At 42.3% G+C, this 57671-nt stretch carries 48 protein-coding genes and 5 pseudogenes (2 of these 53 only partly in view); 41 read left to right on the forward strand and 12 right to left on the reverse strand.

What is annotated here, in order from left to right:
• The 3 genes and pseudogenes from fakB to JCM16418_RS05460 form a co-directional block, all read left to right on the forward strand.
• A protein-coding gene (fakB, locus tag JCM16418_RS05450) for a DegV family protein (RefSeq protein ID WP_036646846.1) crosses the window boundary here: on the forward strand, positions 1 to 594 show its 3' portion. The gene continues 264 nt to the left of window position 1, outside the view; 594 of the gene's 858 nt are visible here — the last part of the coding sequence; its start codon lies beyond the left edge, outside the window; it ends in the stop codon at positions 592 to 594.
• A 14-nt stretch (positions 595 to 608) separates the two neighbouring features.
• Positions 609 to 2659, forward strand: a pseudogene (gene recG, locus JCM16418_RS05455) (ATP-dependent DNA helicase RecG).
• A gap of 69 nt (positions 2660 to 2728) precedes the next feature.
• Positions 2729 to 3017 (forward strand): annotated as a pseudogene (locus JCM16418_RS05460) (stage VI sporulation protein F).
• 91 nt (positions 3018 to 3108) lie between these two features.
• Here the strand turns inward: JCM16418_RS05460 and JCM16418_RS05465 are convergent.
• The gene (locus tag JCM16418_RS05465) at positions 3109 to 3459 is read right to left on the reverse strand and encodes a YolD-like family protein (RefSeq protein ID WP_036646847.1); all 351 of its coding nucleotides are present in this window, start codon (positions 3457 to 3459) and stop codon (positions 3109 to 3111) included.
• Positions 3456 to 4699, reverse strand: a pseudogene (locus tag JCM16418_RS05470) (DNA polymerase IV). Before JCM16418_RS05470 ends, JCM16418_RS05465 begins: the two are co-directional and overlap by 4 nt.
• Positions 4700 to 5550: 851 nt before the next feature.
• Between JCM16418_RS05470 and JCM16418_RS05475 the strand changes: the two are divergent.
• The 6 genes from JCM16418_RS05475 to JCM16418_RS05500 all read left to right on the forward strand — a co-directional run bounded on the left by JCM16418_RS05475 (position 5551) and on the right by JCM16418_RS05500 (position 13638).
• Positions 5551 to 7782 carry a hypothetical protein gene (locus JCM16418_RS05475; RefSeq protein ID WP_036646848.1) on the forward strand — a complete coding sequence of 744 codons (2232 nt, stop codon included), beginning with the start codon at positions 5551 to 5553 and terminating at the stop codon, positions 7780 to 7782.
• A 38-nt stretch (positions 7783 to 7820) separates the two neighbouring features.
• Positions 7821 to 9014 (forward strand): HEAT repeat domain-containing protein, encoded by a 1194-nt coding sequence (locus JCM16418_RS05480; protein WP_036646849.1) that lies wholly within the window; start codon positions 7821 to 7823, stop codon positions 9012 to 9014.
• 22 nt (positions 9015 to 9036) lie between these two features.
• Positions 9037 to 10425: a glycosyltransferase family 2 protein gene (locus JCM16418_RS05485; RefSeq protein WP_242403722.1), complete on the forward strand. Its 1389-nt coding sequence runs from the start codon at positions 9037 to 9039 to the stop codon at positions 10423 to 10425.
• Between the two features lie 61 nt (positions 10426 to 10486).
• Positions 10487 to 11293: a response regulator gene (locus JCM16418_RS05490; protein ID WP_036646850.1), complete on the forward strand. Its 807-nt coding sequence runs from the start codon at positions 10487 to 10489 to the stop codon at positions 11291 to 11293.
• Between the two features lie 22 nt (positions 11294 to 11315).
• Entirely contained in the window at positions 11316 to 12677 is a 1362-nt protein-coding gene (locus JCM16418_RS05495) for a nucleotide sugar dehydrogenase (protein ID WP_036646851.1), read from the forward strand.
• Complete coding sequence (locus JCM16418_RS05500) at positions 12670 to 13638, forward strand: hypothetical protein (protein WP_242403716.1); 969 nt, start codon at positions 12670 to 12672, stop codon at positions 13636 to 13638. The genes JCM16418_RS05495 and JCM16418_RS05500 overlap by 8 nt, the downstream gene beginning before the upstream one ends.
• A 73-nt stretch (positions 13639 to 13711) precedes the next feature.
• On the opposite strand, the gene JCM16418_RS05505 is transcribed toward JCM16418_RS05500, so the two are convergent.
• Positions 13712 to 14089, reverse strand: a complete 378-nt coding sequence (locus tag JCM16418_RS05505) for a YhjD family protein (RefSeq protein WP_036646852.1) — start codon at positions 14087 to 14089, stop codon at positions 13712 to 13714.
• A 194-nt stretch (positions 14090 to 14283) separates the two neighbouring features.
• Between JCM16418_RS05505 and JCM16418_RS05510 the strand changes: the two genes are divergently transcribed.
• Together JCM16418_RS05510 and JCM16418_RS27010 are read left to right on the forward strand one after the other, a co-directional pair.
• Positions 14284 to 14781: a Crp/Fnr family transcriptional regulator gene (locus JCM16418_RS05510; protein ID WP_036646853.1), complete on the forward strand. Its 498-nt coding sequence runs from the start codon at positions 14284 to 14286 to the stop codon at positions 14779 to 14781.
• Between the two features lie 42 nt (positions 14782 to 14823).
• Positions 14824 to 14982, forward strand: a pseudogene (locus JCM16418_RS27010) (VOC family protein); the annotation flags it as partial.
• Here the strand turns inward: JCM16418_RS27010 and hmpA are convergent.
• Entirely contained in the window at positions 14943 to 16148 is a 1206-nt protein-coding gene (gene hmpA / locus JCM16418_RS05515) for an NO-inducible flavohemoprotein (RefSeq protein ID WP_036646854.1), read from the reverse strand. The pseudogene JCM16418_RS27010 and the gene hmpA overlap by 40 nt on opposite strands.
• A gap of 560 nt (positions 16149 to 16708) precedes the next feature.
• Here hmpA and JCM16418_RS05520 point away from each other — a divergent pair.
• A complete protein-coding gene (locus tag JCM16418_RS05520; protein ID WP_036646855.1) occupies positions 16709 to 17401 on the forward strand; it encodes a YitT family protein in 693 nt (230 codons plus the stop codon).
• Positions 17402 to 17496: 95 nt separating this feature from the next.
• Here JCM16418_RS05520 and JCM16418_RS05525 read toward each other — a convergent pair whose 3' ends face one another.
• A complete protein-coding gene (locus JCM16418_RS05525; RefSeq protein ID WP_036646856.1) occupies positions 17497 to 17679 on the reverse strand; it encodes a DUF2188 domain-containing protein in 183 nt (60 codons plus the stop codon).
• A 156-nt stretch (positions 17680 to 17835) separates the two neighbouring features.
• Here JCM16418_RS05525 and JCM16418_RS05530 point away from each other — a divergent pair, with 156 nt between their 5' ends.
• The gene (locus JCM16418_RS05530; RefSeq protein WP_052020061.1) at positions 17836 to 18627 is read left to right on the forward strand and encodes a lipid II flippase Amj family protein; all 792 of its coding nucleotides are present in this window, start codon (positions 17836 to 17838) and stop codon (positions 18625 to 18627) included.
• Between the two features lie 100 nt (positions 18628 to 18727).
• Here JCM16418_RS05530 and msrB read toward each other — a convergent pair whose 3' ends face one another.
• Both msrB and JCM16418_RS05540 read right to left on the reverse strand, forming a co-directional pair.
• Complete coding sequence (msrB, locus tag JCM16418_RS05535) at positions 18728 to 19699, reverse strand: peptide-methionine (R)-S-oxide reductase MsrB (protein ID WP_036646857.1); 972 nt, start codon at positions 19697 to 19699, stop codon at positions 18728 to 18730.
• Positions 19700 to 19801: 102 nt separating this feature from the next.
• Complete coding sequence (locus JCM16418_RS05540) at positions 19802 to 20416, reverse strand: TVP38/TMEM64 family protein (RefSeq protein ID WP_036646858.1); 615 nt, start codon at positions 20414 to 20416, stop codon at positions 19802 to 19804.
• A 348-nt stretch (positions 20417 to 20764) separates the two neighbouring features.
• Between JCM16418_RS05540 and JCM16418_RS05545 the strand changes: the two genes are divergently transcribed.
• The 3 genes from JCM16418_RS05545 (at position 20765) to yxiS (ending at position 22850) form a co-directional block, all read left to right on the forward strand.
• Positions 20765 to 21454, forward strand: coding sequence for a TerC family protein (locus JCM16418_RS05545; protein WP_036646859.1), 690 nt, complete (start codon positions 20765 to 20767; stop codon positions 21452 to 21454).
• Between the two features lie 102 nt (positions 21455 to 21556).
• Positions 21557 to 22516 (forward strand): Gfo/Idh/MocA family protein, encoded by a 960-nt coding sequence (locus tag JCM16418_RS05550; RefSeq protein ID WP_036646860.1) that lies wholly within the window; start codon positions 21557 to 21559, stop codon positions 22514 to 22516.
• A complete protein-coding gene (gene yxiS / locus JCM16418_RS05555; RefSeq protein WP_052020062.1) occupies positions 22509 to 22850 on the forward strand; it encodes a protein YxiS in 342 nt (113 codons plus the stop codon). The genes JCM16418_RS05550 and yxiS overlap by 8 nt, the downstream gene beginning before the upstream one ends.
• A gap of 91 nt (positions 22851 to 22941) precedes the next feature.
• Here yxiS and JCM16418_RS05560 read toward each other — a convergent pair whose 3' ends face one another.
• Entirely contained in the window at positions 22942 to 23760 is an 819-nt protein-coding gene (locus tag JCM16418_RS05560) for an AraC family transcriptional regulator (protein ID WP_036646861.1), read from the reverse strand.
• 147 nt (positions 23761 to 23907) lie between these two features.
• Here JCM16418_RS05560 and JCM16418_RS05565 point away from each other — a divergent pair, with 147 nt between their 5' ends.
• The 11 genes from JCM16418_RS05565 to JCM16418_RS23565 all read left to right on the forward strand — a co-directional run bounded on the left by JCM16418_RS05565 (position 23908) and on the right by JCM16418_RS23565 (position 32545).
• The gene (locus JCM16418_RS05565) at positions 23908 to 24987 is read left to right on the forward strand and encodes a Gfo/Idh/MocA family protein (protein WP_036646862.1); all 1080 of its coding nucleotides are present in this window, start codon (positions 23908 to 23910) and stop codon (positions 24985 to 24987) included.
• 36 nt (positions 24988 to 25023) lie between these two features.
• The gene (locus tag JCM16418_RS05570) at positions 25024 to 25791 is read left to right on the forward strand and encodes a sugar phosphate isomerase/epimerase family protein (protein WP_036646863.1); all 768 of its coding nucleotides are present in this window, start codon (positions 25024 to 25026) and stop codon (positions 25789 to 25791) included.
• Positions 25784 to 26875, forward strand: a complete 1092-nt coding sequence (locus tag JCM16418_RS05575; protein ID WP_036646864.1) for a Gfo/Idh/MocA family protein — start codon at positions 25784 to 25786, stop codon at positions 26873 to 26875. The genes JCM16418_RS05570 and JCM16418_RS05575 overlap by 8 nt, the downstream gene beginning before the upstream one ends.
• A 24-nt stretch (positions 26876 to 26899) precedes the next feature.
• The gene (locus JCM16418_RS05580) at positions 26900 to 27868 is read left to right on the forward strand and encodes a sugar phosphate isomerase/epimerase family protein (RefSeq protein ID WP_036646865.1); all 969 of its coding nucleotides are present in this window, start codon (positions 26900 to 26902) and stop codon (positions 27866 to 27868) included.
• A gap of 24 nt (positions 27869 to 27892) precedes the next feature.
• Positions 27893 to 28621, forward strand: a complete 729-nt coding sequence (locus JCM16418_RS05585; RefSeq protein WP_036646866.1) for a ThuA domain-containing protein — start codon at positions 27893 to 27895, stop codon at positions 28619 to 28621.
• A gap of 210 nt (positions 28622 to 28831) precedes the next feature.
• Complete coding sequence (locus tag JCM16418_RS05590) at positions 28832 to 29161, forward strand: winged helix-turn-helix transcriptional regulator (protein ID WP_052020063.1); 330 nt, start codon at positions 28832 to 28834, stop codon at positions 29159 to 29161.
• Between the two features lie 148 nt (positions 29162 to 29309).
• A complete protein-coding gene (locus JCM16418_RS05595) occupies positions 29310 to 30035 on the forward strand; it encodes a hypothetical protein (RefSeq protein ID WP_148298741.1) in 726 nt (241 codons plus the stop codon).
• A 213-nt stretch (positions 30036 to 30248) separates the two neighbouring features.
• Positions 30249 to 30914 (forward strand): hypothetical protein, encoded by a 666-nt coding sequence (locus JCM16418_RS05600; protein WP_036646868.1) that lies wholly within the window; start codon positions 30249 to 30251, stop codon positions 30912 to 30914.
• 42 nt (positions 30915 to 30956) lie between these two features.
• Positions 30957 to 31472, forward strand: coding sequence for a translation initiation factor IF-3 (gene infC / locus JCM16418_RS05605; RefSeq protein WP_172679202.1), 516 nt, complete (start codon positions 30957 to 30959; stop codon positions 31470 to 31472).
• 48 nt (positions 31473 to 31520) lie between these two features.
• Entirely contained in the window at positions 31521 to 32276 is a 756-nt protein-coding gene (locus tag JCM16418_RS05610; RefSeq protein ID WP_148298742.1) for a PDZ domain-containing protein, read from the forward strand.
• Entirely contained in the window at positions 32240 to 32545 is a 306-nt protein-coding gene (locus JCM16418_RS23565) for a S16 family serine protease (RefSeq protein ID WP_158442408.1), read from the forward strand. The genes JCM16418_RS05610 and JCM16418_RS23565 overlap by 37 nt, the downstream gene beginning before the upstream one ends.
• Positions 32546 to 32617: 72 nt before the next feature.
• Here the strand turns inward: JCM16418_RS23565 and JCM16418_RS05615 are convergent, their stop codons facing one another.
• The gene (locus tag JCM16418_RS05615) at positions 32618 to 33505 is read right to left on the reverse strand and encodes a hypothetical protein (protein ID WP_052020066.1); all 888 of its coding nucleotides are present in this window, start codon (positions 33503 to 33505) and stop codon (positions 32618 to 32620) included.
• Between the two features lie 440 nt (positions 33506 to 33945).
• The gene (locus JCM16418_RS05620) at positions 33946 to 34659 is read right to left on the reverse strand and encodes a Crp/Fnr family transcriptional regulator (protein ID WP_172679203.1); all 714 of its coding nucleotides are present in this window, start codon (positions 34657 to 34659) and stop codon (positions 33946 to 33948) included.
• Positions 34660 to 35051: 392 nt separating this feature from the next.
• Between JCM16418_RS05620 and adhE the strand changes: the two genes are divergently transcribed.
• From adhE to JCM16418_RS05670, 10 genes are all read left to right on the forward strand, one after another.
• A complete protein-coding gene (adhE, locus tag JCM16418_RS05625; RefSeq protein WP_036646870.1) occupies positions 35052 to 37664 on the forward strand; it encodes a bifunctional acetaldehyde-CoA/alcohol dehydrogenase in 2613 nt (870 codons plus the stop codon).
• A gap of 335 nt (positions 37665 to 37999) precedes the next feature.
• Positions 38000 to 40261: a formate C-acetyltransferase gene (gene pflB / locus JCM16418_RS05630; RefSeq protein ID WP_036646871.1), complete on the forward strand. Its 2262-nt coding sequence runs from the start codon at positions 38000 to 38002 to the stop codon at positions 40259 to 40261.
• A 62-nt stretch (positions 40262 to 40323) separates the two neighbouring features.
• Positions 40324 to 41061 (forward strand): pyruvate formate-lyase-activating protein, encoded by a 738-nt coding sequence (gene pflA / locus JCM16418_RS05635; protein WP_036646872.1) that lies wholly within the window; start codon positions 40324 to 40326, stop codon positions 41059 to 41061.
• 175 nt (positions 41062 to 41236) lie between these two features.
• Positions 41237 to 42619: an ABC transporter substrate-binding protein gene (locus tag JCM16418_RS05640; protein ID WP_172679208.1), complete on the forward strand. Its 1383-nt coding sequence runs from the start codon at positions 41237 to 41239 to the stop codon at positions 42617 to 42619.
• A gap of 112 nt (positions 42620 to 42731) precedes the next feature.
• Positions 42732 to 43616, forward strand: a complete 885-nt coding sequence (locus JCM16418_RS05645) for a carbohydrate ABC transporter permease (RefSeq protein ID WP_036646874.1) — start codon at positions 42732 to 42734, stop codon at positions 43614 to 43616.
• Positions 43616 to 44446, forward strand: a complete 831-nt coding sequence (locus tag JCM16418_RS05650) for a carbohydrate ABC transporter permease (RefSeq protein ID WP_036646875.1) — start codon at positions 43616 to 43618, stop codon at positions 44444 to 44446. Before JCM16418_RS05645 ends, JCM16418_RS05650 begins: the two co-directional genes overlap by 1 nt.
• A 26-nt stretch (positions 44447 to 44472) precedes the next feature.
• Entirely contained in the window at positions 44473 to 46293 is a 1821-nt protein-coding gene (locus JCM16418_RS05655; protein ID WP_036646876.1) for a cache domain-containing sensor histidine kinase, read from the forward strand.
• Complete coding sequence (locus JCM16418_RS05660; RefSeq protein WP_036646877.1) at positions 46293 to 47081, forward strand: response regulator transcription factor; 789 nt, start codon at positions 46293 to 46295, stop codon at positions 47079 to 47081. Before JCM16418_RS05655 ends, JCM16418_RS05660 begins: the two co-directional genes overlap by 1 nt.
• A 52-nt stretch (positions 47082 to 47133) precedes the next feature.
• Positions 47134 to 48738 (forward strand): glycoside hydrolase family 3 protein, encoded by a 1605-nt coding sequence (locus JCM16418_RS05665; protein WP_036646942.1) that lies wholly within the window; start codon positions 47134 to 47136, stop codon positions 48736 to 48738.
• Between the two features lie 227 nt (positions 48739 to 48965).
• The gene (locus JCM16418_RS05670) at positions 48966 to 51353 is read left to right on the forward strand and encodes a stalk domain-containing protein (RefSeq protein WP_036646878.1); all 2388 of its coding nucleotides are present in this window, start codon (positions 48966 to 48968) and stop codon (positions 51351 to 51353) included.
• 118 nt (positions 51354 to 51471) lie between these two features.
• Here the strand turns inward: JCM16418_RS05670 and JCM16418_RS05675 are convergent, their stop codons facing one another.
• Complete coding sequence (locus tag JCM16418_RS05675; RefSeq protein WP_036646879.1) at positions 51472 to 52524, reverse strand: FecCD family ABC transporter permease; 1053 nt, start codon at positions 52522 to 52524, stop codon at positions 51472 to 51474.
• Positions 52521 to 53533: pseudogene (locus tag JCM16418_RS05680) on the reverse strand (FecCD family ABC transporter permease). Before JCM16418_RS05680 ends, JCM16418_RS05675 begins: the two are co-directional and overlap by 4 nt.
• Positions 53534 to 53816: 283 nt before the next feature.
• Here JCM16418_RS05680 and JCM16418_RS05685 point away from each other — a divergent pair.
• The 4 genes from JCM16418_RS05685 to metG form a co-directional block, all read left to right on the forward strand.
• Entirely contained in the window at positions 53817 to 54791 is a 975-nt protein-coding gene (locus tag JCM16418_RS05685; protein WP_036646880.1) for an ABC transporter substrate-binding protein, read from the forward strand.
• Positions 54792 to 54918: 127 nt separating this feature from the next.
• Complete coding sequence (locus JCM16418_RS05690; protein ID WP_036646881.1) at positions 54919 to 55389, forward strand: Fur family transcriptional regulator; 471 nt, start codon at positions 54919 to 54921, stop codon at positions 55387 to 55389.
• Positions 55389 to 55664: a membrane protein insertion efficiency factor YidD gene (yidD, locus tag JCM16418_RS05695; RefSeq protein WP_036646882.1), complete on the forward strand. Its 276-nt coding sequence runs from the start codon at positions 55389 to 55391 to the stop codon at positions 55662 to 55664. The genes JCM16418_RS05690 and yidD overlap by 1 nt, the downstream gene beginning before the upstream one ends.
• A 370-nt stretch (positions 55665 to 56034) precedes the next feature.
• Positions 56035 to 57671, forward strand: partial view of a methionine--tRNA ligase gene (gene metG / locus JCM16418_RS05700; protein WP_036646883.1) — the 5' portion only. Its footprint extends 343 nt past the window's final position; the window shows 1637 of its 1980 coding nt (coding positions 1-1637); the start codon lies at positions 56035 to 56037; its stop codon lies beyond the right edge, outside the window.

The raw sequence follows: 57671 nt of genomic DNA on the forward strand, positions 1-57671 counted from the left end.
CTCCATATATCCTCGGGGCTAAGCGGAACCTATCAATCTGCTGTGCTAGCGACGTCGATGATGGAGAATGATGCGGATATTACGGTTATCGATTCGAAATCTGCATCCTATGGTTTTGGCTTGTTCGTAGTGCACGCGGCAAGAATGGCTATGGAAGGCAAAACGGTGGCTGAGATTGTGGCTGCTGTAGAACAGTTGCAGAAGAAACGCAAGCTTTACTTCCTAGTAGACACCCTTGAATATTTACAAAAAGGTGGACGCATAGGCAAGGCTGCCGCCATGATTGGTACGCTCTTAAATATTAAACCGATCCTCTCTATTGATGAGGAAGGAATTATTTATGCAGTGGAGAAAGTCAGAGGTCGTAAGAAGGCAACTGCTCGAATGGTTGAACGGTTCCAAGAGGATTTAGGCGGCATCACTAATATTAATGTGGCTGTGGGTCATACGGCAGACCCGGCGTCGGCTGAACCCATTCTAGAAGAACTCGCTAAGGTGTTCAAACTGGAAGAAGTGGTCTTGACGAATGTCGGACCTGTAGTGGGAAGCCATGTCGGGCCCGGAACATTAGCCGTATTTATCTGGCCTGCTTAAATGAGGGATAGATGATGAGTTTGGATTTAGGTCAAATTGCAGTGAAGCAGGTGCGCGGCGTGAGTGCCTTAAAGAAGGGGAACTTCACGCCTTTGGCATTTTTACAGTACAGGATTTATTAGAGTATTATCCGTTCCGATATGAAGATTATCGTCTGCGCTCGCTTAGCGAAGTTAAGGATGGAGATAAAATTACCATTCAGGCTAAGATTATAGGGGTGCCTGTGTTACAGCGATACGGTGGGAAATCGCGGCTCAGTTGCAAAATGATGGCGGAAGAGTGGATGTTTACGGCCACTTGGTTTAATCGTCACTTCTTGCGGGAACAGCTTACGGCAGGACGTGAAATCGTCCTCGTTGGTAAGTGGGATCAACGCCGCATGCAGCTGACGGTCTCTGAATCGGAATTCCCGGATCAGGGGGCATGGCGGAGCGGGACGCTCCAGCCGGTCTATTCCATTGGCGGTAAAGTTACACAAACGTGGATGCGTAAAACGATGACCCAGGCTCTAGAGCAGTATGGAGATATGATTCCGGAAATTATACCGCATGAGCTCATCAAGCAGTATCATTTTTTACCACGGAAACAAGCGATTGCTACAATCCATCAGCCTCAGGATACACACGAGGGCCAACTGGGCCGGGAACGTATGGTGTATGAAGAGCTATTTTTATTTCAACTGAAAATGCAGGCTTTTCGGGCGCTAAACCGCGGCCGCATGGATGGCATTGTACATACCGTTGACAATAAGACTGTGCGTGAATTTGTACATCGATTACCTTTTGAGTTAACGGATGCGCAAAAGAAGGTTGAACTTGAAATTTTACATGATATGCGTTCTCCATACTGCATGAATCGTCTGTTACAAGGTGATGTAGGATCTGGAAAAACGGTTATTGCTGCCATCGCCCTATATGCCTCGGTGCGTTCGGGATTTCAAGGTGCTCTTATGGTGCCAACAGAAATTTTAGCAGAGCAGCATATGCGTTCTCTGGAGCGGATGTTTGAACCTTTTGGCATTACCGTCGGACTGCTGACAGGTAGTGTGAATGGAAGGAAGCGCAAGGATCTGCTGGCGTCTTTACAAATGGGGATGACGGATGTTGTAGTAGGAACGCATGCCCTGATTCAGGAAGATGTCTTCTTCCGCCAGCTAGGACTCGTGGTTACAGATGAGCAGCATCGCTTTGGCGTGAATCAACGCGGTGTATTGCGGCGTAAAGGATATAATCCAGACGTGCTGACGATGACGGCAACTCCCATTCCGCGTACACTTGCGATTACAGCTTTTGGTGATATGGATGTGTCTACGTTGTCTGAACGTCCTAAAGGACGTATTCCCATTACGACATACTGGGTGAAGCATAATATGATGGACAGGGTACTAGGCTTTATTTCACGTGAAGTGGAGCAGGGTCGTCAGGCTTATCTGATCTGTCCTCTGATTGAAGAGTCTGAGAAGCTGGATGTTCAGAATGCGATAGATTTGCATATTCAGATGCAGCAGTCTTTTCCAGCTTATCGGGTAGGACTGCTGCATGGACGCATGACGCCAGCGGAGAAAGAAGAAGTGATGAGGTCTTTTTATGATAATGAGGTCCAGCTCCTTGTTTCAACGACTGTTGTTGAGGTAGGTGTTGATGTGCCGAATGCAACGCTGATGGTCATTATGGACGCGGATCGCTTCGGACTGTCACAGCTACATCAGCTGCGTGGACGTGTAGGCCGGGGCAAACATGCATCCTTCTGTGTTCTCATAGCCGATCCGAAGTCGGAAATTGGACAAGAGCGTATGAATGTCATGACAGAGACGGAGGATGGGTTTGAGGTATCACGGCGAGATCTCGATCTTCGTGGACCTGGAGACTTTTTTGGGACAAAGCAGAGTGGTTTGCCTGAATTCCGTCTAGCTGACATGGTAAGTGACTTTGCTGTCCTAGAGCAAGCCCGCGAAGACGCGGCTGAGCTTGTTAGTGAAAGCTCTTTCTGGACATCACCCGCGTATACTTTATTACGTGAATACTTGCAGAAGGAACAGATTTTTCAAGGTGATCTGGTTGATTAACTCATGGGACATTCTATCCCCGTCATATACTCTGGGTAATTGCTAAAATTGACGGGAGGTGCTAGGGACTTGGGTTATCAGCAGTATGGAATCAGTCCTCAACTGGTGGAGCGGATTAAGAAAAAATTAAAAAATCCTGCGATCAAAGAGCGCGTGAAAAAATTAAATAGAGAACGTGGATAAGCATGATCTGCAGGATAAAGCGAAGGTGCACAAACTGGTTAAGTCGTATGGATCTATTCTGAATGAAAAGCTGACAGCAACGGAGGAAGAACAAATTACTAAGTTTGTTCTTGCGCAGAAGATCGATCCCAGCAATACGTTTCATCTAATTAAACTATGGAGTATGTTCCGCTAACTGAACATGGTTTGGGGATACAGGTTGAGCTTGTCCTATCATTGACCTCTTGAGCATGTATGCTCAGGAGGTTTTTTGGTGTGTAGCTAACTTACAGTTCATCAGGTGCTTCGACGTCAATAATACGTTCAAGTTCGATCCATTCATATTTATCCGCTGAAGATGCTTCCCAGTAAATTCTTCGAAGTTGACGATCCATGCGCAAGACACGACCCGCCAAGCGAATGTCCTCAGGTTCGCTGAATAGCGTGAGGGAAATGGTAAATCCACCATGCATAGAAGAAGCCATAATTCGCTCCATCTCTTCGGCTGCCTGCGGATCAATAAGCGGAGGGGTACGGTGCTTAAGTTGCTCCTGATGTATGATATAAGCCTCGCGATGTTCGGGCAGCATCATTCTTGAAGATTCAAATATGCCGTTTCCTTGTAGTTTCTTACTCATTTGTAATGACCTCCAATTCTGAGTGAACGTTCATATGCCTGACCTGATTCCTGAAGAGAAGAGGCACGTAGGATGGCGGTTTCGCCAAACTTACGCTTAATCTCATCTGTTGCGCGTTCGAGTTCACGTTTCCGGTCACGGTCGCCAAAAAGGCTTAGTTGATAAAGCGAATCTGATGTGAGGTCGGTTAAGGAGATGCTAATTCTACGAATAGGCATGCCGTCCCAATGACGAAGAAACAGTACATGAGCGGTTTCGTACACTTCATCCGTAATATTCGTGGGATCATCCATTCTCTTCTGCCGTGAGAAACCTGTAGGATGGTCATAATCTGCTCCTTGGCAAGATACACTAACGACATTACCCATGAGCCCCTTATCCCGGCAGCGCTACCTACCTGCTCACACAGCTCAAGCATAACAACTTTAATCTCATCCCATGACGCATAATCACGGGGAAGCGTCATCTGGTGGCCTACACCTTTTTGCTGCTGATGAAAGCTTCCGGGTGTCACAGGTGAGGTATCCATACCTCGTGCAATCCGCCAGAGAACTTCGCCATTCACGCCCCAGCGTGATTTTAGCTTGTGGAGCGGAGTTTGGGCCAAATCTCCGATCGTATGGATACCCATATTGTATAGATGGCGGGACATGCGTGATCCTACCATGAACATCTCGCGTATGGGAGTGGGCCAGAGATCCCTCGCAATATTCTCAGCAGGGAGGACGTAAATGCCTTCCTTATTTTTTTTAGCAAAAATATCACAAGCCATTTTACTTACAATTTTGCAGTAGCTAATGCCTACGCGTACATAAATTCCTGTTTCAGAACGTACCTGATGTTGAATTTGACGTGCAATCTCTTCAGGACTGCCAAAGAGCGCTAGACTGCCCGTGACGTCCAAATGCTGCTCGTCGATGCTGTACGGTTCTACCAGATCTGTGAACGACTGCAAAATTTCTGTGATATGCAGTGACACACGGATATACTCCTCCATATGTGGGCGCACAACGATCAGATCGGGACATTTGTTTAGGGCTTCCCCGAGCCTTTCGGCGGTCTTAATGCCATATTGCTTCGCCAGTGGGCAGGCGGCTAGGATGATGCCCGAGCGCCGAGCGGGATCACCAGATACAACTAAAGGCTTGCCTATATACTCGGGATGAGTGGACTTCTCAACACTGGCATAGAATGATTGGCAATCCGCAAGCATAATAACACGATGATTAGCCTTAGCCATGGAACTCGCTCCTTATATTATAGGGTATCAGGAACACATGTTCTTATTTTATCAATCATAAAGCAGAAATATTCTCTTTTCAACCGGGAATTATTTGCATGAGTCCACATCAATTGTTAAGTACACTGGGAAAAAGGGGGATGAGATATTTATAATGCGGGGTTTTCCATTCGATTTCAAAATCCTACTACAGGTACTTATTGCTTCTATCGATTAAAGATGAAGATTGGAGTGTGTTGGGAAATGCCAAAGAATAAGAGTGAATATTCTATTTGTAACGAGAATTATTTGTAAAAACTGTGCGTGAATCTAAATGAAAAGAAAATACGAGCCTAATTCTTCCTAGTCATAAAGGAGCATGAAGTAGACAATACGGGAAAAGAACTATACGAATAGTCACAGGCATCCTGCTTTATCATTTAAGGTATAAACCCATCTCATGCACATAATGTCCCGAGAGGGACTCTTTCCTCATATTAAAAAATCCCTAAGAAACTAAAACGTTGATATAACGCGGTTTTCCGCTGTCGCTTTATCGGACTATAGTAGTGTTTTGTCGAATTAATGGATAAAGATGTTAAAGAATATAATATATTAGTGATTTTTTAATATGAAAGCGTTTACGACACTGCTGTTGCAGGAAATTTGGTTACAAAATTGAGATGAAATTCATAAACACGAGTTTAATTAAAATAAGGATTATACTTCCAATTATATAGGCCAACAGGTTCCAAAATTTGCATCCACCAGCCTATTTTATTAAGGGGTGCAGATGGTTAAAAATTAGAGTTGTACAGAGCGAGGCTACGCAAATATGAAAAGGAAAAACAAGAGGTGAGAACATTTAGTGTATGATCAAACGTAAATTTTTGGTTGTTGGCATTGCAGCCGCCGTTCTCATTTCTGGAGCAGTTGCGGGAGGATTTGCTGCATGGTCTTCGCCTTCGATGTCGGCTTTCGAAAATACGGAAGGAACACAATTCAAGTTCAAGACAGAAGGTGACCGGTTCCTGCAATACAATGCAGACGGAAAGTGGAGCGAAATATTTGTTAAGGGCGTTAATTTGGGTGCAACCGTACCCGGGCATTTTCCAGGTGAATTGCCAGTGACAGAAGCAGATTATCTGCGCTGGTTCAAACAAATAGATGATATGGGTGCGAATGTCATTCGTGTATACACCGTGCATCAACCAGTATTCTATTCGGCACTTGTTAAATACAACAAAAGCAAAGGAGATGACCCGCTCTATTTCATGCAGGGCATCTGGTCGCCGGAAGAACAGTTGATTGAGCAGCAGGACGCCTACTCGGGTGAAATTCAGAAACAGTTTAAAGATGAAATCCGCAAGGCGGTCGCCGCCGTATACGGAGATATAAGCGCTCCGCAGAAACAGGGAGCTTCGAGCGGAGAATACAAGACGAACGCAGGCAAATATTTAATGGCTTGGCATGTGGGAACGGAATGGGATCCCAGTATGGTCAAGAATACGAATGAGAAGCACAACGATGTACCTCGGTATGAGGGAGCCTACTTTTCGGGAACGAAGGATGCATCTGCTTTTGAGAACTGGCTTGCGGGTCTGCTCGACTATACCGCACAGCAGGAACAACAGTACGGATGGGAGCATCCCATGGCATTTACCAATTGGGTAACAACGGATGTGCTAAGCCATCCAGGCGAGCCATTATTTGAAGAAGATATGGTAAGTGTGGATGCAACAAATGTTGTACCGGGAAATTGGAAGGCGGGTTATTTCGCAGCTTATCACGTGTACCCATATTATCCTGACTTTTTCCAGACAGATGCTTCGCTTAGGACGATTAAAGATAGCAACGGGGAGTACAACACCTATAAGGCTTATCTTCGGCAGCTGAAAGCCAAATTCAAGAAAATCCCGATTATGGTCACTGAATATGGAGTTCCTTCTTCGGTAGGTGTGTCTCATTTGGGGGCAGGAGGAAGAGATCAAGGGGGTCATAATGAGGAACAGCAGGGAAATATGGATGCTTCGCTGACCCGGGACATATACGATGAAGGCTATGCCGGCGCTATTTTGTTCATGTGGCAGGATGAGTGGTTCAAGAAAACGTGGAATACAATGCCTTTTGAAATTCCAGCGGATCGGCGTGCTTATTGGATTAACGTACTCACGAATGAGAAGATGTTTGGATTACTTGCCATGAGGCCAGGTAAAGAAGAGACGATTACAATTGATGGGAAGCTAGATGATTGGGATGACATTCCGAAAGATCAGGTTATGAAGTGGCAGGGCCAAGTATCAGGGATGAAAGAGATGAAGGTAACGCATGATGAAGGTTATCTATATATTGCAATACATCTCGATAACGTTTTTGATCCAGTGAAATCTAAACTGTTTATTGGAGCAGACACCATTACCGGGGGAAATGTACCGGGGACGAAGCTTCTCCCAGGAAAACAACTTATGGGTGGAGCTCCTGAAACATTAATTGAAATAGGTAAAGACGAGGAATCACAGGTTGAACTAGCCACCGATTACGACTTTCATAAGCGTCTGTATGGACCGATGGGCTATGGTATGCTTCCACAGACTCCTCAGGAAGCAGCTCCTTTTGTACCATGGAAACTAGCTATCGGGCTGCAGATGAGTCCACCGGATACACGTTTCAGTCATCCCTTTATCGATCAGACGATTGGCAAGCTGAAGCGGGGTACAAATGACCGCGGGCAGGGAGACTTCAACTCTCTTACTGCTTGGCAGTACAGCGGTAATACGATAGAGATGCGAATACCATGGATGCTGCTTGGGTTTGCGGATCCTAGTTCGCTTCAGGTTATTGATTATAGTCCGTTAAAATCTAAACCCAAACGATCCTTTAGTACGATCAAGACCGAAGGAGTTCGCCTGATTCCATGGATTGTAGATCGGACAAGTGGTGCCGTATCTTGGCCTGGGGGCAGTCAGTCAACGTTTAATGTACAAGATATTATTCCTTACACATGGAAGCCATGGGATACAGTGCAGTACAGTGAACAGTTGAAGCAGAGCTACAACATTATGAAGAAAACTTACAGTAGCCTGTCGGCCCCTAGAGATCAGTAATATTAAGAAATTACAAGTTAAAAAGGAGGAGCTTCATCATGATAGCGCATTTAACCTTGGCATACGTGTTCATTTATATATGCCTCGGCCTCATTGGAATTGGCATCATCCTTCTGTTTCAGATGAAGCTTGCACATAATCGTGAGCTACGCAACATCGATAGATATGAGAAGAAGCATCGTGATTATTTTGTGTATATTCAGTCCCATCTCGAAGAAGATGCTGTGTTACAGCTTCCGCTAGGTAAGCTGACAAAGCTAGAAAGAAGGATGATCCAGCTTAAATATATTGAATGGATTGAGGCTTTCAAGGGAGACCATCGTCGTAAGCTGATCCAGCTATGTCATGATAGCGGCTTTGTGCAGGAGGATCTTAAATTGTTAAGACGCGCAAGCTATGGCAAACGGGTTGAGGTAGCATACCGTCTTGGCGGAATGCGTGCGGGAGAGGCCGTTCCTGAGCTGCTCCATCTGATGCAGAGAAGAAAGTATAATCCTTTAATGATTGTGATTGCTCGTGCTATTGCAAAGAGTTCACAGCAGCCCAAGGATGTGCTACATATGCTGCGCAGCCTGCTCTCTCATAACAAGCCGATTCATGCCCTGGCGGCAGATATCGTCACGGAGAGTAGTCTTGATTCTGGCATTCTGTATCCGATGCTACTGGAAGACGCTGATCCAGGTATCGTCCAAGTAGGAATGGCAGTAACGCGAGGACGGACAGTGCCTGAAGTTATGCCAGCGCTTAAACGACTTACCGGAACGAAGAAACAATCACTCCGGGAAGAGGCGGTTCAGCTCTATCTCGGTACGTATCCCGCACTACATCAGGATGCGGCGATTCGTTTGATGAAGGATAGCAGCTGGGAAGTACGGGCAGCTACTGTTCGTTCACTAGGGATGTTAGGTGTAGAGGACAGCATAGATCTGCTTACCGAAGCACTTCGTGATTCTAGTAGTAAGGTCCGTTACCTTAGTGCCGAGAGCTTGTCAGCTATTGGCGAGTCTGGATTCGAAGCACTCTGCCGAGTGGCAAGGAATGGAAAAGGGCTACAGCGCGATGCGGCTCTAGAGCGCATCGAAATCGTTCTAGCTCAAGAAACGGAACATTCGGCGCTAGAGCATATGGTAGCTTACAACAAGAAGCGGCTTCTGCATACCCGTTATTTCGGGAACAAGTCCACACAACGTATTGTAGGCAAAAAGGCATTAGGAGGAGATTACACTGCTTAGAGACATCCTACTGATGTATGGTATGGTCGCAATTTATTACGTAATGATTGTTAATATTTTATATTTTTCCATTATTGGTCTATCTTTTCGCAATATTTGGACGATCGCTCGCAGAGCGAAATATTCCAGCTATAATACGCTTGCTGGTTCCGAGCTAGTGCCCGCAGTATCTCTGCTCGTGCCTGCTTACAACGAAGAACTGACGATTATTGAGAATGTGAATTGTCTGATGACGCTGAACTATCCAACGTTTGAGGTTATTGTCATTAATGATGGTTCGAGTGATAAGACGATGGATGTACTTATTGCTGAATACGAGCTACATAAAATACCTAATCCGGACATGAGCGGGACGATTGAGACGAACACCGTCCGCGACGTATATCATAATCCCGACTATCCGCAGCTATTCCTTATTGATAAGGAGAATGGTGGTAAGGCAGATTCACTGAATGCAGGCATTAACTTATCGCATTATCCGCTAGTTTCTTCGATTGACGCAGACTCCTTACTGGAGAAAGACGCCTTGATCCGTATGGCACGAATGTATATGGAGAATCCCGAGGAAACGGTAGCTATTGGTGGGGATGTAAGAATTGCAAATGGTTGCTTGATTGAGAATGGTGCGGTTCATAATATATCGCTTCCGCGTAAAATTTGGCCGATGTTTCAGTCAATTGAATACTTAAAAGCCTTTCTTGGCGGACGAATTGGTTGGAGTCATATGAATGGGTTAGTGATAGTATCAGGTGCATTTGGATTGTTCCGTAAAGACAGCATTATTGATGTTGGCGGTTACCGCGGAGGTTATCCCGGTGAGGACATGAACATTATTATTAAGCTCCATCGTCATATGCTTAAGAACAAAATACCCTACAGAGTCGCTTTTTGCCCGGAAGCCGTGTGCTGGACACAGGCGCCAGATACTTACGGCATATTGGCCAATCAGCGTAAACGCTGGGGGCGAGGTAATATGAAGAACATGATTGAGAATCGCGGAATGCTTTTTAACCCGAGATATAAAGTAATGGGACTTATTACAATGCCGTACAATGTCCTGTTTGAAACGTTAAATCCTTATTTTAGAATAACAGGATTGCTTGCTCTAGGTGGTTATGCGCTGCTGGATATGACCCATTGGAAAATCCTACTCGTATTTTTCATGCTTAATTTCTTCAGTGGCTATCTGCTTAGTGTAGGTGCTCTTGTTCTGGAAGAGATTGCTTTTAAACGATACAAGAAGCCATCGGATTTATTTAAAATGCTACTTTACTCCGCTCTTAAGTTCGTGGGATACCATCAGCTTGGTGTACTATGGCGGGTTCAGGGACATATTCAATACTTGCAAAAAAACAATTCTTGGGGAGCGATGACCAGACAAAGCTGGAATGACGAAAGTGAAACGGCCTAATCCGGTCCTTGACTGAGAATTTGAATTCAAATATGAATTGAGCGAAAGGTGGGAATTGATAATGCCCCAATCCGTTATCGTGCAGCAGGAATATAGAACGGATGTATATCATAACTTGGCAGAACGTGTTAAAGAAGCTTCTAAGGATAGCTGTGGTGTTATGTTCCTTTATTGCAGCGATCAGCCTCCACAGATGGAGAGCCGTCTGCGGGAAATACTGCAGTATGAACCTGGATTGGAATTTGAAATTGTACCCGATAGCCAGACCGATACTCTAGCCATCATGTTACCAGGTCATACGCTGGCTGCAGCTCATTACCAAGCTCTTCTAATAAAGCATCATTTACAGGAAACGATGAATCAGGTTGATCCACGCATAACGCTTACGGTTTTCCCCGGACAAGTTGATCCGATGCCCGCTACATTGAAGCAAATGGCAGAGTCCGCTAAATTAAGTGTCTCATCTGATATTCAGATTTTTACTAAACCAGAGGCGCTTAAAGATCCCGGACGTATTCTGATCGTAGATCACGACGATACCATTCGCGAATTTCTACGGATTAGGCTCCATTTGCAAGGGTATGAGACGTTGGAAGCACTTGATGGTAAAGCAGCACTGGAACTCATTGAAAAGTGGGAGCCCGACGTGGTGCTGACGGAGTTTCATTTATACGGCATTGATGGGCTACCGTTTATCAGGCAGATTCAAAAGTTGCTGCTTGCACAGACACCGAAAATCGTTGTGCTGACAGGTCAGCGTGTAGATCAGACCATTAGTCAATGTTTCAAAAATGGAATTGAAGACTATGTTACTAAACCGTTTTCCCCAGTCGAACTAGATGCTCGAATTCGCCGTTGTTTTAACTAAAAATATATGGAGGTTGAATGTTGTGAATCAATATTACTCTCAATTACTGGAAGCTATTCAAACGAAAAAAGCAGTGCTTGGCGTGGTTGGACTAGGTTACGTGGGACTACCGCTTGCCGTAGAAATGGTTAAGCAAGGATTTACGGTTATCGGTATTGATGTGGATCCTTCAAAAATCGAGAAAATCTATCAAGGAGAATCCTATATTAACGATATTTCCTCTGAGGATTTGGCAGCCTGTGTAGCCAGCGGTCGCTTTAAACCGACGACTGACTACAGCATGATTACGGTTATTGACGCACTCAGCATCTGTGTGCCAACTCCACTTAGTGAAAATCAAGATCCAGACACTTCGTATATTAAGACCGTAGTTGACCAATTGAAACTACATATGAAGAAAGGGATTCTGATTACACTGGAAAGCACCACGTACCCAGGAACAACGGAGGAGCTAATTCAGGATGAGATCGAAGCCATTGGCTACGAGGCAGGTAAAGACTTCTTCCTGTGCTTCTCGCCAGAACGGATTGATCCTTCGAATACACGCTTTAACACATTCAATACACCTAAAGTAATTGGTGGGACAACCAAAGCTTGCCTTGAACTAGGAACAGCGCTCTATTCTAGATATGTGGAGAAAATAGTGCCTGTATCGACTACAAAAGTAGCAGAAATGTCTAAGCTTCTTGAAAATACATTCCGCAGTGTTAATATCGCCTTTATCAATGAAATGGCGATGATGTGTGACCGAATGGGCATTAATATTTGGGAAGTTATTGATGCAGCAGCAACGAAGCCTTTCGGATTTATGCCTTTCTATCCAGGACCAGGCATCGGTGGACACTGCATTCCGCTTGACCCCATGTACTTGTCGTGGAAAGCTAAGGGATTCCGATTCTATAGTAAATTTATCGAGCTTGCTCAATCTACGAATGATAACATGCCTTACTATGTGATCAATAAAACTTCAACGATTTTAAATGAATATGCGAAGTCGATTAAGAAATCATCTGTACTCCTGCTCGGTATGGCTTACAAATCAGATATTAGTGATGTCCGTGAATCCCCAGGACTTGAAGTGTATGATTTGTTTAAAGAAAATGGTGCAAATGTAGATTATTACGATCCGCACGCGGTTAGTTTCCGAGACAAGCAGGGGGAAACCGTGCATAGTATAGCTTATGATATGAAGCAGTTTAATAAATACGATTGTATTGTTCTCATTACAAATCACAGCGGTCTAGACTATGGTGAAATCGCAGCGCTCGGAGTACCGATTCTGGACACACGTAATGCATTCCGCAATTATGACCTGGCTCACATTTATAAGATCGGACATTCGGTACAGCATGTTGATGAGCCGAATATTGCACTAATTGTCTAATTCGAAGCTCAGACATGTGAAAAAAGGGAGGGAAGCTGAGAAAGTAGGTGGGATTAGGGGCAGACTTCGTATTTTGCTGTTAGCCTGTGGGCTAGTGCTCCTAATCGTACTCTTACTATTTTTGCTTCCCAAACCTTCATCCATGGAAAAGCATAAAGCTACTTGGCTATGGGATACCTCTATGATTGAGGACAATACGAACAGCATACTTTCTTTCTGCGAGGAGCAGGGGGTTGATGTCATCTTTTTGCAGGTTCAGAAAAAAGTGACTTTAGATCATTATCGTAGCTTCATTACTGCTGCTACAACGAAAGGTATTTCGGTGCATGCGCTAGATGGTACGCCGGATTGGGCCTATAAGAAGAAGCGTAGTGAAGGTAATGATTTGCTGAAATGGGTCATTGATTATAATAACGGATCTGTGGACGGTGCACGCTTTACGGGTATCCAGTTCGATGTCGAGCCATATCAACTCCAGCGCTGGAAGCGAGATCAGAATGAAGTTGTTCGTGAATGGAGCGACAACATGGATAGCTGGATAGCAGAGGGAAGTAGTCATGGCTTGTACATGAGTGCGGCAGTACCATTCTGGTTAGACGAGACTCGCGCGGCTGATGGGAGCGAAAGCTTAAGTCGCTGGATGATTCGAAAGTTCGATGCTGTAGCCGTCATGTCTTACCGCGATAGCGGGCAGGGGATGTACGATCTGGCACGTAATGAACTGAAGCAAGCAGACAAGCTTGGTAAATCGGTATGGATTGGACTAGAGCTCGCTCGTTCGAAAGAAGGAGCACATGTAAGCTTTTTTCGCAAAGATGTGCCGATAATGGAAGAGGAAATGAAGACTGCAAACAGACTTGGCGAGGAACATCCGTCATTTGCTGGGATAGCCGTTCATCATTATGAAGAATGGCAAAGTAAGGTGGCTTCAACGGAATCGCAAAAGCAGGATCGTAAGTGATCCTACAGGGTTCCGAAAAGCGTGTACATGAAAACACTCATGTACACGCTTTTTTGCTATTCATGATCTAGAATTAAGTAAGGCTTATACCCAGATAACGACTTAGCTCGGAAATCGTTTCCGCCTTGATATAAGGCCATAGCATAAAGAATCGCCGCTGGTATCCACGGCATAAATATAATGTCTGAATGCCTTGTGTCGTGCGATTTTCTTCATATATGCGAATGCCATGGACCTTCATGGCTTGCCGAATGGATGTCAGCCGAGTCATAGCTTGGTCTTGTATAATGGACAAACCACGGATGTAGAGTTCTGGCATTTTGAGGGAGAGGGTGTCCATTGTTCGCATATCCCGTTCCAGCACATCCAATAGAACGACATGAAGCACGTACTTTTTGATGAGTAGAGTATCTTCTTCAGCAGGAGCAGGGGGTAGAGATGAAGCTTTCATCTAGGAAACACTTCCTTAAGCGGAGTCCAACAAAAATAATAAACGAACGCATGTTCTATTTATATACATATTAAAGCTGAACTATTCTTGCAGGCAAGAGGTTAATATTTGGAAGTGAGGAAATTCCTTCTGTTATAATAGAAGAAACCAATGATACGGAATGGGAAGCACCTCAACATAAAGGAGAATAACCTATGATTCTGCACAAGGGAGAGACTTTATTCAGGCAAGGAGACAGTGGGGAATATTTATATCACATCAAGAGCGGATTGTTTAAAGTGACAAGACTACATGAGAATGGAAATATGGTTTTATTTAATATCTTATATGCCGGCGAGACAGTCCCGCATCATTCACTCATTACTCCAAAAGAGGCACATGGTACGGCTATTGCTTTGATGCGTAGCGAAGTAGAGAAAATACCCGCGGAGGATTGGTATCGTGAGCTTCGTGAGGATCCGAAGAAACCACTGGAAATTGCACTTCTCCTTCAGGAGAAAGTAAGGTTTATGCAGCAACGATTGGATCATCTCACAGTCGGAACACCCGCAGAACGTTTGGAGCTGCTCTCCGAATGGCTAAATGATTATTCGCATGGTGTCCAAGTTACGGATCTGCTAACACAGGAGGAAATTGGACAACTGATTGGCGTCAGGCGTGAGACCATAAATCGGCTGCTGAGGGGGCATTAATTTGTTGCATCATGTAGAGATTAATGTATCTGGTCATCCATGTTGAAGCAAAAAGGGGTATCTATCCTATATGCGGACAGATACCCCTTTGCAGGTGGACCGGATCATTATGCTGTGTTCTTTGAGGATCCGGACCGTATAAAAGTAGAAATCGTAAGTGACTATGCTTCTAAGCTATCGGCAGGACCGAAAAACTCATAGTGAATTCGTTCAGCAGGCACGCCTAGTTCCTGCAAAGCATGATTTACAGCGCGCATAAACGATACCGGACCGCAGAAATAAAAGTCAGCTTCAGGTGACACAATTTCCTGTAGCCATGCGAGATCGATATAACCTGTTTTATGACTAATGTCATTCTCGCGTGGTAGTTCATAACATAAATATGATTTCATATGTGGATGGGATGCATCCAATTGTTCGATATGCTCTTTCATCGCGTGGACTCCGCCATGAATTGCAGCATGGATGAACGTCACGTCACGATCGGGCTGTTCTTTTAGAATCGTTTCAAGCATACTTACCATCGGAGTAATACCGACACCACCACTTAGAAGAACTACAGGGATGTCTTTACTTTGGTCGAGAGTAAATGATCCAGCAGGAGCACTGACTTCAACGATGTCTCCTTCATTTAAAGAATCATGTAAATAAGTAGATACAATGCCGGCTGGTTTATCTGCTAAAGCCGCTTCCTTCTTCACGGTAATCCGATAACTCGAATCTCCGGCTGCCTTGGACAGGCTGTAATGACGAATATGTGTATACTCTTCGCCTTCAGGTTTAACACGTACAGTAATGTATTGTCCGGGAAGATAAGTTGCAATGGCTTTACCATCTTGTGGCTTCAAATAGAAGGACGTGATAACATCACTTTCCTTCACTTTTTTATCAACAACAAATTTACGGAATCCCAGCCATCCTCCTGGAATGTTTTCAACTGTCTCATACATATCTGCCTCGACACCAATAAAAGCGTCAGCGATAATGCCGTAAGCCTCAGCCCACGCATTTAGAATTTCAGGAGTAGCCGCATCACCCAATACTTGCTTCATTGCTGCGAGTAACGTTTCCCCAACAATAGGGTAATGTTCGGGCTGGATATTTAGCGCACGGTGTTTCTCGCTGATTTGCTTCACAACAGGTAATATGGCTTCTAGATTATCAATATGAACAGCAGCAGCATAAACCGTGTTTGCGAGTGCTTGAGGTTGTTTGCCTTGACGTTGATTTACATGGTTGAAAATATTTAGTAACTCTGGATGGTTGTCAAACAACATTTGATAAAAAGTAGTTGTAATGGCTTGTCCATGAACTTCTAATACGGGAACGGTAGATTTAATGATGTCTATAGTCTTAGATGTAAGCATGTCTCTTTCCCTCTTTCATATGTGTGAATTGTTAAATTCGTTCTTTCTTATTCAGTATAAGAAGAGGACGAAATTGTAATTGTGATTCTAGTCACAGGAATCATTGCGAATATGTGAACATCAGAAATAGCTGTGATTTCGTTCACATCCTAGTCAAAATGTAGATTAAGATCATCAACATTATGGAAGTGAAGGTGTATTCTGGATTAGAACAGGCATTCTTGTCTGGTGATAAACATTATTTTTTTGAATTTTAATTAGGGCTGCTGTTTAGCAGGCAAGTATGTTGTGGTATAATAAATGTAGAACTTATCTAAAAACGGAAAGGATCAGGATACCATGTGTCCCCGAAGGAACACTCCCCAAAGGACGATTTGGAAACGTTATGATCTCTCTTACACATAGCTTCCCTCGTAGAGCAACGTCGGATATTTAGGACGTAAGGCAAACTCTACGAGAGAAGGAAGCTTAAATGCGAAGGACCCAGTCCTGCAAGTGTTCGACTTCTCGTAGTTGTTTGTCTTATTTCGACAACTAACTACGATAAGAGGGAAACTTGTATGAGAAAGAAAGACCATATTTTGTCACTGTTGCCAACGACTGCTGTTATGATTTTTGGAACATTTTTACTAGCGTTTGCGTATTATCACATCAATTTTCAGAATCATTTGTCTGAGGGCGGATTTGTTGGATTATCCCTGCTTGGAAAGTATGTTCTGGGTTTAAACCCGGCGCTAACCATGCTGTTGCTTGATATCCCAGTCATCCTGATTGCTATGTTTCTGAAGGGCCGTAAATTTATTGTGAATACTTTGATTGCCACGTTGTCCTTTTCTATTTTTTACGGTTTGCTGGAACGTTATTCAGTATTGGTAATTGATCTTCATGATAATTTACTTCTTGCAGCTATTTTATCAGGTTTGGTAACGGGATTTGCCACAGGTTTGGTTCTGCGTTTTGGCGGGGCTACCGGCGGTGATGATATTCTTTCCATTCTGATCAGTAAATGTACGAGGTTAAAAGTGGGTACTGTATTTATTTTGATGGATGCAGCCGTGCTGCTGATATCTCTGTTCTATCTGCCGCTTCAAGAAACATTATTTACTATTCTAGCGGTAAGTATTGCAGGTAAAACCATCACATATACGTTAGCGTTTCGTAGTAAAAAGACTACCGAAACCGCACCACTCAAACCGGTTGATTCCAAAACCGTTACCACCACGCCGATTCATTCGGTACGGAGTGTTCACTAGTGATATACGATGTAATCGTTAAATAACCGCCAGATTCCTTCACCTATAAGGAGTCTGGCGGTTATTTTGTGCACAAATATAGTAGTAGAGCTTTGTTATTCCTTTGCTGCAGGATGATCTTCATCCCATTTCTCGGCTTGAGAAGTACCGATGGCAATGGCACGCCCTTCCTCATAGCCTTCATCTAGTAGTGCATTTGCAATCTCGATAGCTTTGTTACGAATTCTTGGCTTTAGATTCTTCATTGATACGGGATAGTCTTGTTTGTTCCATGGCATCATGTATCCCTCCAGTACATTCATTTTAGGTCTATTTATTATTACCCTGTCAGTTCCTAATCAAACGAAGCCTGCCACACCTTCTCTTGCAGTTTAGGGAGGTTGGGTTATAATGGGAAAATAATTCAAACGTTTTAGACGTAGGAGGAACAACATGTGATCCAGTTCGCTATGATTATTGCTTTTACCATGGTCATTCATACCGTAGATAGCCTGTCCTATGCGATTCGGCTTGGCGGACTAAGGTCGCGCCGGATTACACTTGCATTATCGCTAGCGGGTTTGCTCGTATTGATTTCTCGCACTTCGAATATTGCGCAAGGGCCCATGGTTGGTCATATGGTAGACGGGGCTTTGAAGACGTCCGGATTTCATTTAGAATTTAAATTACATATGATTCTTGTAGCTGCAACACTTGGAACTTTAATAGCCATGGTCCTGTTCCCAAGTATGGTACGTTTATGCTCACGGATGGTTGTTCATCTCGAAGCTGCTGGATCAATACCTAAAATGCTTAAAAATTCGGCGAATAAAAGGTTGCTGAAAAATGCACTCACGTATATAAAATGGCCCAACTTACAAATGTTTAAAACATTATTTACGGGACGTTTGCCGCGTAGGCTTATGGTGCTGAACATGGTTGTAACGGCAATCTATACGGTTGGGGTATTATCAGCACTGTATGCCGCATATCTGTGGCCTGCTGACCGATTGAGCGCATCTACTTCTTCCGGTCTAATTAACGGACTTGCAACGATTTTGCTTACACTGCTGATTGATCCACGGATTGCGCTACTCTCGGACCGCACGTTACGCGGGCAAGCTAAACTTGGACAGATGAACCAAGTATTCGGTTTGATGATGGTATCGCGTTGCATGGGTACAATGATGGCTCAGCTATTGCTGGTGCCTTGTGCTTACTGGATTGGATGGATGGTAGCAAGCTAATTGAATTCGATTTGTGAAAAGAAAAGGCTGTCCCCCTGTTCAACGATGAACAGAGGGACAGCCTTTTAATATGTTTGTGATCGGTTAATCAAAACAAATACTATCCTTTGAATAATAATAGGTACTCTCCGTAGCCTTCTTGCTCCATATCTTCCTTCGGAACAAAACGTAAAGCTGCAGAGTTGATGCAGTAGCGAAGTCCATTTTCACCAGGCCCATCATTGAAGACATGACCTAGATGAGAATCCCCTTGCTTGCTGCGAACCTCTGTGCGTACCATCATATGGCTTAAATCGGTTTTTTCCTCAACATGATAGTTGCGGATCGGCTGAGTAAAGCTAGGCCAACCACAGCCCGAGTCGAATTTATCCAATGAGCTGAATAACGGTTCACCTGAGACGATATCGACATAAATGCCTTCGCCATGATGATCCCAGAAATCATTCTGGAAAGGAGGCTCAGTACCACTATTCTGTGTCACTTGATATTGAATAGGCGTTAGGCGTTGTTTCAACTCCTCTTGATCAAGGACAGGAGACCAGTGTTTTTTCAAAAAGTCATCACGTCCGGAGCCTTTGCGGTACCGCTTATAATGTCCAGGATTCTTCTTGTGGTAATCTTGATGATATTCTTCTGCGGCATAGAACCGGCTTGCAGGCAGAATTGGAGTGGCAATCGGTTTATCGAATCGGCCACTTTCCTGAAGCTCTTGCTTGGAGGCTTCGGCTTGCACACGCTGCTCTTCCGTATGATAAAAAATTGCTGTGTGGTACGATTCACCGCGATCATGGAATTGTCCGCCATCATCGGTCGGATCAATTTGCTGCCAGAATAATTCAAGCAGCTTCGTATAGGGGAATACATTCGGGTTATACGTAATTTGCACGGCTTCAAAGTGGCCTGTTGTATCCGAGCACACTTCTTCGTATGTTGGATTCTCCGTACGTCCGCCTGTGTAGCCTGATACGATACTAATAATACCGGGCAACTCTTCAAACGGGGTTACCATGCACCAAAAGCAACCTCCCGCAAAAGTAGCCTGTTCCTGTTGAACTAATTGTTCATTGCTCATGATATCACTCCGCTCATGTATAATAGTGGATCTTAACCTTTAAATAGCTTATCTTTCTTCTTATATTATAGTCTATGTGGACACTGTAAACCAAGCGGAGGGCTATTTGGGATCTCTGCGCGTCGATTTACGGTATTGAAGTACCATAATGGCGAGGAAAAGAATATATGTGGTAATGATAATGCCAGAGAGTAGCGGGCGACGGGTAAGATTGCCACCAAGGAAGGCATACAGAAAAATGCCTGGGATTTTACCAAGTCCTGACGCAAGTGTGAATGTCCAGAACGGGACAGATGCTACGCCTGCAAATACGTTGACCGCCATTTGGGGCACAATGGGCATCAGTCGCCCAGCGGCTACGCTCGTAAATGGATGAGCTTCGATCCATGTGGTAAACGTATCTAGTGAGTTTATTTTAGATAAATAACGACGCCCTTGTTCTCTGAATACATAGCGAACCAGCGCGTAAATTACTGCGGCTGCGATCATCGTTCCTAGCCATGAGATCACGGCTGCCCAGAAGGTGCCGTAAGCAAACCCGAGTGCAGCTATAACCAGCTTGTACGGAATAATAGGGAATAGTGCAAGCAGCGCTGAAAGCATGAGCAATACACTAAAGGAATCATGCTGCTGCATGAACTCCAGAATGGGATCACGGTAAATAAAAGCTAGTAACATAATTAAAATGTATAAAAGAATGAGGAGCCACTTTTTCATGGAATATCCTTTCTGGAATGGAGTTATTTCATCATATCAAATTTGTTACAGAATAATGATAGTAATTTCCAGAATCCTCTGATATAATGAGCGTATAACGAATTGAATAGTTCCCAAAGGGGAGTAGCTTATATACAAATAAAGTCGTCATTACGGGATAACATCCCCGGCTTTATTGGCAACGATTATGTTGTTTAGCGAGACCTTTGCCTAATTACTTTTATTAGGTGAAGGTCTTTTTTGATGGAATACATTCAAAAAGCGCCATTACCTAATAACGGTAATGGCGCTTTTTTCTATGCGGAGAACTAGTCAGGGAGTTTAAACCTAGAAAGGTGGAGATGAAGAATGGAAATGTTAACAATGGCCTTTTGGGCTGCACTGCTGTCAATTGTCGTGATTGACTTGGTACTGGCTGGAGACAATGCAATTGTCATCGGGCTCGCTGCACGTAATGTAAAGAAGGAGGACCAGAAAAAGGTTATTATCTGGGGAACTGTAGGAGCCGTTGTTATTCGAGTGGTTGCTACGTTATTAGTCGTACAATTACTTATGATTCCGGGACTTCGGTTAGTCGGAGGGCTCGCACTCATCTGGATTGCGTATAAGCTACTTATTGATGAGAAGCAGCATGAAATTTCAGCGGGAAATCAGATTTGGGCAGCTATTCGCACGATTATCATTGCGGATGCGATGATGGGTCTCGACAATGTGCTCGCTGTGGCAGGCGCAGCTGAAGGAGATATGTTACTGGTCATTATAGGATTGGCTATTTCCGTACCGATTATGGTCTGGGGAAGCACGGTTATTTTGAAACTCACGGACCGTTTTCCAGTCATTATTACGCTGGGATCGGCAGTTCTGGCATGGACAGCATCTAAAATGTTGGTAGAAGAGCCAATGATTCATGAATGGCTTTCGCATCCGGCTTTGAAATACGGATTTGAGCTGCTTGTGGTTGCGGCAGTTGTGATGATAGGTCTAAGAACCAAGAAGAAGAAGGCACAAGCAGCCAAGAGTCGGGTTATCGAGGCGTAATTGTATTCATGGGACGTTTAAAGTATTTGTTGTTTAGAGGTTAAACTCGGTATAATGGGTCTTTGTAGGGATTAATCCTAGGGAATAAAGGTGGATGAGTTCATGAACGACAACATCCGTAAGCTGCGAGTTGCCATGATTGGTATGGGCGACATTGCTCGTAAAGTGTATTTACCGCTGCTGGCACAGCATAAATATGCAGAAGTGGTAGGTATCATGAGCCGCTCGCAGGCGACGGTGGACGAAGTGGTGCAAACATACCGTTTTCCACAGGGAACGACGGATTTAGAGACACTATTGTCATGGAATGTGGATGCCGTATTTGTTCATAGTCCCACCGAAACTCATTACGATACGGTTATGAAATGTTTACAGAGCGGTCTGAATGTGTACGTGGATAAACCGCTTTCTGGAAATTTGAATGAATCGAAAGAAATGGCTGCTTATGCTGCTTCTAAAGGATTACTGCTTGCGGTAGGATTCAATCGCCGCTTCGCTCCAATGTATATGCAGGCTAAGCAGTGGATGGAGGATGCTGGGGGATTTGATCAATGCTCCGCCGTTAAACATCGTACCCGTCTTCAAGCTTCAAGTAGCAATGACACGATTATGGATGATCTGATCCATGTGCTGGATTTATTGCTATGGTTATCGAGTGGAGATTATCAGTTGCTTGAACATCAATTGACGGAAAATGAGCAGGGTCAGATGCTCCACACGTCGGGGATACTAGGTTTAAGTGACAACCGGATGGGGAGCTATAGTATGATTAGACGTGCCGGTTCTGATTTGGAAAGAGTAGAGTTACATGGAAATGGACATTCAGCAGAAATTACAAACCTGGAACATGCAATATTCCATGCTAAAGGACAATCCGCTCAGACTCAAACGTTTGGTAGTTGGGACACGATTCTGAAGCGGCGCGGGTTTAGTGGGGCAGTGGATCATTTTCTGGACTGCATCGGCAGCCCACAGCAATGCTCCATTCGTGCTGATCTCGTATTGGACAGCCATATATTAGCGGACGAATTAATAAGAAGGGGAAGTGCGAACAATGGATGAAGATCATAAATCACTAGAAGATGGGATTGTTGAGAGCTACCGACAAGATGAGGATATGATGATCCTTGTATTTGCTCAGTGGTGTGTTAATCAAGGACTAGATCCAGCAGAATTGTACCGTGAGGCCTATCCTCAACAACAGAACAATGAAAGACTAGAGCGGGTACTGGAACTCACTGTCCCTATAGAAGAAGCGGGACCTATTCCTGACGAGACTGTGTTAGGTGTACTATCGATGTTTGGCAATGATGATTTGGCTTTTATCGTGTCCGATGCCATTGCACGGAGACCGAAAACGCATAATGATTATGAATTGATTAGCTATTATACCTAACTATATTGAAGAACATAAATGCACCCTCTGCCATGAGATTGGACAACCTTAGGTTGATTCTGAAAATATGGCAGAGGGTGCATTTTTATTGTTAGATCTGCTCACGGTTATCCATCCTAAATTTCCTAGGTGATGTACCATAGCGTGACCTAAATACACGGTGAAAATACGTATAGTTAGCAAAACCCGATGTTTCTGCTATCGTTTCAAGGGACATAGGGCTAAATATAATGCGTTCTTTTGCCATATCTAACCTGACATCTAACGTATACTGCATAATGCTTGTACCAAAGGTTTCCTTGAACAGATGAACAGCACGGGAAACGCTAATGCCGGCATGAGCGGCAACGTCTTCGAGTTTAAAAGATAATGAAGCGTTTTCTTCAATATAATGCTTCATTTTATATGCCATATACGTTCTAGGTGTCGTTGCCGGATGCTCATGAAGCAATCGATCGGTTTCCAGACATAATATGCGCATGTAATATTCAAGTATTTCAGGATAAGGGTTAGCTATTTTGCGCTGTTCAAGCACGATTTGCCGGAACAGCCCTAATATGGTCTCATTTAGAGGTACTTTAATTCTCGTAGGGCGGTTCAGCTTGGACCACCACTCATCAATCCACTCCCCCCCGAAGAAAATGTGATAATCACCGCTTTCCACGGAAAGTTCTCCCTGTGGGTTAATTTCTTCGTTAATCATTAATTCATAAGGTTGATCTGGTGAATAAATAAGCAGGTCACCGGGTTCGATCAGAACCATTTTATCGCCAATGCGTGCGCGGCAGCGACCATCCGTTTGTAGACGTAATAAGTAGTTTTTAACTCCGTCCATCTCGACCATATAAAAAGGTTTATTGTGAAATGAGTATCCGGCTACTAGGATGTGAACTGAATCTTGGGTGGGCATATGACGACTCCTTCTAATAAAAAAATAAATATTAACCAGATTGTTCATGTTTTAATCATATTATTCATTTTAATATAAATGAATTCAGAATAACATGGTACTAGATTGTTAAGTCCATCTTAAAACATCCTAAGGAGTGTTCACCTCGTGGAAAAGATGAAAGCCGGTATTATCGGCTGTGGTAACATTAGTGCGATCTATTTAGAAAATTTAGCTAAGAGTTCAGAGGTCGAAATCGTTGCTTGTGCCGATATAAGACTAGATAGGGCGAAAGAGCGTGCGGCAGAGTTCGGTATTGCAAGCGCATACACGCCTGAACAATTACTTGCAGATGAACAAATTGAGCTTGTTATTAATTTGACGGTACCAAGCAGCCATGCTGCTGTTGATATAGCGGCTCTTGAAGCCGGCAAACATGTATATGCTGAGAAGCCTTTAGCTACATCGCTACTGGATGCTAAACGGGTGCAGGAGCTAGCAGGCCTTAAAGAACTGCGAATAGGTAGTGCTCCAGATACCTTTCTTGGATCAGGAATTCAAACTGCCAAAGCAGCCATTGATGCTGGACTAATCGGTCAACCGATCGCGGGTACAGCTTTTATGATGGGAGAAGGACCTGAGGGTTGGCATCCCGATCCTGAGTTTTTCTACACGCCTGGTGGTGGGCCGATGCTGGATATGGGGCCATATTACTTGACAGCATTAGTGGAACTACTAGGTCCAGTACGCCGTATCAGCGCATCCACAGGAGCGCAAATGCCTTCCCGAACGATCGGAAGCGGACCGAAAAGTGGTACACAGATTCCAGTTCAGACTCCGACTCACTTGGCGGGAACGATTGATTTTGCCAAAGGTGCAATTGTAACGATGATTACTAGCTTTGATATTAAGGGTGGAGCTAATCTGCCATGGATCGAAATCTATGGAACAGCGGGTACGCTTAGCTTACCCGATCCTAATTTCTTTAATGGTGATGTTCAATTACGCCGCAGTGGTTCTGAGCAGTGGGAAGTACTGACACCCATGTTTGAATGTTCACAAAATGAACGTGGACTGGGCGTAAACGATATGGTGGAATCCATTCGGGCCCACAAACTGCACCGGGCCAATGGTCAGCTTGCTTATCATGTACTAGAAGCGATGTATGCCTTTGAAAAGTCTTCACTTGCTGGTAGCCATATTGAGCTAGAGAGCCGAGCCGATATGAATATGAGTAATGGAAAATAAATCTTAATAACCTTAACGAAATAGGAGTGATCCGTGATGTTAAAAGTAGGTTTGCAGTTGTACACAGTTCGTGAAGAGATGGAAGCAGATTTTGAAGGTACCCTGAAGAGAGTAGCTGAACTTGGTTATCAGGGAGTGGAGTTTCATACCTTCTTCGGACGCTCCAGTGAAGAGGTGCAAAAGCTACTAACCGAAAACGGTTTAGTCGCGTTAGGTACTCATATCAGCTACGATCGTATGTTAACCACATTAGATGAGGAAATTGTATATAACCGTGAAATTGGCAACAAGAATTTGATTATTCCTTATTTGGGTGAGGAACAACGGAATTGGTCCGAGGTATTTAACAATTTGAAGCAAATCGGTGCGAAATGCCGCGAGCAAGGTGCAGTATTACTCTATCATAACCATGAATTTGAACTCACAGAGTCTTATGGAGAGCACGCGGTATTTGATGCGATGTATGCAGAGGTTCCAGCAGATCAGCTTCAAGTCGAAATGGATACATGCTGGGTATACTATGGCGGATATGATCCCGTAGCCTATATAGCTAAATACGCGGGTCGTTTGCCGATCATCCATTTGAAGGATATGAAAACCTTACCAGATGGTACAGCTAAGACGGTTGAGCTTGGCAAAGGTGAAGTTAAGCTTGAAGCGATTTCGAACGCAGCAAACGAAGCTGGAGTAGAGTGGATCGTCGTGGAACAGGATTATTGCGAGAATCCACCACTTGAAAGTATCGCTACGAGTATGGAATGGATTAAAAATTATGCGAAAAACGGGGGATCTGTTCATGTCTAATTCAACTCAAACATTAAAAATTGCCATTATCGGCTGTGGAGGTATTGCTGAAGGTAAGCATATGCCTAGCCTAGCCAAACAGAAACAGGCTGAGATGGTAGCTTTCTGCGATATCATACAAGAACGTGCTGAAAAGGCAGCAGCAAAATTCGGAAATGAAGGTGCTAAAGTATATACCGATTTCCGCGAATTGTTACAAGATGAAAGCATCGATGTGGTCCATGTGTGTACTCCAAATGACTCACATTCCTTCATTACAATCGCAGCATTGGAATCTGGGAAGCATGTAATGTGTGAGAAACCTATGGCTAAAACAGCGGCAGAAGCTAAGGAAATGGTTGAAGCAGCAAAACGTACTGGTAAGAAGCTAACTATTGGATATCAGAACCGCTTCCGCGATGACAGCCAGTATCTCAAACAATTATGCGAAAATGGAGAGTTGGGTGACATATACCTCGGGAAGGCATTAGCCATACGCCGCCGTGCAGTACCAACATGGGGTGTTTTCTTAGACGAGGAGAAGCAAGGTGGAGGACCGCTAATAGATATTGGCACACATGCTCTTGATTTAACACTTTGGCTAATGGATAATTACAAACCGAAGAGTGTTATGGGTTCAACCTTCCACAAGCTTGGACATAAAGAAAATGCGGCCAATGCCTTCGGTCCATGGGATCCGAAACAATTTAAAGTAGAAGATTCTGCTTTTGGTTTTATTACTATGGAGAACGGAGCTACCATTGTACTAGAATCTAGCTGGGCGCTGAATGTGGTAGAAACGGGAGAAGCTAAGACGATTCTCGCGGGAACAGAAGGCGGAGCAGACATGAAAGACGGATTGCGGATTAACGGTGAGAAAATGAGTCGTCTGTACGAAACAAACATTGATCTTGGAGCAGGCGGGGTTGCATTCTATGACGGTGAAACAGAAACGGATGCAGATCGTGAGCAGCGTTTGTGGCTACAAGCGGTTATTGAAGATACAGCACCTGTAGTTAAACCGGAGCAGGCATTTGTCGTAACTCAAATCTTAGAGGCTATTTACGAATCAGCCAAAACAGGTAAAGCAGTATATTTTGAATAAATTTTAGTCTTAGGAGGATTCATTATGAAACTTGGTGTATTTATGGTGCTATTTGGAGGCCGCAAACTAGAAGATGCGCTGGATTATGTCGCTTCCAAAGGTCTAAAAGCTGTTGAAATCGGTGCAGGTGGAAATCCGGGTAAGGCTCACTGCGATCCAGCAGAGCTTCTGAGTAACCCTACTGCGATTAAAGAATTTAAAAAAGCTGTTGAATCTCGTGGTCTGACGATTAGCGCATTAAGCGTTCATGGTAATCCACTTCATCCGCAGAAGCATATCGCTAAATCAGAGCATGATGATTTCGTAAATGCGGTTAAATTAGCTGAGCAACTGGAAGTATCTGTTGTGAACACTTTCTCCGGTTGTCCAGGAGACCATGAGGATGCGAAATATCCGAACTGGCCTGTAGCTCCATGGCCAAATGATTTTCAAGAAATTCTAACATGGCAGTGGGAGAATAAAGTTATCCCTTACTGGACTGAGCAAGCCAAGTTTGCTAAAGATCATCATGTGAAAATCGGACTCGAACTACATGGTGGATTCTCTGTTCATACACCTGCTACGCTACTACGTCTACGTGAAGCTGCTGGCGAAACAATCGGCGCCAATCTTGATCCAAGTCACATGTGGTGGCAAGGAATTGATCCGGTGCAAGCTATTCACATTTTGGGACGCGCTGGAGCGATTCATCATTTCCATGCTAAAGATACAGTTATTGATCCAATCAATGTGAATAAATACGGTTTAACAGATATGCAGCCATATACGAATATGCTGGATCGGGCTTGGCAGTTCCGCAGTGTAGGTTACGGCCATGACCTTAAAACATGGGCAGATATTATTAGTGCACTACGTCTTGTAGGCTATGATTATGTAGTTAGCATCGAGCATGAAGATGGTCTAATGTCTGTGGAAGAGGGATTCTCTAAAGCCGTTAATAATTTGCAACAAGTATTAATTGAAGAGCCGCTGGGAGATATGTGGTGGGTTTAGAACCTTTAAGCTGGGGGATATTAAATGATTAATGTAACGATATGGAATGAATTTGAACATGAAAAGACAGACGATGAAGTTAAAGCGATTTACCCAAACGGTATTCATGTTGCTTTAGCTGAAGGGATGAACGGTCATGGATTTGCGATTTCAACAGCAACGCTGGATCAGGATGAGCATGGCCTCACGGAAGAAGTACTGAAATCAACCGATGTGCTCTTGTGGTGGGGACATCAGGCTCATGACCGTGTAAATGATGAAATTGTGGCTCGAGTAGTAAAACGAGTTCACGAGGGCATGGGACTCATTGTTCTTCACTCAGGTCATTTCTCCAAACCGTTCAAAGCACTAATGGGTACTAGCTGTGATTTGAAGTGGAGAGAAGCTGGGGAACAGGAAATCATTTGGAACGTCAATCCGTCGCATCCCATTGCTGAAGGCGTTGACAGTAAGTTGATTCTGGAGCATGAGGAAATGTATGGAGAATTTTTCGATATTCCTACACCAGATGAACTTGTATTTATTAGTAATTTTGAGGGCGGGGAAGTGTTCCGTAGTGGTTGTACCTTTAGACGTGGACAAGGGAAGATCTTTTACTTCCGTCCAGGTCATGAGACGTACCCAACCTACTATAATCCGGAGATTCTAAAAGTCATTACGAATGCAGTGAAGTGGGCTTATCCAACAAGTTCACCTGCACCGGTGTATGGTAATAGTCAGCCTATTCGAGAGCTTAAAATACCCGTAGTATAACGCCGTCCTAATCTTTTGACTTATAATGTAACGATACTACAATCAAGTATAAATGATCTAACAGCAAAGAGCGGCTGAATTCAGTCGCTCTTTGCTGTATACTAACAAGAAATGTTTTCATTTCATTAAATATATGTTAAAATGAAATATACTAACTAAACGTAAGCTTTAATGCATGCACTAAAATGACTCTGTAAAGAGGTGAAGATCATGAAGAGTCAGGAAACAACACATACTCAGACATATATGTGTCCACGTTTTGAAACTGCGTTTTCATTTCTCGGCAAACGTTGGAATGGATTGATTATTCAAACGTTAATGAGCGGTCCAAAGCGGTTTAAGGATATTTCCCATCTCATTCCTTCCATGAGTGATAAAATGCTATCTGAACGTATGAAAGACTTGGAAACCGGGGGAATCCTGGTTCGTCATGTTTACCCTGAAACTCCTGTTCGTATTGAATATGAACTAACAGATAAAGGTAAGGCTCTGCGCCCTGTTATGGAGCAAGTACAAAATTGGGCAGAGGAATGGGTATGACTTACGCGAATATTATAGACAATAGATGAACGACCTTCCTTGGAGACAGGGAGGTTTTTTTTGTATCGCTAAGCTGTGGACTTGCACCTCGTGACCCTTTCTGTAGTATAATTGGAAATAAACTGTATTTTGGTGTAGAAGGAGGCGGATGATGGTACGGAAAATGGTCCTTTCCCAACAGATTAGTTATGGAAAAGAGGAATTTCTTGAACTTGAAAGCGCTTCTGTGAAAGTGAAGCAAATTTATGACAAGGCGTTCAAGATGCTGCACCGCTATTTACCAGAATCAGTATGGAAATTTTGGATTGGTGTGCCACCGTCGCAGATAAAGAAGAATTCTGAGGATGGCGACATTCAAGAAGGGACCATTTTTCAAAAATGGATTCAAGGCCCTTCAGGATGGAAATGCATAGGTTGCGAGATGCATCACGTGGAGAACATTATACCAGAAACAGACGAGACTCCTTATAAACATGAATATATTTTTCATAATGGCCGGCTGCAAAGTATGCTCTTGCAGGTTATTATTTGGTCACAGTTTGAGGAGATTACAATGTTCAGACCGTTTTTGGGCGATGTTCCATTTTATACAGATGAAGAGATGAAGATTATATCTTCTTATTTCGTACCCACCTATGTTAGTGAAACCCCGTTGAAACAATTAGGCAAACCATATAAGAAACATGCTATGAAATTTCCTGTATATCAGGAATTCATATCTGCACCACCACTTGTGATGCATTCCGATGGCGAAGTGCAAGAAGGTACTTGGATGACTGGCGTATATGTAGACCAGACGAATTTTCTTAGGTTAGGACCTTATTTAAAGAATATAGATGGGCGCCGGACGTTTATGGAGGCGTTTATTGATTAAGTAATGATGAAAATCATGACCAAAACGTGTATATTTGAAGTTAATTTTACATGAAGGAGAGTGTATGGCTGTCGATAGTCTATATGAATCTATGTTAAAATAGAGTTCTCAGAATGTTGGGGAGCTCTCTTTGTGTTGAGAGAAAATGGTATGATGTTGATGAATTAAGGACGGTGTTACATGAGGAATAGATTCAAATTTTGTACAATATTGATGATTATAAGTTTGATCCTTCTGGCAGGCTGCAATAAAAATCAGGAAGTGCGTATTTATTCTAGCGATATTAACTCCAGTATTTCCCTCACAGAGAAGGAAGATTTCTTCTCCATAGATGTTATTAATGATTTAGAGAAATATTTACGCCAGGGAGTTTCCATAAATGAAGGTCTGAGGAATAGTGGTATCGTGGATTTTGATGAAGCGGGTAACATTGAAACTATAAATCATGTTTCTTTGGCAACACCATTTACATGGCGTCTCGAAATCAATGGCAAGAAGATGGAGGCCTCAAATTTCAATACGGTGTTAAAAACGAATGATGAAATTGCAATCTCCATCCAATCTACAGAACAGAAGAAAGATGATAAATCGCTTAAATTTATTATTTTAAAATTGAATGGAGACAGCATTAACCGCGAGCTTAATCATTCCTATGTCATACCGTTTGTGCCTGAACAAAGCGTAAGGGATATCGTTAAATATAACGATCTGGTGGAACTAACCGCAAACAACAAATTTATTGATACAGTACGAGGCTACAGTCCCAAAGCCATAGAGAAATGGGTTATTAAAGTTAACGGCAAAGAGTTAATAGAAAATGGTCTTGATATGAAGCTTACTCCTCAGGATGAAGTTGAGATCCTGCTAGAACGAATTTAGCAATCATACATAAGCCGTTGTAAATTAGATATCTGAAACCACATGGAAAGTTTAGGTGTTGCACAAGTGATTATTATGAACGAGAAAATTAAAGCCAATGAAGTTGAACTCACCGGATTAAATGGAGAAAATCTCGGTACGATGAAGACAAGCGAAGCGCTTGCAATGGCAAAGAGACTGAAGGTTGATCTTGTATGTACTTCGCTGTTAAGCAGTCCACCCCCATGCAAGCTAATGAGTGCAGGTAACGCTAAGCAGGAGAAGCAGCAGGCTAAGTCTTCTGAACGTAAGCAGGAGAAACCAACCAAGGTGAAGGAAGTCCGTCTGACTCCACATATTGAAGATCATGATTATTATACGAAGCAACAGCAGGCCCTACGGATGTTGAACTCGGGAAATGCTGTTCAGCTTGTTGTGAAAATCAAGGGTAAGGAAGGTATTGCGGCTAAAGGACTATTAGAGAGACTATTAAAGGATCTAAGTGAAGCGGGTCGACCAGCCTCAGGCATACAGGTTAGCGGTAAGCAAGCCGCAGTTCAAATCAACCCTTTAACGTAAGTGGATGCCGATATTAGAAGATCAGGAAGGAATATATACGTGAACATAATGATGAGAATGAAACGAAAATATATATGGGGCGCTAGTGTCTTCTTAATTTTTATGATAGTCATGCTCATTCCTCTTCCTTATTATCTGTACCAGCCTGGTGATGTGAATCCATTATCTCCTATTGTCAGCGTTGAAGGTGGTCATAAGTCGGAAAAAGGGAATTTCTACTTAACGACGGTAGCTAGCATCAAGGTGTCACATTTATATTATCTTCTCTATGCGCTTTCGCCAGACACGGAGATACGTAAAGAGAAAAGTGTCAAAGGTGACTTAACTCAGAAAGAATATAACTTTATGCTAAACCATATGATGACTAAATCTCAGCAGAATGCCATTGTTAGTGGGCTGCGAGGTGCTGGAGAAAAGGTGCCCGTTCAGAATAAAGGAGTATTTATCACGAATATCCTCCCCATCTCCCAGGCCAAGGGTAAGTTATCGATTGGAGATATTATTACGGAGGTAGATGGACATAAGATGGAGAAATCCACAGATGTTATTGCCTATTTAAGCAGCAAAAAGGCGGGAGAGTCCGTTCGCTTGACTTATGAGCATGAAGGCAAAATTCATAAGGATACATTTCAATTAGTTGTGATTAATAAAAGTGGACAGGTAGGTCTAGGTATTAATCCAGAAGATGAATATATCATCAAACCCTCGCGGAACGTTAATATGGATACGAAAGATATCGGAGGTCCCTCTGCTGGCTCATGTTTTCTTTGGAAATTCTCAATCAGATTGTTCCAGGAGATTTAACAAAAGGGTATGAAATTGCGGGCACGGGTACAATTGACCAGAATGGCAATGTCGGACAGATTGGCGGTATCCGCGATAAAATTATTGCAGCTCATCATGGTAAAATTGATATTTTCTTCTGTCCAGCAGATATCAATCCTGGTGATATGAATACAAAAGATATACTGGATGAGGCTAAGAAGAAGGGGTATAACATTCGCATTATTCCGGTAAAAACAATGCAAGAGGCTCTTGATTTCCTCAAGGCTCTGCCTTCTAAAGCAGCCTAACAAAAGAATCCCAACGTTTCGCTTGATGCGGATCGCTGGGATTCTTCTTTATCGAATAGGATAGATAGCTAATTACCGTCCGCTGAACGCTCTCCATCCATCATAATCATGAATAGCGACTCCAGCAAAAGCGTCCTGAGCTTTGGCTAGACCACTAAGAAGGTTGAGTTGTTCATTCATGTATTTAGCGCCTTCTTCATAAAACGTAATGAAGTTGCCCTCATTGCTGGACTTTGTCTCCACGGCAGCGAACGCAGGCTTACCTAGGAAGCGAGCTTCCTCTAATTCCCGTTCAGCAACGCTGTAGATTGCAGCAGCAGTATCCCGATAAGACATGATCGTAATGGAGTCATATGCAGTGATCATAAAACGACTTAACGTAATGTTATCATTGGTTGCTTTATAATTGCTCAGCCAAAAAGGAATATCTGCTGCGATCGGCATGTTTAAGCGTTTAGCCTCTTGAGTCAGATATATCACGCTCTTTTGCCATTGTTCGATGACTGAATTTAGATTGGTTTTCCATTGTGGTAGTAGGTGGGGCTCAATGTCCATGTGAAGCCCATGAAACTGTTCTGAAGCTAAGGAATGAGACTGATAATCTTCAACCCAATTTATGAACTTCGTAATTTGATTACGTTCAGAGGTAAGCGCCCAAGAGGGTGCCCCATTCAGGGCATCCACTGTAATCCCTTTTGTTGCTGCAAGGCGAATAAAAGCTTTGTAATAGGAGACGGGGATATCAATGTTTATTTGCAGATATATTTGATTCACACCATTTGCGGAAGTGAAGGAAACAATATCGTTAGCTTGAGTTTTAATTTGTTCTGTATTCCATAACCATGTAGCTTTGGGGAAACCTTTGGCATGAGCCATATGTAGGGGGTATAATCCTGATCCCATGACTAGAAGACTGCATAAAACGAATAAGACGATGCGGGAAATCATTTTTGTTAACATAAATTGAACACTCCTTCTATTACATACGGCCTATTTTCAACATATACAGCAGTCTTTTGGCCTCTTTCAATTCTTTAGTGAGAAACCTCATATCCTTATCAACATGTTTCTTGTACAAATAAATATTTAATGGTTGGGTATAATTACGCATGTTGAGTAAGTCTAAAGAATCGCTTATATACATATATACGGATGAATGGATTGCATATTACATAGGACTAAAGTATTAAAAATAGGATGTTTGACGTGTTGTTGTGAATTGTTAGGTAAAATTGTCTTGTAAACCTATATTCCTAGGAACTAAATATTTCAAATTTTAGAGGTGTTCCAGATAGAGAAGGAGGTAGTGGTCCTATATTCAAGGGATTTAGCATAAGAAAAAGCCCAAACGTCTGGGAGACATTCGGGCTTTTTAAGTATTGTAGAGGAATTCTAATCTATTAAATTCGGCATATTTCTTTAGAGCAATGCTCACAGTGACAAATATCTTGTAACATCGAGAGGTCTTTGATGACGATCATACCATTTTCATATTCAATCGCGTCTTTTTTGCGTAAATCGCTCAGCATACGGTTAACGCTCTCTCTTGTGGCTCCAATCATATTGGATAAGTCTGTGTGTGTTACTTTTTTATTAATAAGAATATGTTCTTCATGCTTCTCACCGTAGCTGTTACTGAGGCGGATCAGAGTGGAGCATAGAGCACCAGGCTTGCCATACATCATTAAATCACGGAACTTCGTTTGGGTAAGACGGTGATGAATTCCCATCCATTTCATAAAATCAATCGCAAATTCACCATGTTGGCAGATTAAAGTTTCGATATCCTTTTGTTCAATAACGCCAACTTCACTATCTTCAATAACTTCGGCTGTAAAACTATGTTTGCTGCTGAAGAATGGATCGGCCTGACCTACCACATCTCCCGCTTGATACATATACAGGATGAGTTCCTTACCTTCGTCAGTGGATTTTGTCAGTTTAATGCGTCCGCGTATAACATAAAACAATTTGTCTGAGCAATCACCTTCCCAGAATAAATGGGAGCCTTCTGGAACAATGCGTTCTTTCATTATACCTTTTAGTCGATTGAGGTTGGATTCGGAAAAGCAGCTTGTATTCCCTTGGGCTTCGATAACATTCTGGTTATTCATAATCGTTATCCCCTTTGTATCTTTAATTTTCAGTAAATTTTAAACTAATTATAACGCTAAAAATGTGATTTGAGTGGAAATAAAAGAGAGAAGAAGTGTCTAATTTTCAACATTGTGATAAATTTCACTAAAAGGGACTTGTGATCATTTCATTTCATAACTTGATGCTTCAGATTAGGTGAGATTCATCAAAAAAAGTTTAGTTTATAAACGTTTTAGTGACATTTATCATAGACAAAAGAAGTGTGAATATAGGTGAAAATATTTTTGAAAACGATTCATAAAAATGATTAAACTTTGTGAAAGTTTTCACTTTTAATGTTCATAATGATGTGTTATGATCGAAATGTAGATAGAGATAAAACCATAATTTCCCTGAGAGGATGAGAGACATGGCTGTTAAGAATGAGGTAGTGAGCGATATGAAACAGCAAAGTGCCGAAGAATACATCCAGACTTTAATCAACAAGGCGAATCAAGCACAAGAGAAGTTTATGAGTATGAACCAGGAGCAAATCGATGACATTGTTCAAGCGATGGCCCTTGGAGGACTCAACAAACATATGCAGCTAGCGAAGATGGCTGTTGAAGAAACAGGGCGGGGAATATACGAAGATAAAATCACTAAGAATATGTTTGCAACCGAGTATATTTACCACAGTATTAAATACGAGAAAACAGTAGGCGTAATTGAGGATAATCCTTATGAAAGCTTTCAGAAAATTGCTGAGCCTGTTGGGATCATCATGGGTATTACACCTGTAACGAACCCAACATCAACGACGATGTTTAAAGCACTTATTGCGATTAAAACGCGTAATCCTATTATTTTTGGCTTCCATCCATCTGCTCAGGAATGTAGTAGAGAAGCTGCTAAGACATTGCTTGAAGCAGCTGTGAAGCATGGAGCACCTGCTGACTGTATTCAATGGATTGAGCTACCTACGATGGAGAAAACGAACGCTCTGATGAATCACCCCGATGTTGCACTTATCCTAGCGACAGGCGGATCAGGTATGGTTAGAGCAGCATATAGCTGCGGTAAGCCAGCACTTGGTGTTGGGCCAGGTAATGTACCTTGTTTCATCGAAAAGACTGCAGATATCGATCAAGCGGTAACTGATCTGATATTATCGAAATCGTTTGATAATGGTATGATTTGTGCTTCTGAACAAGCAGTTATTATAGAAGAGCCAATTTATGATCAAGTGAAGAAGAAAATGATTGCGAATGGCTGCTATTTCGTTAATAAAGATGAAGCAGCAAAATTGACCGCAGGTGCGATTAACACGGAAAAATGCGCAGTTAATCCTTCTATTGTTGGACAATCAGCAATGCAAATTGCAGAGTTATGTGGTATTCATGTTCCTGCGGGCACCAAAATATTAGTGGCTGAAATTGAAGGAGTAGGATTCAAATATCCGTTATCTGCGGAAAAATTAAGCCCAGTGCTTGCATGTTATAAAGCAAAAACTGCAGATGCTGGAATTGAGCGTGCCGCAGAAGTTGTTGCTTTTGGCGGTATGGGTCATTCATCGGTTATCCATTCACATGATGAAGCTGTCATCAACAAGTTTGCCAACCGTCTGCAAACGGGACGTATTATAGTGAACTCACCTTCGACTCACGGAGCTATTGGTGATATTTATAATACGAACTTGCCTTCGCTTACACTTGGGTGTGGATCGTATGGCCGGAATTCAACATCTTCGAATGTAACAGCAGTAAATTTGATCAATGTGAAAAGGGTGGCACGCCGTACGGTGAACATGCAGTGGTTCAAAATTCCTGACAAAATTTATTTTGAAAAGGGATCTACTCAGTACCTTGCCAAAATGCCGGATATTAGCCGTGTAGCGATTATTACGGATCCGATGATGGTTAAACTCGGTTATGTGGCACGTGTAGAACATTATTTGCGTCAGCGTCAGACACCTGTTGTGATCGAAGTGTTCTCGGAAGTCGAACCCGATCCTTCTACGGCAACGGTAGACAGAGGTACGGAAATGATGAACAGGTTCCAGCCTGACTGCATTATTGCCCTTGGTGGTGGATCACCGATGGATGCAGCTAAGGCAATGTGGTTGTTCTACGAATATCCAGATACAGATTTCGAAAATCTGAAACAGAAATTTATGGATATCCGTAAACGGATCTATAAATACCCACGTTTGGGTCAGAAAGCACAGTTTGTTGCTATTCCAACTACATCAGGCACAGGATCGGAAGTTACTTCTTTTGCCGTTATTACAGATAAGAATCAAGGGAACACGAAGTATCCACTAGCAGACTATGAATTGACACCAGATGTAGCCATTATTGATCCTGAATATGTATATACTTTACCTAAAACCGCAGTAGCAGATACAGGTATGGATGTATTGACGCATGCGATTGAGGCTTATGTATCGGTTATGGCCAGTGATTATACCGATGGGCTTGCGATTAAAGCGATCCAGCTTGTATTCCAGTACCTTGAGAAGTCTGCTCTCACTGCAGATCCATTGGCACGTGAGAAAATGCATAACGCATCGACGCTAGCGGGCATGGCTTTTGCAAATGCGTTCTTAGGTATTAACCACAGCTTGGCCCATAAATGGGGAGGTCAATACCATACAGCGCACGGTCGTACCAATGCTATTCTAATGCCACACGTTATTCGTTACAATGCGAAGAAGCCTACCAAATTTGCTTCGTTCCCTAAATATACGCACTTCATCGCGGATGAACGTTATGCAGAGATTGCTCGAATTCTCGGATTACCAGCACGCACAACAGAAGAGGGCGTAACAAGCCTAATAAATGCAATTCGCGATTTAAATCGTATTCTGGGCATCGAGGAGTCGTTCCAAGAGCTAGGCTTTGATCCAAAAGATTTTGAATCACGTGTTGATTATTTGGCGGATCGTGCATTTGAAGATCAGTGTACAACTGCTAATCCGAAGTTACCTTTAGTCACAGAGCTTGCTGATGTATATAGAAACGCATTTTATGGACGTTTCTAGAGTATTTAAGCTAACCAAGTAATTCGGAAAGTGAGTGACAAATATCACCATTGACGTGATATTTGTCACAGTCATTTTCTGAAAATTCATGTAAACTGAGTGTGTAATCAACAATTAGGGTAATTCATAGCAAGAGAATAGTTGCGAAGAAGTGGGCAATAATCGACCACAAAATGTGAATTTAGTCACAAACAATTATAAAAAGAATTATAAAAAGAATTATAAGTTATATTAGCTTGACTCATATCCTCTTTGTTGATCGGAATTTACGGAGTCATGGGATTACCTTCAAGCTCATGATATCCTATTTTAAATATAAAGATGGAGGGATTTAGATGTCGGTAATAGAAAAAGACGTACAAGACGTGCAATCAGGCTGGAGAAGCTTTAAAAAGGGTAAGTGGTCTAAGGCTGTCAATGTCAATGATTTTATCGAAAAAAACATCAGTCCTTATCACGGTAATGAAGCATTTTTGGCTGGGCCAACAAGCAACACAAATGAATTATGGGCTATTGTATCCAATTTAACGAAACAAGAACGTGATCATGGCGGCGTACTGGATGTGGATGTGAATACACCATCAACGATTGTATCGCATCAGCCAGGATATTTGGATCAAGATAAAGAACAAATCGTAGGTGTTCAAACGGATGCGCCCTTCAAACGTTCAATTCAGCCTTATGGCGGCATTCGGATGATGATTGATGCATGTGAGGCTTACGGATTTAAGCTTCCCGAAGAACTCGTGCAAATATTTACAGACATTCGTAAAACGCATAACCAAGGTGTATTCGACGCCTATACTTCAGATATGAGAGCAGCACGGAAAGCAGGTATCATCACTGGTTTGCCTGATGCATATGGTCGCGGACGGATCATAGGGGACTATCGGCGTGTTGCGTTGTATGGAATAGATTTTCTGATTCAAGAAAAGAAACAAGAGCTAGATGATCTTGAGGTAGATGTAATTGATGAAGATGTTATTCGTCTTCGTGAAGAGCTATCTGAGCAAATTCGTGCTTTAGGTGAACTTAGAAAAATGGCTGCGATGCATGGTTTTGATATCTCTAAACCAGCTCACACCGCTAAGGAAGCCTTTCAATGGCTTTATTTCGGATACCTTGCTGCTATTAAAGAACAGAATGGTGCGGCTATGTCGCTGGGTCGAGTATCTTCCTTCTTAGATATTTACTTGCAACGAGACTTAAGTGAGGGGACCATTACTGAAGAACAAGCTCAAGAACTTGTAGACCACTTTGTCATGAAACTTCGTATCGTTAAATTTCTACGCACACCTGACTATAATGAATTATTTAGTGGAGATCCAACTTGGGTAACTGAATCTATCGGTGGTATGTCCACGAACGGACAAACAAGAGTAACCAAGAACAGCTTCCGTTTCTTGCATACACTTTATAACCTAGGACCAGCACCAGAGCCAAATCTAACTGTATTATGGTCTGATCAACTACCTGAGGGATTCAAAAAGTATTGTGCCAAAGTTTCGATAGAAACCAGTTCGATTCAATACGAGAGCGACGATTTAATGCGTCCAATCTATGGGGATGACTATGGTATTGCTTGCTGTGTATCTGCTATGAAGATTGGTAAACAAATGCAATTCTTCGGTGCGCGTGCGAACTTGGCTAAATGTATGCTCTACGCCATTAATGGCGGTATTGATGAGAAATCTGGAGCTCAGGTTGGACCAGAGTATCCAGCCATCACTTCGGATGTCTTGGATTATGATGAAGTGATGAAACGCTTCAAGCCGATGATGCAGTGGTTAGCGAAGCTATATATGAACACACTGAATGTTATTCATTATATGCACGATAAGTATTCGTACGAGCGGATTGAAATGGCACTTCATGACCGTGATATTTTGCGGACGATGGCTTGTGGTATTGCCGGACTGTCTGTTGCGGCAGACTCTCTAAGTGCAATCAAGTATGCCAAAGTTAAACCGATCCGTAATGAAAAAGGCATCGCTGTCGATTTTGAAATTGAAGGGGAGTTCCCTTGTTACGGTAATAATGATGACCGTGTCGATAATATTGCCGTTGAGCTTGTAGAAACGTTCATGACCATGATCCGTAAAAATAAAGCTTATCGTAATGCACTCCCTACTCAATCCGTCCTAACGATAACTTCTAATGTTGTATACGGTAAGAAAACCGGCACAACTCCAGATGGACGTAAAGCTGGTGAGCCATTCGCACCGGGCGCGAACCCTATGCATGGCCGTGATAAGAAGGGTGCTCTTGCATCACTTAGTTCAGTAGCTAAATTGCCCTATGAGGATAGTCTAGATGGAATCTCAAACACCTTCTCCATTGTTCCTAAAGCTCTGGGTAAGGAAGAGGAAGTCCGTAAATCAAATCTCGTTGCCATGCTAGATGGATACTTCGGTGGTGGTGCACATCACCTAAACGTCAATGTATTTGATCGCGAGCAACTGATAGATGCTATGGATCATCCTGAGAATTATCCACAACTTACGATCCGTGTCTCTGGATATGCAGTTAACTTTGTTAAACTGACTCGTGAACAACAGTTAGACGTAATTAATCGTACGTTCCATGGCTCGATGTAACAGCACTTGTCATATCGATATATATCCAACTAGACTAGCGGATGCGGAAAGGATGACTTCCTATGATTAAAGGCCATATCCATTCTTTGGAGACCTTTGGAACGGTAGACGGACCAGGCATCCGCTTTGTCCTTTTCATGCAAGGATGCTTGTTGAAGTGCCAGTACTGTCATAATCCAGATACTTGGTCAATGAATGAGGGCAAAGAAATGACAGTTGAGGATGTCCTAGCTGAAATAGAACCTTATCTGAACTACTATCGTTCTTCGGGGGGCGGTTTAACCGTTTCGGGCGGTGAACCTACGCTTCAGTCTCATTTTGTAGCTGAATTGTTTCAAGAAGTGAAGAAACGTTGGAATTTGCATACGACGCTTGATAGTAACGGTTTTAACGAGGCGGAGAGAATACATCAATTATTAGAAGTAACGGATCTTGTTCTTCTAGACATTAAGCATATTGATGATGACAAGCATATTAAGTTAACCGGTAAATCGAATGATCGCACATTACGTACGGCACAGTGGTTATCGGAGAATGGCCGTAAAATGTGGATTCGTCATGTATACGTTCCAGGTATTCATGATCAGGAAGAAGATTTGATCAACCTAGGTAGATTTATGGGTACACTAAATGGTGTCGAAAAGTTTGAAATTCTTCCTTATCATCAGATGGGTATTTATAAGTGGGAAGCTCTGGGGAAAGAATATCCTCTTCAGGGTGTACCCTCTCCATCAGACGAGGAAGTAAAGCGTGCTTACCGTTTAATAGAAGAAGGACGAAGACAGACAACTTCTTTATAGTAAAAAAGTAATATAAGCGCGATAAATGTAGCCCCTTTCCACGGAAAGGGGTGTTTTTATCATTATAGAAGATTTTATCCCTATCATTAGCAGAATATCGTCCTTACAAAGTAGGACATTCTTACTATAATGAAGAGGTAATAAACAATAGTTTGAGGGGGATTAATCAATGAAAATGAAGAGAAGTTTGATGCTGTTATTGTCTTTATGTTTTGCATCTTCACTTGCTTTAACAGGTTGTGGAAGCGATACCAATAAGACAACAGAAGGTTCGGATTCACCTAAAACAGACACTAAAACAGATGATCCGAAGTCAGTTGAACCCCTTGAAATGACACTTCGTCATACACAAGTAGGTGCAGATAAACAGAAACGTTTTGCCATTCTTCAAGACGTTGTTAAAAAGGTTGAAGAAGAGAATGCAGGTCTAAAGTTTAAACTGGACGGCGTTGAATCAGACGTTAACCGTAAAGAAAAACTTCGTGGAGAGATGGCTGCGGGTAACCCGCCAGATATCTTCGATCTATTTGGTAGCCCGGATTCCAAAGTTTATGCTAAAGAAGGTAAACTGCTTGATCTAACTCCGATCCTTGATGAACTCGGTATTAAAGACAAATTCAGTTCTTTGGAACCGTTTACTTACGAAGGTAAAATATATGGTCTTCCAATTGGTGGATCAGGCGAAGGATTCTTCTATAACAAAGAATATTTTGAGAAGAAGGGTCTGAAAGTTCCTACGACTATGGCTGAACTTGATCAAATTCTTGCAACCATCAAATCTGATGGTAAAGTTCCAATGGCTGGTGCTTCCAAAGCAGGTTGGGTACCTTTGATGCTTGCTAACCAATTGTGGTCTCGTTATGCCGGTTCAGATGTTACTTCTAAATTTGTTAAGGGAGAAGCTAAATGGAGTGATCCAGCTGTCGTTAAAGGTTTTGCTAAGTATAAAGAGTGGGTAGACAAAGGATACTTCAAAAAAGGTGAACTTGGTTTTGAATATGCTGAGTATACAACTCAATTTACTAGTGGCGAAGCAGTCTTGCTGTATGACGGAACTTGGAAATCTTCCGTATTTAAAGCAGGTGAGTCTGGTGAGAAGTTGATCGGCAAAGTTGGATTCTTCAATCTTCCTCCAGTTGATGGCGGTGCTGGAGATCAAACCTCCCTTATGCGTGACGTAAACAATGGTTATGGTTTCTCCGCAACTGTAGCTGAAGATCCTCGTAAGCTAGCAGCTGTTAAGTCTTTCATTAAAGATTTGTTTAACGAAGAGATGCAGATCCGTGGTCTAGTGGATGATGGTGTACTTCCTGCAATGAAGATTGATGCAAGCGTACTTTCTTCTAAAATCACTGATGATTTGATGAAAGAAATCGTCAACGTATTGAATGAATCCAAAACTTCATTCCCTGCATTTGACTCACTTGTTCAAGCGGATGTAACTACTGAAATCAGTAATATCCAAATTCAAAAGCTGATTGGTAACCAAACAACTCCTGAGAAAATGGGAGAAGCTCTTCAAAAGGTTCAAGAAGAGGCTAACTCAGCTTCGGAATAATAATTTATTTTCAAGTGTGTGCCCCGGGAATTTGCTGGGGCACACGCCTTTCTATTAGTAGAAAAAGTAATAGACATCACTTCCGGATGATATCCGGGTTGGGAGGCACTTCATGAACAAGGCATTGAAGAATCCAATGTTATACATCGTACTCATTCTTCCCTGTTTAATTCTATTTGGTATGTTTTTTCTATATCCAATCTTTAGTGCTATACGATACAGTTTCACGAGCTGGAATGGCGTATCCGCTACACCTAAATTTATTGGGTTAGATAACTTCACCAAAGCATTAACTGAGGAAAGATTTTGGCTCGCAGCAAGAAATAACGGTTTCTTTATCTTATTTTCAGTAGGAATCCAAGTTCCATTAATTATATTTTTCTCCCTTCTGATCGCAAATGTTAAGAAACTTAAAGGGCTTTACAAGACAGCGGTTTTTTTACCATCAATTATGTCTACAGCCGTTATTGGTATTCTATGGGGATTCATTTATGAACCGAATATCGGATTATTGAATAGCATTTTGAAGGTTTTCGGAATAGAGCCATTATATTGGCTAGCTGATGAGAAATACGCGATGATTTCGATCCTACTTACAAATGCTTGGCAATGGACAGGATTCTATATTGTAATGGTACTGGCTGCAATTCTATCGATTCCTCGCGAACTTGACGAAGCTGCTGCAATTGACGGTGCTTCCGGTATGCAACGAGCCTTCTCGATAACATTACCTTTAATTAAACCAATTATATCTGTGGTTATTATGCTTTCTATTGCAGGAGCAATGAAGGCTGCTGATATTGTTATCGTTATGACCAAGGGTGGACCTGCGGGCAGCACGGACGTTATGGCAACCTACATGATCAAATACGCAATCACAAACTTTAAATATGGTTACGGTAACGCTATTGCAGTTTTGATTTTCATTTTCACACTAATTCTGACTGCATTGTACCAGTTACTCGTTGCACGTCGTAGTGAAAGGATTGAATACTAATGTCTAGGCTGATTAAAAAGTTATTGCCACATATTGTACTCATGGCCTATTTGTTAGTTATTCTTTTTCCGTTTCTATTTGTTATTTTCTCATCGGTCAAAAAGGATAATAACTCTATAGCACTCAATCCGTTCGGTATTCCAAAAACATTTGAATTCGGGAACTACGTTGAGGCATGGGTCAATGCCAAAATAAGCACCTATTTTTTCAATAGTATGTATATATCTATTCTGTCAGCAGTTGTTTCTATTTTAATTGCTTCTATGTTTGCTTTTGCAATCACACGGATGCGTCATCATAAAATAAGTGCAATACTGGGTGCTGTGATTTTAGTCGGCATGCTAATACCGAATAATGCATTGATGTTACCTATCTATTTACTCGTTAAAAAGCTTGGCATTCTCAATACACACAAGGCTTTAATTATACCTTATATTGCCAATGCACTTCCTTTTTCAGTCATTATTTTATCCGCATTTATGAAGTCCTTACCTAGTGAAATTGAGGAAGCAGCGGTTATGGATGGGTTGAATGCACAGGGAATATTTGCTAGGATTATAATACCTTTAACGGTTCCGGCCATGGTTACGGTATTTATCGTTAACTTTCTCGGCAACTGGAATGAATTCTTGCTTGCCAATTATTTTCTCTCGGACGATGCGAAGCGAACGCTTCCAGTCGGAATGGTTCAGTTCCGTGACCAATATCAGATGAACTACGCGCAAATGTCAGCAGGTATTGTATATAGCGTTGTTCCTGTTATTGTTCTTTACGCTATTCTTCAAGAAAAAATTATTGAAGGAGTTACAGCAGGTAGTGTTAAGGGATAATTCTCGCACAGAATGGAAGAAAGCGTATGAATTTGCGCGTCAAATTATTACTAGCTTTTGTAATCCTTATTATCGTTCCTTTATGTATCTTGGGCGCTATAACTTTCATAGTTACCTCTAATTCCATAGAAGAGAAATACAGCCGTCAAACGGAATATTCGCTTAAAGCAATCAGTTACAGTATTTCAAATGTCTTTAAACAAATGGATAATGTGACGGACAGCGGTATTGGTACCTCAGTATTTCATATGGCTTTGAATGCGAAAGATCCAACGAAACAGGATTTAAATGCTACCGAACAATTGAATTTGAATGCAAGTCAACGTAACTTCCGTAATTTGCTGTACAACCATCCATCGATAAGTTATGCCTTCCTTTACAATTTGCACGGGAATAACAATATCGTTTCTATTTTTAATAAAGAAGATTTTGCGGCAATGAGCTTCAATAAGTTTAAGGAGCAACCTTTATACAAAGAGGTTACTGACCTGAACGCAGTTCCTAAATGGCTTGCACCGCATGAGTATCCCGAAATTACAGGTGTCGAACCTGTGTTTACGCAAATCAGACTAATTAAGGAAATTAGTACACTGAAGAACATAGGTATTCTAGTTGTGCAAATTAAAAGCTGGGATATCGAATCTATTTTTCGAAATCTGTCTTTAGATCAAACAATGGGCTCCACACATTTTATGCTGGTTAATGATGATGGGCTGATCTTGTTCGATCCATTGCAATCGCTGGATGGTCAAAAAGTTCAGTCCCTCATGAACCAACCTGTTCTTTTTGAAAAGGGTTATCAAAGCTTTAAGGCTGATTTTAATCACAATAAAAGTATTGTTTCGATGTACCATCTTAAAGATTATCCTTGGAGTATCATATCTGTAACTTCATGGGATTCATTATCTAAAGAGACAAGGGTCTTTGCTGAATGGTTTATTGGAATAACATTACTTTGCCTTTTTGCAGCAGTTACATTTAATGTAGTGTTTATGAACCGTATAACGGGTTCTATAGCTGTGATTGTTCGTTTTATGCGTAGAGTTGAGGGCGGCGACTTTAAAGTTCGTGTTGAAGATAAGGGTAAAGATGAGCTGCATGTTTTATCCAAAGGATTTAACGATCTGGTCGATAAAATAAATCTCTTGTTCACACAAATTCAGAAAGAACAAAAACAGAAGAATCAAGCTGAGCTTCGTGTGCTTCAAGCGCAAATTAAACCGCACTTTTTATTTAATACGCTAGAATCTATTAATGTTCTAGCCATGCAGAACGAGGGAGCCAAAGTAAGTGAAATGGTATACCGCTTGGGTAATATTCTTCGGATTAGTATCCAAGGTAAGGAAGTAATCACGTTGGAAAAAGAATTGGATCATCTGCGAAGCTATTTAGAAATTCAGAAGTTCCGTTTCGAGGATGTTTTTGATTATGAAATAGATGTTCCCAAAGATCTGCTAAAAAGAAGTATACTGAAGTTAACGCTTCAGCCTCTGGTTGAAAATAGTATCCAGCATGGTTTTGAAGGTATTTCTTATAAGGGAATGATCCGTATTAGCTGCTGGAGTGCTCAGGGGAAATTGATTTTGCAAATTGAAGATAATGGAATTGGGATTGGGTCGGAGCAGCTATTAGCCTTTGAATATATGTCAGATCAGAATGAGAACACGGAAGTAGTAAATCCTAGCATGCCAGTGAATCATGAACGTAGAGGTTTAGGCGTGAGAAGTGTTGCTGATCGGATCAGAATTCATTACGGTGATATCTATGGTTTGTTTATTTGTTCTTCGAGCAGTACCGGCACAATCATACGATGCATTGTACCAAACGATGAGTGGGGGGAACTCTGATGTTGAAAGTACTGCTAGTTGATGATGAAGCACCCATATTAAACAACCTGAACAAAGTAATTCAGTGGACAGAGTTGAATATGGAAGTGATGGGTCTTGCCCGCAGTGGGCAGGAAGCGCTAGCTCTTTGTGAGCAGCAAGCTCCTGATATTGTCTTGAGCGATATTCGTATGCCTGTAATGGATGGCTTGACCTTTATTTCAGAATTGAGACAAAGAGGTTGCACAGCTGAGGTGCTCCTGCTAACTGGATATCAAGAATTTGAATATGCAAGGCTTGCCATTAAATACAAAGTGCGCGATTATATTTGTAAGCCTATTCATTACAAGGAACTGGAAAATACACTCCGTTTGATTGGTGACCAATTGATACGGAGTCGAAAGCTAGATCCACTTCAATTTGCAGCCAGTCATCTGAAAAAGCAAGATACCGCAGAATCTGCTAAGAAATCATCACAGCAGCTAATTGCTGATGCGATTACTTATATTATGGGTAGGCTGGATAAAGATTTAGGCATCGAAGAACTCGCCGGACATCTGGGTATAAGCTGCAGTTATTTTTGTCTTTTGTTCAAAAATCATGTAGGTATCACATTCGTTGAGTACTTAACCAACCAACGAATTGAAGCTGCCAAATATCTACTTACTCACAGTGATAAGAGTGTCACTCAGATTGGGGCAGGTATTGGCTATCATGAAAGAAGATATTTCACGAAGGTATTTCAGCGTTACACGGGCATGACACCTTCTGAATACCGTGAACAAGTCAAAGATTGTTCTGTTAGTTAATATATATTTACATACTTCATTTATGAGCAAAGGTGCGTGATTAACAGTGAAAATGTCTAATCTTACGTTGGAAGAAAAAATTGGCCAAATGTTTATTTGCGGATTTCATGCTTTAGAACCAGATGATCATATTAAACAACTTATTGAGAAATATCACATTGGCGGTGTGATCTATTTCCGTCGAAATATTGATGAATTAGAACAAGTTGCCAAAATGTCCTCTTCACTTCAGGAAGTGGCAAAGGAGAGCGGTAATTTGCCACTCTGGATTGCTATTGATCAAGAAGGAGGTATGGTTACTCGAATTGATCATAAGAAAATGAGTCGTATACCCGGAAACATGGCTTTAGGTGCCACAAATAACCCGGAATACAGCTACAAAGTATCTGCCATCAGTGCAGAGGAACTGCTTACCTTAGGCATTAATATGAATTTTGCTCCTTGTCTTGATGTGAATAATAATGCACGTAATCCGGTCATTGGGGTCCGGTCGTTCGGGGAAAATGCAGGCCTTGTTTCTGAGCATGGTTCTGCAGTAATTAAAGCACTTCAAGACAAGGGCGTTTCAGCTGCTGCTAAACATTTTCCAGGACATGGAGATACTAGCGTTGATTCTCATATGGGGCTTGCGGAGGTCTCTCATGATAGGAACCGTCTGAATTCGATTGAGTTAAAGCCTTTCGTCAGAGCTATTGAAGAAGGCGTAGATCTGATCATGACGGCACATGTTATATTTCCAGCATTTGAATCTGAGAAGATTCCAGCTACGTTATCTAAATCAGTACTAACGGGTCTCCTACGAGATGAACTGGGTTTTGAGGGTGTCATTGTTACAGACTGTCTAGAAATGCACGCCATTGCTAAGTACTTCGGTATTGGTGAAGGAGCTGTGAGAGCCATAGAGGCTGGTGCTGATTGCGTCCTAGTAAGTCATACACTAAGCGATCAAAGCAGCGCTATTGAAGCTGTTAAAGAGGCCGTTCTCAGTGGTAGAATTGCTGAAAGTGTAATCGACCGGGCGGTTGAGCGCATTTTGAACTTGAAAGAAAAACGATTAAAGTCATTAACCGTGGTTGATTCTCCTGTGTTTTTGAATAGAGAAGACAAACCAGTTGTTGACAGCTTGCTTAAAGAAGTTGCTTGCAAGAGCATTACCCTTGTAAAAGATGAAGGTCAGTTACCTTTAGCGACTAATGAAGCTGTTCTTGTCATCTGGCCAGAGGTACGTCAAGAGACTCAGGTGGATGAACCTTGGACTGATGTATTTACTTTAGGACAGACACTATCAAGTTATATAGATAATGTTGAAGAAATACGCATTAGTGCGGAGCCTTCCGAGGAAGAGATTGATAAAGTGGTTCAAGCTGCACAATCTGTGAATCAAGTGGTATTTGCTACGTATACATCGGGAAGTGACCTTCCTGAGGGTCAGCGCCAAATCGTGGAACGGATTCTGAAGCTTAAGCTTGGACATTTTATTGTAGCGTCTACACGTAATCCTTATGATTTAAACGACATTCCAGGAACTCCTGCTTATGTATGCTGTTACGAGAACACTCCTTATTTTATGGAAGCTCTTGCTAGTATTCTGGTGGGGAAAAGTAAGGCTGAGGGAACGCTTCCGGTAAGCTTAAATGAAGGCCTCCACGCTAATTAGGATAAGAAATATTTGTATTTATAAATGATAATAAACGGAAGGTTCCCGCCCGGGAATACCTTTCGTTTATTTATTTACATCACTTTTAGAAACTTTTTGCGATATTTTGCGTCTATTAGTATGTCTTTTAAGGGTATATAGCGTGGACCGACTGCTCATCTGTATATCTACAGTGCGAATTTACGGTAATGAAGCAGTTACAAAAATGGGTTAAAAGGAGCTAGACAATGAATTTCAAGAAACTAACATGGATTGCTGTGTTAGCTGTATCACAGACAGCATTGGTGCTTCCAGCCAGTGCAGCAGCTGTGGTTACGCAACCGCAAAACACAAGTGTAACTCAAGAAATGAACGGGAATGTTCTATCCGGTTCAGATGTTTCAAACAAAGCTATTACGAACGGTACGAGTACCGTTGATGGCACTACAGTGAGCGCAGGTACATCGGAAAAGGTTGACTCTACTTCCGGTAACACAGGAACTGTCGAGAAGAAAGCAATGACCGGTTCGACAGATACAAAAGGAACTACAGGAACCACAGGAACTACAGGTACTACAGCAACATCAGGCACCATAGATACACCAAGTACACCAGCTACTAAAGAAACTACGAGCACCACGGATACTCCTGCTGCAAGTGAAGTAACTGGTATTTCAGAAGGTACTGGGGATACAAACGCAAGCTCATCTGCTGTTGACGCAAAGCCTGGTACACCAAGTACTCAAACTATTTCTGATAGTTCAAGTAATCAATTAATTCTGATGATGAACAGCAACAAGATGTATCAGAATGGGAAATTATATTTGGCTGGTCAACCGATGGCGGTAAAGAATGGCGTGTCGTACGTAGCTATTCGCGCGATGGTAGAACGGGCAGGCCTGAAACTTACTTATAATAACCAAACGAAAGAAACAATTATCAATAAAGATGGTAATGAGTTACGTTTCAAAACAAACAGTACTTCATATCGAGTTAACGGCGTAGTGAAGACGATGAAAGGTAAATCTTATCAGCAAAAGAACGTATTTATGGTTCCATTGACCTCGATTACGCAAGCGCTGAATATCCCTTACACTGTTGATCAGGCTCAGAAACGGGTAATTCTTACGCTATCTACGAAGCCAGTTGCAACTTTTAAGGTTCAGCCTTCTGAAATATTTGCAGGTGAAACTGCAGTAACTTATGAATCAAACGCAAAATCACCGAGCGGTTTGCCGATTGTGAATGAGCGCTGGGAAGGCAAAGAAGATGTGTTCCAGAATGCAGGTTCCTTTACGGTTACACATTACGTGCAGGATTCATCCGGACAGTGGAGTGATCCTTACTCTGTTACTGTGAATGTCCTCCAGCCTAATCAGCCGCCTGTCGCTAATTTCGTAACGAATAAAGATGAGTATAAAATGGGCGAAATGGTCACCATTACGGATCAAAGCTCAGATGATGAGAATGCGATCGTAGATCGTCAATGGCTGAACAACCGTCTAGCCTTTTTCGAACCGGGTCCAGTGACAATCAAACTTACAGTTACGGATAAGCATGGCGCTGTAGGTGAGTATGAGAAAACAATTAATATTACAAATGAAACACTTTATAGTCAGGAAGATTTTAATAAGATCTTTGTTCCAATTGGTGAGAAGTACACATTTGATGGCACTAAAGTTCCAACTTGGAATAAGGCCAACTATACATTTACTTCTGAGCCAGCAACATTAATTCGTAGTAACAGCCCTGAAACGGTTTACTCCGAAGGTATCCTATATCAAGAAACATCGATGGGTAGCACACGTTTTATGATCCATCATGTCAATTCCTTATCTAAAGATACCAAAGTGTATGTTATTGCAACGAATACCTACACCGATGTACCAGCTAACATCAACATCCTTAATTCGGGATTTGGTGGACCAAGTCCATTCCCAACGGCAACAGGAAAGGTTTCGGTTGAGAAGTATTTTAACTCCATGACATCAGGGGCAAATCGCCAAGATATTCACTTGAATCCAGGTGAAAGCAAAGTAATCTTTAACGATTTGAGCAATGCAAAGCTTAAACCAGGTCAAGTTATTTCATTACTTGCGGATACATTTAGTGATTATCCAATTAAATATACAGTGGTCATGGTTGATGCAGCTAAAGATCCATTAACAGCACTACCGTATCTTACGAATCTGGAGCGTGATGTCCATAATCGTGGAACATATCCTGATTCAGTACGAGTTGTGAAATATGACGAACAAATTGGTAGCACGCCTACACGATTCGTGCTGGGTGATAACAAAGATGATCCTAACATGACAGGACTTGATGGTATTTATGGTACTGAGTCTTCCAATGCAGGTAACTTTGGTGCCATGTACAAAATGACATTTAGCAAAGTTGCTCCAAATACGATCATCACCCTGAATCCTAGAGGTGGCCCATACGGTGGCGTTCTTATGGTCGATGGACGCATTGTTCAAACAAGTGCTGGCCTTGTAAATGCACCGAATGAAACAAGCGTACTTGCTCGTACTAGCAATTATGAGCAAAGTGTAGAGATTTGGTATACACCTGCACCAGGCAGTAACTTACCAATCAACTTGTTGTTCATGCCTATCCCACCATCTAAGAATTAAGAGCTATCATACTTTTCTATTATTTCTAAAAAAGAATAATAAAATACCCGTTCTCTCGCATCCCTGCGAAGAACGGGTATTTTTATTTGTATAAACAAGGGAGCATAAATTTCAAAGCTTAAGCAGATCTGCTTTTCCATAATAAGAAGATGAAGAAGGGAGCTCCGATTGCTGAGGTGAATACTCCAACTGGAATATCCAACGGATCAAAGAGAGTACGGGCTAAAACATCGGCTGTAACCACGATGAAAGCACCAACTAGAGCGCTTGCGGGTATAAGAGATCCATAGGAGGGTCCGACTAACTTGCGGGCTATATGAGGGGCTAAGAGCGCCACAAAACCGATAGCTCCTCCTACTGAGATACCAGCTCCAGCTAATCCGACTGCTGTGAAGAGAAGTATAGTCCGATCTTTTTCAACAGCACTTCCCGCACCAGCTGCTAGATCATCGCCTAGCTGTAGCATATTAATGCGTCTTGCGAATACAAGGCTAAGTCCAGTAAGGATAATAAACCAAGGCAGTATCATATTTACATGCTTCCAAGAGGTTCCATATACACTACCAAGCAGCCAATCGAAGGCTTTTTGCGCCACATCACTTGGCCCCGTCACGAGAAGCATTGTGGATAATGAAGTAGAAACGGAACCAATTCCTACGCCGATCAGCACCAGCATAAGAGGGTTAACTCCATTTTTGCGAGACAGTATATAAATAAGCACGGTTGTTAATGTTGCTCCGATAAATGCTGCTGGGGGTAACCAGAATACACTTGCAGAAGGAATCAACGTAATAACCGCTGTAGTTGCGACTGATGCTCCTCCAGTTACGCCCATAACATCGGGAGAAGCGAGAGGATTTCGGATCAATCCTTGAGTTATTGCCCCGGAAATAGCCAAGCAAGCGCCTACCATAGCACCAACTAACGTACGTGGAAGACGTAGCTTCTGAACAACGACAACATCTAACGCATTTCCCTGATGAAATAGGGCTCTAATAACATTCCACGGGTTCACATATTTCGTACCGAATCCAATGCTAACAATAATGGATAGAAGTACAAGAGCACTGAGTAGAGCTAGAATGACAATTTGCCTTCTGGAGGTAAGAAAAGAGGCGTTAGTACCCCACCGAACAGAAATGGAGCTTTGAGATTTAGAGGATCGGCTCATTTTTGTAGCATCCCCTTTCTAGCGGCATGAATAAAGAACGGAACACCAATAATGGCAGTCATGACCCCAATGGGTATTTCACGTGGCTCAGCTATAAAACGCGAAGCAATATCAGCTAGCAAAAGGAGTACTCCACCTAAAATTGCACTATAGGCTACAAGCAGCGTACGTCTTTGCCGATGATGCTTCTGGCAATATGAGGAATCACAAGTCCGACAAATCCGATGGGACCAGCAACGGCCACAGAGCTGCCTGCAAGAATGACAATAAGTAATCCCATTGTTAATTTAAGCAGTACTGTTTTTTGACCCAAACTACGGGCTACATCATCACCAAGCATTAATGTATTAATGGAAGATCCAATCAGCAATGCTACGATCCATGCAATGATCATGTAGGGAAGTAGGTTTAGTAAAATATCCAAGCTTCTACCTTCTACAGAACCTGATATCCAGAAGAGAACCTCCTCCATTGCGCTGTCACCGATGATAAGCATACCATTGCTGAGAGAGCTGCAGAATGCTGTAATCGCAGCGCCAGCAAGTGTAATTTTCAAAGGAGTAAGGCCCTGTCTACCTGCTGAGCCAAGGATGAATACGAATAAACAACTGACTCCAGCTCCAAGGAAGGCGATCCAAGTAAATGATGCTAATGAATTCACTCCGAATAACACCAATGCTGCAACGACAAATAATGAAGCTCCGGCGTTTATTCCGAAAATACCCGAATCCGCGAGCGGATTCTTGGTAAGTGATTGTAACAATACCCCACATATACCAAGGCTACCGCCGACGAAAGCAGCGATTAAAGCACGAGGAACACGTACATCACGCACAATAATATGTTCAGTACTTCCATTATAGGAAGTGAAAGCATCAACCACTTGTCGCCAACTTGTACTGTGCACACCGAATATGATACTTGCAGCAATACATAGTAGAAGGAGGAGTATGCCTGCAAAAAGACCGATCCATCTGTGGGCTTTCTTATGTAGCCATGCGCATTGCAAGTTTAATCCCTCTTTCCTAAAACGTAACTGATGAATGTTGCATGGTTAAAACAGAGCAATATATTAAAGTTTAAGGGGATGAGCAAGGCTTGTCAATGAGTATGATTCTCAATAAAAGCACTATGAAGTTCCCCATTTTCTAATAGTAAAATAAAGGCATAGAGCTCATCTTAGAGTCTTTGATGAGGTTGACACAGATATATTTTTCGATTACGATAGATGACGATATTGATAATCATTATCAAATATAGACAAGATATGCAAAAGGGGAGAGTTTTACATAATGAAGAAGAAGTGGAATGGCATGATCTTAATGCTGCTTGCGGTTGTCCTAGTTTTGTCCGCATGTGGTAAAGACAGTGGAGAAGCAACAAGCAATAATACAAATAAGGGTGCGGCTGAAACAAGTGATTCGGCAGACCGCTCTATTGATACAATTATGGGAAAAGTAAATGTGCCAGCCCATCCTAAACGGGTGGTCGTACTGACAAATGAAGGAACAGAAGCTTTATTGTCCGTTGGCGTGAAGCCAGTTGGAGCAGTGAAATCTTGGACGGGAGACCCTTGGTACCCGCATATTAAAGATCAAATGCAAGATGTAGTTAATGTGGGTGAAGAAGGACAGCCGAACGTTGAAGCGATCGTTGCATTGAAACCAGATCTAATTCTAGGTACTAAAATGCGTCACGAAAAAATCTATGACCAGCTTAGCGCAATTGCTCCTACTGTGTTCTCAGAAACACTGCGTGGAGAATGGAAAGAGAACTTCAAACTGTGGACGAATGCCATAAATGAGCAAGCTAAGGGAGAAGAAGTCCTAGCTGCTTATGACAAGCATGTAGCGGATATCAAAGCTAAAGCAGGAGACAAATTAAAAGAAAAAGTATCGATGGTTCGCTTTATGCCAGGTAAAGCTCGTATGTATTATAAGGACACATTCTCTGGTTTGATCTTGAAGGAATTAGGGTTTGCACGCACTAAAGCACAGGATAACGATGGATTTTTTGATAATGTAGGTAAAGAACGTATTCCAGAAATGGATGGAGATATCTTGTTCTATTTCACTTATGAAACAGGTAACGGTGAAGGTAGTCAAATGGAGAAAGAATGGACAAATGATAAGCTGTGGAAGAATCTCGACGTCGTGAAGAAAGGCAATGCCCACCGTGTAGATGATGTCATTTGGAATACGTCTGGTGGTGTACTTTCAGCAAACCTGATGTTGGATGATTTGAAGAAATATTTTGATATCCAATAATTTAGGATCTAACAGGAGGGGCCTTCATGTGAAGGTCCTTTTTTTCAGTTAGAGTGCTTCATTGACTCCGATTTTATTTTAAGGCATTATGAATAGTAGACACATTACAAATGGGGAGGATGGGCGTATGCTGTCGACAGAACAAATTATTGAAACGATGTCGGAACAGGGACTGCGAATAACTGACCAGCGTAAGACGCTCGCCAAATTATTTGGTGAAAATAAAGGATATTTGTCTGCCAAGGATGTATACGAGTTCATGTGTAAAAAGTACAGTGGACTGAGTTTTGATACCGTATATCGTAACCTGAGGGTCATGCATGAACTAGGCGTGCTGGAACAAATTGTTTTTGAAGAAGGTATTAAATTTAAAGCAAGCTGCAATCAAGATGATCACCATCATCATTTGATCTGTCTGCAATGTCAGAAAACATATCCAATTCGTTTCTGTCCTGTTGATTTAACGGATGCTCCGGATGGGTTTAAAGTCGTTAAACATAAATTTGAAGTGTTCGGATACTGCAAAGATTGCCAACAGGCTGATACTATAGAAGCGAAAACCAGTGAACGTTCGGATAACAAGAGCGAAGTGTCCTGATGAGTGTGATGCGCAGAGTGACTCAAGGACCAATCGTCGCTTATCGTAAATATATTTCTCCGCTTAAACCAGCGACTTGTCGCTTTTATCCAAGCTGTTCGGCCTATGCTTTAGAAGCAATTGAAGTGCATGGAGCTGCCAAAGGTACGTGGCTAGCGGCTAAACGTATTGCTAAGTGCCAGCCGTTTCATCCGGGAGGGGTGGACTTGGTTCCACCACGAAAAGACCAGAGCGATACGCCGAATACGACCGATGGTCACAGCCGTTTAACTTGACACCCTTATTGGTGTTCAGTATATTAATGAATATATGACATTTCCGAGGAATGGATGAGTACGTAAATACAGCTTAGTTCAGAGAGCCGGGGTAGCTGCAAACCGGTATGAGGTGTTTTACGGAATATGGTCCGGGAGGAACTACTTTCGAGCGACAGGCTTGCAGCATGATATAGGCTGACCTGAGTAAGGGAGTTGCGTGATCCAGCGATAATGGACGGTATCAGCTTATGCTGGAACCGATGGAGCCTGCTACCTGTGAAGGTAGGGGGAATTTGGGTGGTAACACGTGAGAGAACTCTCGTCCCATATTGGGACGGGATTTTTTTGTGCTTATTTTTAAGTACAAATCAGAAGGGATGGATAAACAATGGCTGAGAAGAAGACATTTTATTTGACAACACCGATCTATTATCCTAGTGACAAGCTACACATTGGCCATGCATATACGACAGTGGCTGGCGATTCCATGGTTCGTTACAAGAAGCTACGCGGCTATGATGCTCGTTATTTGACGGGTACTGATGAACATGGACAGAAAATTGAACGTAAAGCAGCAGAAATGGGTAAAACCCCGCAGCAATTTGTTGATGACATTGTGGCAGGTATTAAGGAACTATGGACTAAACTTGATATTTCGAATGATGATTTCATCCGTACGACAGAGGAGCGTCATACAACAGTCGTGCAGGAAGTATTCGAACGTTTACTTGCTCAAGGGGATATTTATAAAGGTGAATATGAAGGTTGGTATTGTACACCTGATGAATCATTCTTCCTCGAGCGACAACTTGTGAACGGGAACTGTCCTGATTGTGGACGACCAGTCGAACGAGTGAAGGAAGAGAGTTATTTCTTCAAAATGAGTAAGTATGCTGATCGTTTGCTTGATTACTATGAGCAGCATCCTGATTTCATTCAACCCGTTTCACGTAAGAATGAAATGATTAACAATTTTATTAAACCAGGTCTTGAAGATCTGGCTGTATCGCGTACAACTTATGACTGGGGTATCAAAATCAAGAGTGATCCTAAGCACGTTATTTATGTTTGGATTGATGCGCTACTTAACTATATTACGGCACTTGGTTACGGTTCGAAGGACACCACATTATTTGACAAGTACTGGCCTGCAGATGTGCATTTAATGAGTAAGGAAATTGTACGTTTCCATACCATTTACTGGCCAATTATTCTTATGGCGCTTGACTTGCCGCTACCGAAGAAGATTTTTGCTCACGGCTGGTTATTGATGAAGGACGGTAAAATGTCTAAATCTAAAGGTAATGTGGTAGATCCAGTTACACTAATTGATCGCTATGGCCTCGATTCATTGCGTTATTACCTGCTAAGAGAGGTTCCTTTCGGAGCAGATGGTACATTTACACCTGAAAGTTTCGTAGAGCGAGTGAATTCAGATCTAGCGAATGACTTAGGTAATTTGTTGAACCGTACGGTTGCCATGGTAGACAAATATTTTGACGGCGAAGTGCCAGCTTATCATGCAGGAGTAACTGAATTTGATGCTACGATTGAAGAAGCAGCGAGCTTGGTATATGCCAAAGTAGAGGAAGCTATGGAGAACATGGAGTTCTCTGTAGCCCTAACAGCGATTAGTCAGTTCATTAGCCGCAGTAATAAATATATCGACGAGACACAGCCTTGGACGCTTGCTAAGGATGAATCTAAGCGTGAGGAACTGGCTTCGGTCATGACTCACCTTGTGGAGAGTCTGCGTATTGCTTCGATCCTGCTACAACCGTTCTTGACCCAAGCCCCTAAGAAAATTTGGGCACAGCTTGGTCTTGTAGAAGGAGAGCTAACAAGCTGGGATAGCGGCAAAACATTCGGTCAGTTCCCTGCGGGTACGAAACTTGTGAAGGGTGATCCGATCTTCCCAAGACTTGATGTTGAGCAGGAAGTTGCTTATATCAAGGAAGCAATGACTGTGTCAATGGGAGAGGCAAAACCTGATGCTCCTGCTTCTGATGCGGTTTCAACTAGCGT

Source organism: Paenibacillus pini JCM 16418 (assembly GCF_000576305.1).
Lineage (GTDB): Bacteria > Bacillota > Bacilli > Paenibacillales > Paenibacillaceae > Paenibacillus_AQ > Paenibacillus_AQ pini.

Bases quoted from the DNA above. Each gene is read 5' to 3' on its own strand.
- yxiS (WP_052020062.1), top strand. From the start codon at position 22,509: ATGGATGAAGATCATAAATCACTAGAAGATGGGATTGTTGAGAGCTAC.
- JCM16418_RS05525 (WP_036646856.1), bottom strand. From the start codon at position 17,679: ATGCCATGGAACAAACAAGACTATCCCGTATCAATGAAGAATCTAAAG.
- JCM16418_RS05670 (WP_036646878.1), top strand. From the start codon at position 48,966: ATGAATTTCAAGAAACTAACATGGATTGCTGTGTTAGCTGTATCACAG.
- JCM16418_RS05640 (WP_172679208.1), top strand. From the start codon at position 41,237: ATGAAGAGAAGTTTGATGCTGTTATTGTCTTTATGTTTTGCATCTTCA.
- JCM16418_RS05550 (WP_036646860.1), top strand. From the start codon at position 21,557: ATGAACGACAACATCCGTAAGCTGCGAGTTGCCATGATTGGTATGGGC.
- JCM16418_RS05600 (WP_036646868.1), top strand. From the start codon at position 30,249: ATGATTATAAGTTTGATCCTTCTGGCAGGCTGCAATAAAAATCAGGAA.
- JCM16418_RS05685 (WP_036646880.1), top strand. From the start codon at position 53,817: ATGAAGAAGAAGTGGAATGGCATGATCTTAATGCTGCTTGCGGTTGTC.
- yidD (WP_036646882.1), top strand. From the start codon at position 55,389: ATGAGTGTGATGCGCAGAGTGACTCAAGGACCAATCGTCGCTTATCGT.
- pflB (WP_036646871.1), top strand. From the start codon at position 38,000: ATGTCGGTAATAGAAAAAGACGTACAAGACGTGCAATCAGGCTGGAGA.
- msrB (WP_036646857.1), bottom strand. From the start codon at position 19,699: ATGAGCAATGAACAATTAGTTCAACAGGAACAGGCTACTTTTGCGGGA.
- hmpA (WP_036646854.1), bottom strand. From the start codon at position 16,148: ATGCTTACATCTAAGACTATAGACATCATTAAATCTACCGTTCCCGTA.
- JCM16418_RS05520 (WP_036646855.1), top strand. From the start codon at position 16,709: ATGAGAAAGAAAGACCATATTTTGTCACTGTTGCCAACGACTGCTGTT.
- JCM16418_RS05615 (WP_052020066.1), bottom strand. From the start codon at position 33,505: ATGTTAACAAAAATGATTTCCCGCATCGTCTTATTCGTTTTATGCAGT.
- JCM16418_RS05650 (WP_036646875.1), top strand. From the start codon at position 43,616: ATGTCTAGGCTGATTAAAAAGTTATTGCCACATATTGTACTCATGGCC.
- JCM16418_RS05590 (WP_052020063.1), top strand. From the start codon at position 28,832: ATGAAGAGTCAGGAAACAACACATACTCAGACATATATGTGTCCACGT.
- pflA (WP_036646872.1), top strand. From the start codon at position 40,324: ATGATTAAAGGCCATATCCATTCTTTGGAGACCTTTGGAACGGTAGAC.
- JCM16418_RS05545 (WP_036646859.1), top strand. From the start codon at position 20,765: ATGGAAATGTTAACAATGGCCTTTTGGGCTGCACTGCTGTCAATTGTC.
- JCM16418_RS05570 (WP_036646863.1), top strand. From the start codon at position 25,024: ATGTTAAAAGTAGGTTTGCAGTTGTACACAGTTCGTGAAGAGATGGAA.
- JCM16418_RS05620 (WP_172679203.1), bottom strand. From the start codon at position 34,659: ATGAATAACCAGAATGTTATCGAAGCCCAAGGGAATACAAGCTGCTTT.
- JCM16418_RS05675 (WP_036646879.1), bottom strand. From the start codon at position 52,524: ATGAGCCGATCCTCTAAATCTCAAAGCTCCATTTCTGTTCGGTGGGGT.
- infC (WP_172679202.1), top strand. From the start codon at position 30,957: ATGGAAAGTTTAGGTGTTGCACAAGTGATTATTATGAACGAGAAAATT.
- JCM16418_RS05665 (WP_036646942.1), top strand. From the start codon at position 47,134: ATGTCTAATCTTACGTTGGAAGAAAAAATTGGCCAAATGTTTATTTGC.
- JCM16418_RS05610 (WP_148298742.1), top strand. From the start codon at position 31,521: ATGATGAGAATGAAACGAAAATATATATGGGGCGCTAGTGTCTTCTTA.
- JCM16418_RS05510 (WP_036646853.1), top strand. From the start codon at position 14,284: ATGATTCTGCACAAGGGAGAGACTTTATTCAGGCAAGGAGACAGTGGG.
- JCM16418_RS05505 (WP_036646852.1), bottom strand. From the start codon at position 14,089: ATGAAAGCTTCATCTCTACCCCCTGCTCCTGCTGAAGAAGATACTCTA.
- JCM16418_RS05575 (WP_036646864.1), top strand. From the start codon at position 25,784: ATGTCTAATTCAACTCAAACATTAAAAATTGCCATTATCGGCTGTGGA.
- JCM16418_RS05690 (WP_036646881.1), top strand. From the start codon at position 54,919: ATGCTGTCGACAGAACAAATTATTGAAACGATGTCGGAACAGGGACTG.
- JCM16418_RS05585 (WP_036646866.1), top strand. From the start codon at position 27,893: ATGATTAATGTAACGATATGGAATGAATTTGAACATGAAAAGACAGAC.
- adhE (WP_036646870.1), top strand. From the start codon at position 35,052: ATGGCTGTTAAGAATGAGGTAGTGAGCGATATGAAACAGCAAAGTGCC.
- JCM16418_RS05540 (WP_036646858.1), bottom strand. From the start codon at position 20,416: ATGAAAAAGTGGCTCCTCATTCTTTTATACATTTTAATTATGTTACTA.
- JCM16418_RS05465 (WP_036646847.1), bottom strand. From the start codon at position 3,459: ATGAGTAAGAAACTACAAGGAAACGGCATATTTGAATCTTCAAGAATG.
- JCM16418_RS05645 (WP_036646874.1), top strand. From the start codon at position 42,732: ATGAACAAGGCATTGAAGAATCCAATGTTATACATCGTACTCATTCTT.
- JCM16418_RS05560 (WP_036646861.1), bottom strand. From the start codon at position 23,760: ATGCCCACCCAAGATTCAGTTCACATCCTAGTAGCCGGATACTCATTT.
- JCM16418_RS05655 (WP_036646876.1), top strand. From the start codon at position 44,473: ATGAATTTGCGCGTCAAATTATTACTAGCTTTTGTAATCCTTATTATC.
- JCM16418_RS05580 (WP_036646865.1), top strand. From the start codon at position 26,900: ATGAAACTTGGTGTATTTATGGTGCTATTTGGAGGCCGCAAACTAGAA.
- JCM16418_RS05490 (WP_036646850.1), top strand. From the start codon at position 10,487: ATGCCCCAATCCGTTATCGTGCAGCAGGAATATAGAACGGATGTATAT.
- JCM16418_RS05480 (WP_036646849.1), top strand. From the start codon at position 7,821: ATGATAGCGCATTTAACCTTGGCATACGTGTTCATTTATATATGCCTC.
- JCM16418_RS05660 (WP_036646877.1), top strand. From the start codon at position 46,293: ATGTTGAAAGTACTGCTAGTTGATGATGAAGCACCCATATTAAACAAC.
- JCM16418_RS05595 (WP_148298741.1), top strand. From the start codon at position 29,310: ATGATGGTACGGAAAATGGTCCTTTCCCAACAGATTAGTTATGGAAAA.
- JCM16418_RS05485 (WP_242403722.1), top strand. From the start codon at position 9,037: ATGGTCGCAATTTATTACGTAATGATTGTTAATATTTTATATTTTTCC.
- JCM16418_RS05475 (WP_036646848.1), top strand. From the start codon at position 5,551: ATGATCAAACGTAAATTTTTGGTTGTTGGCATTGCAGCCGCCGTTCTC.